Source organism: Coleofasciculus sp. FACHB-1120 (genome assembly GCF_014698845.1).
Classification (GTDB): domain Bacteria; phylum Cyanobacteriota; class Cyanobacteriia; order Cyanobacteriales; family FACHB-T130; genus FACHB-T130.
Map to the genome: position 1 here is coordinate 1 of NZ_JACJTV010000035.1, position 56,491 is coordinate 56,491.

At 47.2% G+C, this 56,491-nt stretch carries 47 protein-coding genes and 1 pseudogene; 16 read left to right on the top strand and 32 right to left on the bottom strand.

Annotated features, from left to right (window positions below):
• Positions 1–120 precede the first annotated feature (120 nt).
• Positions 121–834 carry a tetratricopeptide repeat protein gene (locus H6H02_RS27770; protein WP_190821942.1) on the top strand — a complete coding sequence of 238 codons (714 nt, stop codon included), beginning with the start codon at positions 121–123 and terminating at the stop codon, positions 832–834.
• Here the strand turns inward: H6H02_RS27770 and priA are convergent.
• Complete coding sequence (gene priA, locus H6H02_RS22445) at positions 794–3,400, bottom strand: primosomal protein N' (RefSeq protein WP_190821944.1); 2,607 nt, start codon at positions 3,398–3,400, stop codon at positions 794–796. The two genes, H6H02_RS27770 and priA, sit on opposite strands and share 41 nt — an antisense overlap.
• An 820-nt stretch (positions 3,401–4,220) precedes the next feature.
• Here priA and H6H02_RS22450 point away from each other — a divergent pair.
• Together H6H02_RS22450 and H6H02_RS22455 are read left to right on the top strand one after the other, a co-directional pair.
• On the top strand, positions 4,221–5,351 hold the full coding sequence (locus tag H6H02_RS22450; protein ID WP_277922587.1) for an RNA polymerase sigma factor, RpoD/SigA family: 1,131 nt from the start codon (positions 4,221–4,223) through the stop codon (positions 5,349–5,351).
• Positions 5,352–5,418: 67 nt separating this feature from the next.
• On the top strand, positions 5,419–5,934 hold the full coding sequence (locus H6H02_RS22455) for a GNAT family N-acetyltransferase (protein WP_190821946.1): 516 nt from the start codon (positions 5,419–5,421) through the stop codon (positions 5,932–5,934).
• Here H6H02_RS22455 and H6H02_RS22460 read toward each other — a convergent pair.
• The 10 genes from H6H02_RS22460 to H6H02_RS22505 all read right to left on the bottom strand — a co-directional run bounded on the left by H6H02_RS22460 (position 5,899) and on the right by H6H02_RS22505 (position 18,333).
• The gene (locus tag H6H02_RS22460; RefSeq protein WP_190821948.1) at positions 5,899–6,720 is read right to left on the bottom strand and encodes a phosphate ABC transporter ATP-binding protein; all 822 of its coding nucleotides are present in this window, start codon (positions 6,718–6,720) and stop codon (positions 5,899–5,901) included. The genes H6H02_RS22455 and H6H02_RS22460 overlap by 36 nt on opposite strands.
• Positions 6,721–6,780: 60 nt before the next feature.
• The gene (gene pstA, locus H6H02_RS22465; RefSeq protein ID WP_190821950.1) at positions 6,781–7,698 is read right to left on the bottom strand and encodes a phosphate ABC transporter permease PstA; all 918 of its coding nucleotides are present in this window, start codon (positions 7,696–7,698) and stop codon (positions 6,781–6,783) included.
• Positions 7,691–8,545, bottom strand: a complete 855-nt coding sequence (pstC, locus tag H6H02_RS22470) for a phosphate ABC transporter permease subunit PstC (protein ID WP_242040825.1) — start codon at positions 8,543–8,545, stop codon at positions 7,691–7,693. Before pstC ends, pstA begins: the two co-directional genes overlap by 8 nt.
• The gene (locus H6H02_RS22475; protein ID WP_190821952.1) at positions 8,526–9,377 is read right to left on the bottom strand and encodes a phosphate ABC transporter substrate-binding protein; all 852 of its coding nucleotides are present in this window, start codon (positions 9,375–9,377) and stop codon (positions 8,526–8,528) included. Before H6H02_RS22475 ends, pstC begins: the two co-directional genes overlap by 20 nt.
• A 21-nt stretch (positions 9,378–9,398) precedes the next feature.
• Positions 9,399–9,713 carry a metalloregulator ArsR/SmtB family transcription factor gene (locus tag H6H02_RS22480; RefSeq protein ID WP_190821954.1) on the bottom strand — a complete coding sequence of 105 codons (315 nt, stop codon included), beginning with the start codon at positions 9,711–9,713 and terminating at the stop codon, positions 9,399–9,401.
• A gap of 209 nt (positions 9,714–9,922) precedes the next feature.
• Complete coding sequence (locus H6H02_RS22485; RefSeq protein WP_242040826.1) at positions 9,923–12,826, bottom strand: GAF domain-containing protein; 2,904 nt, start codon at positions 12,824–12,826, stop codon at positions 9,923–9,925.
• A gap of 381 nt (positions 12,827–13,207) precedes the next feature.
• The gene (locus tag H6H02_RS27965; RefSeq protein ID WP_190821956.1) at positions 13,208–15,829 is read right to left on the bottom strand and encodes an ATP-binding protein; all 2,622 of its coding nucleotides are present in this window, start codon (positions 15,827–15,829) and stop codon (positions 13,208–13,210) included.
• A gap of 2 nt (positions 15,830–15,831) precedes the next feature.
• The gene (locus H6H02_RS22495) at positions 15,832–16,833 is read right to left on the bottom strand and encodes an ABC transporter substrate-binding protein (protein ID WP_190821958.1); all 1,002 of its coding nucleotides are present in this window, start codon (positions 16,831–16,833) and stop codon (positions 15,832–15,834) included.
• 47 nt (positions 16,834–16,880) lie between these two features.
• Positions 16,881–17,879 (bottom strand): ABC transporter substrate-binding protein, encoded by a 999-nt coding sequence (locus H6H02_RS22500; RefSeq protein ID WP_190821960.1) that lies wholly within the window; start codon positions 17,877–17,879, stop codon positions 16,881–16,883.
• Positions 17,880–18,159: 280 nt separating this feature from the next.
• Positions 18,160–18,333, bottom strand: a complete 174-nt coding sequence (locus H6H02_RS22505; protein ID WP_190821962.1) for a hypothetical protein — start codon at positions 18,331–18,333, stop codon at positions 18,160–18,162.
• 94 nt (positions 18,334–18,427) lie between these two features.
• Here H6H02_RS22505 and H6H02_RS22510 point away from each other — a divergent pair, with 94 nt between their 5' ends.
• Positions 18,428–18,634 (top strand): glycogen debranching protein, encoded by a 207-nt coding sequence (locus H6H02_RS22510; RefSeq protein ID WP_190821964.1) that lies wholly within the window; start codon positions 18,428–18,430, stop codon positions 18,632–18,634.
• 34 nt (positions 18,635–18,668) lie between these two features.
• Here H6H02_RS22510 and H6H02_RS22515 read toward each other — a convergent pair whose 3' ends face one another.
• Entirely contained in the window at positions 18,669–19,757 is a 1,089-nt protein-coding gene (locus H6H02_RS22515) for an NAD-binding protein (protein ID WP_190821967.1), read from the bottom strand.
• A gap of 102 nt (positions 19,758–19,859) precedes the next feature.
• On the opposite strand from H6H02_RS22515, the gene H6H02_RS22520 reads away from it, so the two are divergent.
• Positions 19,860–20,537: a TrkA family potassium uptake protein gene (locus H6H02_RS22520; protein WP_190821969.1), complete on the top strand. Its 678-nt coding sequence runs from the start codon at positions 19,860–19,862 to the stop codon at positions 20,535–20,537.
• Here the strand turns inward: H6H02_RS22520 and H6H02_RS22525 are convergent.
• The gene (locus H6H02_RS22525; protein WP_242040827.1) at positions 20,534–22,222 is read right to left on the bottom strand and encodes a sodium:proton antiporter; all 1,689 of its coding nucleotides are present in this window, start codon (positions 22,220–22,222) and stop codon (positions 20,534–20,536) included. The genes H6H02_RS22520 and H6H02_RS22525 overlap by 4 nt on opposite strands.
• 231 nt (positions 22,223–22,453) lie before the next feature.
• Between H6H02_RS22525 and H6H02_RS22530 the strand changes: the two genes are divergently transcribed.
• The gene (locus H6H02_RS22530) at positions 22,454–23,731 is read left to right on the top strand and encodes an acetylornithine/succinylornithine family transaminase (protein WP_190821971.1); all 1,278 of its coding nucleotides are present in this window, start codon (positions 22,454–22,456) and stop codon (positions 23,729–23,731) included.
• A 71-nt stretch (positions 23,732–23,802) separates the two neighbouring features.
• Here H6H02_RS22530 and clpS read toward each other — a convergent pair whose 3' ends face one another.
• Both clpS and H6H02_RS22540 read right to left on the bottom strand, forming a co-directional pair.
• Complete coding sequence (gene clpS, locus H6H02_RS22535; RefSeq protein ID WP_190414456.1) at positions 23,803–24,165, bottom strand: ATP-dependent Clp protease adapter ClpS; 363 nt, start codon at positions 24,163–24,165, stop codon at positions 23,803–23,805.
• A gap of 174 nt (positions 24,166–24,339) precedes the next feature.
• Positions 24,340–24,906: a hypothetical protein gene (locus H6H02_RS22540; protein WP_190821973.1), complete on the bottom strand. Its 567-nt coding sequence runs from the start codon at positions 24,904–24,906 to the stop codon at positions 24,340–24,342.
• A gap of 139 nt (positions 24,907–25,045) precedes the next feature.
• Between H6H02_RS22540 and H6H02_RS22545 the strand changes: the two genes are divergently transcribed.
• On the top strand, positions 25,046–26,059 hold the full coding sequence (locus tag H6H02_RS22545; RefSeq protein ID WP_190821975.1) for a hypothetical protein: 1,014 nt from the start codon (positions 25,046–25,048) through the stop codon (positions 26,057–26,059).
• A 52-nt stretch (positions 26,060–26,111) separates the two neighbouring features.
• Here H6H02_RS22545 and H6H02_RS22550 read toward each other — a convergent pair whose 3' ends face one another.
• On the bottom strand, positions 26,112–28,130 hold the full coding sequence (locus H6H02_RS22550) for an FAD-dependent oxidoreductase (RefSeq protein WP_190821977.1): 2,019 nt from the start codon (positions 28,128–28,130) through the stop codon (positions 26,112–26,114).
• Positions 28,131–28,939: 809 nt separating this feature from the next.
• Between H6H02_RS22550 and H6H02_RS22555 the strand changes: the two genes are divergently transcribed.
• The 3 genes from H6H02_RS22555 to H6H02_RS27325 all read left to right on the top strand — a co-directional run bounded on the left by H6H02_RS22555 (position 28,940) and on the right by H6H02_RS27325 (position 33,036).
• On the top strand, positions 28,940–29,755 hold the full coding sequence (locus tag H6H02_RS22555) for a DUF4142 domain-containing protein (protein ID WP_242040828.1): 816 nt from the start codon (positions 28,940–28,942) through the stop codon (positions 29,753–29,755).
• Positions 29,756–30,014: 259 nt separating this feature from the next.
• A complete protein-coding gene (locus H6H02_RS22560; RefSeq protein WP_190821979.1) occupies positions 30,015–31,364 on the top strand; it encodes an AAA family ATPase in 1,350 nt (449 codons plus the stop codon).
• Positions 31,321–33,036, top strand: a complete 1,716-nt coding sequence (locus tag H6H02_RS27325) for a tetratricopeptide repeat protein (RefSeq protein WP_242040829.1) — start codon at positions 31,321–31,323, stop codon at positions 33,034–33,036. The genes H6H02_RS22560 and H6H02_RS27325 overlap by 44 nt, the downstream gene beginning before the upstream one ends.
• Before the next feature lie 7 nt (positions 33,037–33,043).
• On the opposite strand, the gene H6H02_RS22570 is transcribed toward H6H02_RS27325, so the two are convergent.
• From H6H02_RS22570 to H6H02_RS22585, 4 genes are all read right to left on the bottom strand, one after another.
• On the bottom strand, positions 33,044–33,742 hold the full coding sequence (locus H6H02_RS22570) for a Uma2 family endonuclease (protein ID WP_190821981.1): 699 nt from the start codon (positions 33,740–33,742) through the stop codon (positions 33,044–33,046).
• A gap of 72 nt (positions 33,743–33,814) precedes the next feature.
• The gene (lnt, locus tag H6H02_RS22575) at positions 33,815–35,518 is read right to left on the bottom strand and encodes an apolipoprotein N-acyltransferase (RefSeq protein WP_190821983.1); all 1,704 of its coding nucleotides are present in this window, start codon (positions 35,516–35,518) and stop codon (positions 33,815–33,817) included.
• A 23-nt stretch (positions 35,519–35,541) separates the two neighbouring features.
• Positions 35,542–38,148, bottom strand: coding sequence for a DNA gyrase subunit A (gene gyrA / locus H6H02_RS22580; protein WP_190821985.1), 2,607 nt, complete (start codon positions 38,146–38,148; stop codon positions 35,542–35,544).
• A 242-nt stretch (positions 38,149–38,390) separates the two neighbouring features.
• On the bottom strand, positions 38,391–39,689 hold the full coding sequence (locus H6H02_RS22585) for a chloride channel protein (RefSeq protein WP_347342639.1): 1,299 nt from the start codon (positions 39,687–39,689) through the stop codon (positions 38,391–38,393).
• 295 nt (positions 39,690–39,984) lie between these two features.
• On the opposite strand from H6H02_RS22585, the gene H6H02_RS22590 reads away from it, so the two are divergent.
• Both H6H02_RS22590 and H6H02_RS22595 read left to right on the top strand, forming a co-directional pair.
• On the top strand, positions 39,985–40,203 hold the full coding sequence (locus H6H02_RS22590; protein ID WP_190821987.1) for a hypothetical protein: 219 nt from the start codon (positions 39,985–39,987) through the stop codon (positions 40,201–40,203).
• 75 nt (positions 40,204–40,278) lie between these two features.
• Entirely contained in the window at positions 40,279–41,199 is a 921-nt protein-coding gene (locus H6H02_RS22595) for a histone deacetylase (RefSeq protein ID WP_190822020.1), read from the top strand.
• 113 nt (positions 41,200–41,312) lie between these two features.
• Here the strand turns inward: H6H02_RS22595 and H6H02_RS22600 are convergent, their stop codons facing one another.
• Both H6H02_RS22600 and H6H02_RS22605 read right to left on the bottom strand, forming a co-directional pair.
• Positions 41,313–42,920, bottom strand: a complete 1,608-nt coding sequence (locus H6H02_RS22600) for a peptide ligase PGM1-related protein (protein WP_190822022.1) — start codon at positions 42,918–42,920, stop codon at positions 41,313–41,315.
• A 291-nt stretch (positions 42,921–43,211) separates the two neighbouring features.
• Positions 43,212–44,501: an aminopeptidase P N-terminal domain-containing protein gene (locus tag H6H02_RS22605; RefSeq protein WP_190821989.1), complete on the bottom strand. Its 1,290-nt coding sequence runs from the start codon at positions 44,499–44,501 to the stop codon at positions 43,212–43,214.
• 333 nt (positions 44,502–44,834) lie between these two features.
• Between H6H02_RS22605 and H6H02_RS22610 the strand changes: the two genes are divergently transcribed.
• Both H6H02_RS22610 and H6H02_RS22615 read left to right on the top strand, forming a co-directional pair.
• A complete protein-coding gene (locus H6H02_RS22610) occupies positions 44,835–45,377 on the top strand; it encodes a carboxymuconolactone decarboxylase family protein (protein WP_190822025.1) in 543 nt (180 codons plus the stop codon).
• Between the two features lie 80 nt (positions 45,378–45,457).
• Positions 45,458–46,795: an adenylate/guanylate cyclase domain-containing protein gene (locus H6H02_RS22615; RefSeq protein WP_190821991.1), complete on the top strand. Its 1,338-nt coding sequence runs from the start codon at positions 45,458–45,460 to the stop codon at positions 46,793–46,795.
• Positions 46,796–46,845: 50 nt separating this feature from the next.
• Here H6H02_RS22615 and H6H02_RS22620 read toward each other — a convergent pair whose 3' ends face one another.
• The 7 genes from H6H02_RS22620 to H6H02_RS22650 form a co-directional block, all read right to left on the bottom strand.
• Positions 46,846–47,625: an MBL fold metallo-hydrolase gene (locus H6H02_RS22620; RefSeq protein WP_190821993.1), complete on the bottom strand. Its 780-nt coding sequence runs from the start codon at positions 47,623–47,625 to the stop codon at positions 46,846–46,848.
• Positions 47,626–47,716: 91 nt separating this feature from the next.
• Positions 47,717–48,304, bottom strand: coding sequence for an aminodeoxychorismate/anthranilate synthase component II (locus H6H02_RS22625; protein ID WP_190821995.1), 588 nt, complete (start codon positions 48,302–48,304; stop codon positions 47,717–47,719).
• 57 nt (positions 48,305–48,361) lie between these two features.
• A complete protein-coding gene (locus H6H02_RS22630; RefSeq protein WP_190414492.1) occupies positions 48,362–48,814 on the bottom strand; it encodes a diacylglycerol kinase family protein in 453 nt (150 codons plus the stop codon).
• 116 nt (positions 48,815–48,930) lie between these two features.
• Entirely contained in the window at positions 48,931–49,437 is a 507-nt protein-coding gene (gene ybeY, locus H6H02_RS22635) for an rRNA maturation RNase YbeY (RefSeq protein ID WP_190822027.1), read from the bottom strand.
• 22 nt (positions 49,438–49,459) lie between these two features.
• Positions 49,460–49,672: a DUF3285 domain-containing protein gene (locus H6H02_RS22640; protein WP_190821997.1), complete on the bottom strand. Its 213-nt coding sequence runs from the start codon at positions 49,670–49,672 to the stop codon at positions 49,460–49,462.
• Between the two features lie 238 nt (positions 49,673–49,910).
• A protein-coding gene (prfB, locus tag H6H02_RS22645; protein WP_190822029.1) for a peptide chain release factor 2 occupies positions 49,911–51,018 on the bottom strand; the annotation gives its coding sequence in 2 pieces (ribosomal slippage) (positions 49,911–50,945 and positions 50,947–51,018; 1,107 coding nt in all).
• A gap of 410 nt (positions 51,019–51,428) precedes the next feature.
• Positions 51,429–52,157 carry a Bax inhibitor-1 family protein gene (locus tag H6H02_RS22650; protein ID WP_190821999.1) on the bottom strand — a complete coding sequence of 243 codons (729 nt, stop codon included), beginning with the start codon at positions 52,155–52,157 and terminating at the stop codon, positions 51,429–51,431.
• Between the two features lie 326 nt (positions 52,158–52,483).
• Between H6H02_RS22650 and H6H02_RS22655 the strand changes: the two genes are divergently transcribed.
• The gene (locus tag H6H02_RS22655) at positions 52,484–53,269 is read left to right on the top strand and encodes an RNA polymerase sigma factor SigF (protein WP_190822031.1); all 786 of its coding nucleotides are present in this window, start codon (positions 52,484–52,486) and stop codon (positions 53,267–53,269) included.
• Between the two features lie 109 nt (positions 53,270–53,378).
• Here H6H02_RS22655 and H6H02_RS22660 read toward each other — a convergent pair whose 3' ends face one another.
• The 3 genes from H6H02_RS22660 to H6H02_RS22670 form a co-directional block, all read right to left on the bottom strand.
• On the bottom strand, positions 53,379–54,539 hold the full coding sequence (locus H6H02_RS22660; RefSeq protein ID WP_190822001.1) for a beta-ketoacyl-ACP synthase: 1,161 nt from the start codon (positions 54,537–54,539) through the stop codon (positions 53,379–53,381).
• Positions 54,540–54,564: 25 nt separating this feature from the next.
• Positions 54,565–55,299, bottom strand: coding sequence for a peptidylprolyl isomerase (locus tag H6H02_RS22665; protein WP_190822003.1), 735 nt, complete (start codon positions 55,297–55,299; stop codon positions 54,565–54,567).
• Positions 55,300–55,374: 75 nt separating this feature from the next.
• Positions 55,375–55,941: a photosystem I assembly protein Ycf4 gene (locus H6H02_RS22670; RefSeq protein ID WP_190822005.1), complete on the bottom strand. Its 567-nt coding sequence runs from the start codon at positions 55,939–55,941 to the stop codon at positions 55,375–55,377.
• A 437-nt stretch (positions 55,942–56,378) separates the two neighbouring features.
• On the opposite strand from H6H02_RS22670, the pseudogene H6H02_RS22675 reads away from it, so the two are divergent.
• Positions 56,379–56,491 (top strand): annotated as a pseudogene (locus H6H02_RS22675) (photosystem II D2 protein (photosystem q(a) protein)); the annotation flags it as partial.

A 56,491-nucleotide genomic window follows, 5' to 3' on the forward strand; every position in this document is an offset into this window, starting at 1 on the left:
TGATTCTGTTTACCTCGCTTTTTCCCATTCTTACGGATATGAGTGGAACCACACTCAGGACATTGCATCAAGAACAACCTCAATTCATACTTCTATTCTGCAACGCCAGGATTCTTACAAGTGACTAAAGCTCAACAAGCAATTGAATCTACTGGTCACTGGCTTGGTGTGCTTGCGAGTATTGCAACCATCATTGCGACAATTTTTGCGGTACTGATTCCTTTGAATGGAGCGGTCACGGTCGCAAATATTGCAGGGGCTGGCAGTTGTCATGGATTCTTAGTTGACGACCCACCACCTTACGTGCTGGCACACAAAATTCCCAGCGACAAGGAAAAAGATTATTTAGAGGACAAAATTAACTGCTATCGCGATCAAATCCAGGAACACCCCAACGATGCAGTTGCCTACACAAATATAGGGGAAGCGGATCGGCGCTTGGGCGATTTTGAAGCCGCTCGTAAAGCTCACCAAAAAGCTCTAAAGTTGAATCCAGATTTGCAAGAAGCCCAAATAGGGATAGCGCTAGTAGAGCAAGACTTGAACAATAAAGTTGCAGCTAATAACGCTATTCAAGATGCTTTAGCTCAGAAGAAAAACGCGATCGCTTACTTTTACCAAGGAGCTATTCTTCACAGACAAAACGATCTAGAGGGTGCAAAAGCAGCTTGGCGACAAGCCAAAATCCTAGATCCAATCGTTCAAAAATTCATCCCCAATGGGCATTTGTTGAATCTCAAGGTAAATTGGCACTTGTTCCAAAGAAACAACGATGGGCAAAAGCCCACTGCTATCACATCAAATTCAGCGGGTCAACATCAATTGTCAAGCTGACTGAGGAAGGGCAGAGGAGGCGCAACTCATTGAAATTCGGTAATTCTGGCAGCGAATCAGGCGCAAACTTGAGCATAATCTGCCATCGATATCGATTCGCTACCCGTAAGATACTCGCCGGTGCTGGTCCTAACACCTCATACATCGGGGTGGTGAGATGAGCATCTGAACTGCTATCCCCCTGGGGTGTATTGGAAGCTAGCCCCGCAGCTAGCATCTCGGCAGTTTCCTGAACTTCTGCGGCATCGGTGCTGCTTAGCCGCAACAAAATGAGACGTCCGTAGGGGGGATAATTCAGCGCCCCTCGTTGTTCTAACTCTGTCTCGATGAAAGATTGATACTGGTGACGCCGTACTGCCTGAATGACTGCGTGTTCCGGGGAGTAAGTTTGAATAATGACTTGACCGGGATCGTCGCCTCGACCCGCACGACCTGCAACCTGAGTTAGGGTTTGAAATGCTCGCTCGGATGCCCGATAGTCGGGTAGATGCAGCAACCCATCCGCAGCAACCACTCCTACCAGTGTCACTTGGGATATATCCAGCCCTTTGGTGAGCATTTGAGTCCCAATTAACAAGTCGGCTTCTCCGTTAGCAAAGCGTGTCAGCAGCGTGCGATGAGCGCCTTTGGTGCGGGTGGTGTCGCTATCAAACCGGATATAGCGCAACTGAGGGAACTGCTGCGCTAATTCTTGGGCGACTCGCTGGGTACCGCTGCCAAAAAATTTCAGGTAGGGGGAACCGCATTCGGGGCAAGATTGAGGATGCGATCGCACAAAATTACAGTAGTGACACCTCAATAATTCAGCGGCTTCTTCATGGATGTGGTGATACGACAGCGAAACATCGCAGTGAGGACACTCAATCACATACCCACAACTGCGGCAAGAAACAAAGGTACTATGTCCCCGCCGATGGATAAATAAAATTCCCTGTTTCGCCTGCTCTTGTAGCTGCTGCAAGCCTTCTTGAAGCGACCGGCTAAAAATCGAGCGATTCCCTTGCTGCAACTCTTGGCGCATATCCACCACTTCTACCGGCGGTAGCGGGCGCGATTGGATGCGTTCTGGCAATGAGAGGTAATGGGTAAGAGCATTTTGAGTTGGAGAGACGCGCATCGCGTCTGAGTTTTGAGTTGAGGTTAACTCCTGACTCGTAATATTTACCCAGGTTTCTAGGGAAGGGGTGGCGGAACCTAAGACGAGGGGGCAGTTTTCCAACTCAGCCCGCCAAGTCGCAACCGTGCGGGCGTGGTAGGTGGGTGCGGGTTGGTCTTGCTTGAAGCTGGAGTCGTGTTCCTCATCCAACACGATTAACCCCAGACGTGGCAATGGGGCAAAGATAGCGGAACGGGTGCCAATAACAACCTGGGCTGCACCCGCCAGCATTTGCCGCCAAGTGTCGTAGCGTTCGCCATCGGAAAGGGCGCTGTGATAGACGCAGACTTTGTTGCCAAAACGGGCGCGGAATCGGTCGGTGAGTTGGGGCGTAAGACCAATTTCCGGGACGAGGACGAGGGCGGATTGTCCCCGTTCTAGGATGGGGGCGATCGCTTGTAAATAGACTTCTGTCTTCCCGGAACCCGTGACTCCGTGCAACAGCACCCTCGCAAAACTCGATAAAGACGCGATCGCTTCTAGCGCCTCAGATTGAGCCGGTGTTAATGCTTTCGGTTGATCCCCAGCCAAAATCGGTTCTGCGGAAGACCGCAACATCTCCCGTTCTTGAATCACCACACAGCCTTTTTGCTCCAGCGTCTTGATGGTGGATGAACTGGCGTTGCAGATTTGCAGCAACTCCGTCAACAATAAATCGCCGCCGCGCCGCCGCAGCACTTCCAAAATTTCCCGTTGGCGCTGCGTCAAGTCGAGGGGAAAAACATCGACAACCAGGGTCACAGCTTTCTGTAATTTCGGTTTCTGGGTTCTAGGCGGTTCCAGGTAACTTTCGACTAACTTAACCCGCAATAACTCCCGGATTGCTCGATAGGCTCCTTTCACTTGACGCTGGAGATAGACAAAGCTGTAGTCTCCCGATGGTTGAGCTTGCAGAAGTTCCAAAATTTGACAGGCAGATGGACTCAGGTAATGGGCACTTCCCCCTTGTCCCCCGCTTTCGCCTTCGCCTTGGGCAAGCCGGATGCGACGCTGCGATCGCCCCAGTAATCCCGGCGGTAGCGCGACTCGAATCACCTGAATCAGCTGGGTGTAGTAGTATTCAGCGACTTGGTTCAGCAGTTGCCAGTAGGTCGGCGGGAAAAATCCAGCACTGACCACATCCTCCACATCCCGGATTTTGGCAGGGTTCAAATCTGGCGGCGGTGCATCGCAAATCCGAATCGCGATCGCTCCCAAAACTTGCGCCCCAAACGGCACGCTCAGAATATCCCCTGGCTGCACTTGCAACTGAGCCGGCAACCGATAGGTATACAACCGCTTCTGCGCTTCTGCTTCTGGACAATCCACCAGCACTTCTATCCATCGATTCTGTCCAGAATCAGACTGGTCGTAGGATGCTCTACTCTCCAGCACAATGCCCGAACGCCCGACATTGGGATTTGACGACATACTCTTCCCCTCCCCCTTGGCAGCCGGATACTACAGTCAGCTTTCCAGACCGCCATGCTTGTCGCTTACTGTAGACCTGTTAATTTTAGCTGGCTGTAGACTCTTGAGAGACTTGAAATTCAACAACATCCAAGGTCGTAATCAAGAGGATAGAAGTTAGGATACAAATGTCCCGCCTGGATGCTTGTATGCGAGTATACTTGCTAGCCTCTATCTATTGTGCAGAGCGCGGATGCCTATTTTCTCCCTATCGATAGAGAGGAAAGCCCACAAGTATATGAGATCCTGTGTGAATAGCATGGGAAATTTAAAAAACTTTAAACTTTCCAGAATTAGGAGCCAGAAAACATGGAAATAATCCCCAGCATTGGCATTGGTTGGAATTTAATTTAATTGAAATTTATCTACGGCATTAAAGCTGACGGCAAGCTTCTAATAGACTAGGGCATCACCTTCATGTTTCCTGATCTTTTCTTAAGACGCATACCCAATCTAAAGCGCTTCTAGATTCTGTAATCGAGAAATGTAATCAGGGAAACAATCAAAAAGCTATTTTCTGGTAGCCTTAAAAAGCTATTTGTAAATTGAAAGGTTGAAAAGAATTTTGAGTGTCACAAAGCTGGTAGCCGATCTGGCATAGCCACGAGCGGATAGAGCGGATAAACGAAGCTCAAAATTAGTAAAGAAGGCAGACAGTAAAAATAAAGTTGACCCTTGAGTCTATGCTCGTAGAGCCTGTCTTCAGTCCGTCATGGATATGTACAAAGAGAGCATCCATTCCCATCAACTCGCTTTATCCAATACCGACTCAGACCTTGCTATGAATATTGCTGACCTGAACCGAAGCGACGTGGAATCTACATCCGATCGAGACTTTGTAGATATTACCGACCAGCAAATGGAAGAAACCACTGAAATAGAAATCGTCAGTGTTGAAGATGAAATTTCAGAGGAAATCGATAAATTAGCCGGTGCCCGCCCCTCTGAATACCGCAAAAGTATCTCCGACGATACGGTAGGAGCATTTTTTAAGGAGATGGCACGCTATCCACTTCTAAAACCAGATGAAGAAGTCGAGTTAGCCCATCGCGTCCAATATTTAGTCAAAATAGAAGCGCTCCAAGAAAAATTACAAAAAGAGTTGGATCGCGCTCCCACAAAAGCAGAACTGGCAGCAGCAGATGGGCTTTCGGAACGGCAGATGGAACATCAGCTGTATCGCGGACGGGTGGCGAAACGGAAGATGATTCGCTCGAACTTGCGATTAGTTGTTTCTATTGCTAAACGATATTTGAACCGAGGTGTTCAATTCCTCGATTTAATTCAGGAAGGGGCACTGGGATTAAACCGCGCTACGGAAAAGTTTGATCCCGACAAAGGTTACAAGTTTTCTACCTATGCCTATTGGTGGATTCGGCAAGCAATTACGCGAACAATCGCGAACGATGCCCGAACAATTCGATTGCCGATTCACATTGTCGAAAAGTTAAACAAGCTCAAAAAAGCGCAGCGAGAACTCAAGCAAGAACTGCACCGCAATCCGACAGAAGAGGAACTGGCGCAATCATTAGATATTGAGGCTTCGCAGTTGCGTCAGTTGTTGCAGCTTAGAAGGCGATCGCTTTCTCTCAACCATCGCATCGGGAAGGGAGAAGAAACGGAACTGATGGATCTGCTCGAAGATGGTGATAATCAATCTCCTGAAGAGCAGATGAGCGAAGCCATGATGCGTCAGGAAATTTGGGAAGTATTGGGCGACGTTCTCACCGATCGGGAAAAAGATGTTATCTCTCTGCGATATGGTTTAACCAGCAGCGAACCCTACACCTTAGAAGAAGTGGGCTGTTTATTTAATTTGTCCCGAGAACGAGTGCGTCAAATTCAAAGTAAAGCGATGCGGAAATTGCGGCGTCCCCAGGTTGCCAAACGTTTGAAAGGATGGCTCACATAAGAGTTGTTCGTTATCAGTGATTAGTCATTCGTTTTATGATTGACCAAAGAACCCTGACTGATGACGAATGACTACAGGATTGATTTTACGTCCAGCGGAGCCTGAAGATGCGGCGGTGCTGTTTGAGCTAATTAAAGCACTGGCAGAGTATGAGAAACTCTCTGAAGCTGTGACTGGCAACGCGGATGCTCTCAAAGACCATCTCTTCGGTTCTAAGCCTTATGTAGAGGCAATTCTAGCAGAATATGCGGGGCAAGCTGTGGGGTTTGCCCTATTTTTCTATAACTATTCCACCTTTCTCACAAAGCCGGGAATTTATCTGGAAGACTTGTTTGTACTCCCGGAATATCGGCGTCAGGGGATCGGGAAGGCAATTCTCACCTATCTGGCTCAGTTGGCTGTATCTCGCGGCTGTGGACGCTTGGAGTGGAGCCTTTTAGATTGGAACGAACCCGCGATCGCATTCTACGATCGCATGGGTGCTGACGTTTTGCCTGACTGGCGGATTTGCCGCGTTACGGGCGATTCTCTGGTGAGTATGGCGGCACTAACCCCTTCTACCAGTGACGTAGGCAGCCGTTAGAGGGTGCTGGGGAGATTCAAACATCTGGGCAACCGAACCGGATTCGATCAATTGTCCAGCGCCATCCTGAACCCAAAACAGCGCCACATCATCCGCAATCCGCTTTGCCTGTGCCAGATTGTGAGTGACGACGAGGACTGTATATTTGCCGCGCAGATTGACGATTAAATCCTCTACAACTTCACTAGAAAGCGGATCGAGGGCGCTGCAAGGCTCATCCATTAGGAGAACATCGGGTTTGAGGGCGATCGCTCTGGCGAGACATAACCGTTGTTGTTGTCCTCCAGAAAGGGAAAGGGCAGGAGATTTCAGCCTGTCCTTCACCTCATCCCATAAGCCAACATCGCGCAAAGCATCTTCGACAATTTCATCGATTTTTTCTCGATTCCTCACTCCGTGTTCTCTAAGCGGAAATTCAATATTTCTGATAATGGAAAGTGGGAAGGGATTGGGTTTTTGAAATAGCATTCCTACCCGGCGACGCAATGAAATCACATCGATTTCTTGCACATCTTGTCCCCCCAGCAGAATCCGCCCTGTTAACCGACAGTTGTTGGTTAAATCGGTAAGGCGGTTTAGACAAGTGAGAAAGCTTGTTTTGCCACAACCGGAAGGGCCAATTAGAGCTGCGATTTTACCTGATTTAATCGCGAGGGTGACATCTACAAATGCGGGTTTATTCGCGTAAGCAAGGCTTAAATTCTCTGTTTTAATTTCCGGTGGATTCCTGGGAAGTGATGCTGAATTTTGCTCTTGGATATGAATTTCGCTTGTAGAATGTTTCATAAAGAATTTGAACCGCAAAGACACCAACTACGCAAAGGAAGAAAGCAATGTAAGTTTGGGTTACGATACCCAAATTCGGGATTGCCGAAAACGTTCTGCTAGCCAAGAGATTGCCGCATTAATCAGTAATAGAAAGCTAACTAATACGAGGGCAGAGGCATAGGCGTTTGGTTCGCCACCAGAGACGTTCATGGCGAGATCGTAGATGTGAACCGAGAGCGATCGCCCGGAATCCCACAATGACTCTGGCATCCGATCGACATAACCGCTGGTAAAGATTAAAGCAGCCGTTTCAGCGATCGCTCTTCCCAAACCTAATAGCAACCCCACAACTAATCCAGGCATCGCGGCTGGTAGCAGTAACTCCCATAATGTGGCTGTACGCGAGAGTCCCAGCGCCGCCGCTGAACGTCGATAATCATCTGGTACGCCTCGGAAACCCTCCTGGGTTGAGCGAATCAAAATCGGCAGCACCATACACGCTAGTGTCAATCCGCCAGAAAGAATCGAAAAGCCCATCCCCAAGGTTCTAGAGAAGAAAGCGTTCCCAAAAAGACCGAAAACAATTGAAGGGACGCCTGCTAAAACATCTAAACTGAGTCGCACCAACCGCGCCAAAATGCTCTCATTTGAGGTGAATTCAGCCAGCAATATCGCAGTTCCCACTCCTAAAGGAATTGAAACTGCCATGCATACTCCTACGATTAGCGCTGTCGAGACTAAAATGGGTGCAATTCCTCCATCTCGCCCAGCATTACGCGGTGCTGTTGTCAAGAATTCCCAGCTAATTTGACCGATACCAGAAACAAAAACATCACTCAGTAGCCATAATAGGGAAGCTGTTATTAAAGCGACGGATATCCAAACGATTGCAGCCGGGAGCCAATCGGAAGCAGGCAAAGAAGTAAAAAGCGAAAATCGGTTTTTTTCTTTTACCTTTTGTTTTTGTAGATTTGCCTTTTCAAAATATTTAGTCATAAAGATGTCCCTGATTAATCGTTTCGGCAGCAATGACTAAAACCACAATCATCGCCATTAATATCAACCCGCTGACAAACAAGGCGGCGCGATGATTTCCCACAGCATAAGCCATCTCTAGAGCAATATTTGCCGTTAACGTCCGCACTGGCTCAAATACACCTTTTGGTACCTGCACGACATTACCGCAAACCATTAACACCGCCATTGTTTCGCCAATCGCCCGTCCTGTTTCTAATATGACACCAGTTAATAAACCTGATTTTGCTGCCGGAAAAACCACACCGCGCACCATTGCCCAGCGTCCCAATCCCAGCGCCGTCGCACCCCGCAGATAATCTGCAGACACGTTAGCAAAGGTGGCATCAGCGACGAGGGCAATGGTGGGGAGAATCATCAGCGTTAGGATGAGAATCCCAGCGAATAAACTCGGCCCTGGTGGGTGAATCCGCCCGATAATTGGCACCAGCACGACTAAACCCCAAAAACCATAAACGACTGAGGGAATCCCTGCTAAAAGCTCAATCAGGCTTCGGTAAATTTTGGCTAAAGCGGGAGGTGCGTAATAGTGGCAGAAAACTGCGGAGAGAATGCCCAGAGGTGTTGCAACTAGCACAGATCCCGCCGTCACAAACAGCGATCCCCACAGCATCGGCATTAGGTTAAATTCTTCGCTAACTGGATGCCAGGAGGGGTCATTGAAGAAGCGTGTCAGTCCGATATTTTGCAGGAAGGGCAAGGTTTCCCAAATCAGGAATAGCAAGATTACAAGCGCGATCGCACCCGAAATAATCGCCATTCCCCGCAACATCCAGACGAGGATGACTTCATTTCGCGACTGGGACAAAATATTGCTCCTTCACAATGTCTTGCACATCTTTGGAACGGGCAAAATCAATAAATTCTTTTTGCAATCCGGTGGGTGTAGTTTTCGTCACTAAATTGAGGGGACGAGAAAGCGGAAATTTACCGTTGCTGACGTTGGCGATGGAGGCGTCTACTCCTTCTATTGGCAATAGTTTGATAGGAGTATTGTGAGTAGCACCATATTCGCCAGAACCAATGGAGACATAAGCGATCGCGTTGGGATTCCCTGCTACAGTTTTAATCCCTTGTTCGTTATCGCCAATCACCACATCGGCACGAATATCGGTTGTTTTTAATTTGAAGTGGTCGGCAAACAGTTCCAGAGTGGATCGACCCTCAGCTTTATTGACCACCGTAATCGGCGCATCTTTCCCGCCGACTTGTTTCCAGTTATTAATTTTGTCGGTGTAGATATCGACAATTTGCTTGTCGGTCAGATTTTTAACTGGATTGTCTTGATTGAGAATGACCGAGACGCCATCGTTCGCAATCGTAAAAGCTTGCAAATCCTTTTCGCTATCTTTGAGGCTTCGGGAAACCATCCCAATATCCGCCACCCCCTGACGGGCATCTGCGACTCCCCGCGAAGACCCACCTGTTTGCACGTCAATCCGAACTCCCGGATGTTGGCTTTCATAGCGTTTGGCAATCTCAGCTGCCAGAGGCGCTACCGTACTCGATCCCGTCAAAACCAGCTTGCCTTGTAACTTATCAGACGACTGGGTTGCCGCTTCTGGAGGCTTCCCACAAGATTGCAGCCAGCAGGCAACCAACCCTATAGAAAGCGGCGCAAGCAGTCTTAGGTGTTTCATCTGGATATAAATTGAGGTTTTTTATTGATTGGAATCAAAGGAAAGCAGGCAACATCCCAAGTCAATCGCCCAACCTGCATTTGCCCGCTGGATTGCAGGATCTAGCTGATAAAGCACTGCCTTACCATCTCGCGTCGCCGTCACAAAACCCTCTTCCCGCAAAACTTTTAGATGATGCGATAGCAAACTCTGTTGCAACCCCAGCACAGCATTCATCTCGCCAACGTGCTTGGGACCACTCATTAGCAGTTCTAAAACGTCAAGCCGCGTTGAATCTGCTAAGGTCTTCAGTTTTTGGGCACAAAAGGACTGCGATGAGACTTTTTGGGTACTCATGGATTCACCTGTGCGAAGTTGGGAACCGACCCAGGCTTGCCCTGGATCAAGATTGATATCAACTTATATTTATATCAATAACTGTTTATTAATTCCAACTTGATTTTTTCTTAACCGATGCTAAAGATGTTGGGAAATTCAGATTTTTTACCTAAAAAATCAAACCTCCTTCCCTGCAAGGAAAGGAGGTTTCCACCTGCCAGCCCGTTCTAGCAGCTTTGTGCCAACTGGCTATTCAGAGGAATTTCAATCGAGAACTCAGTACCCTGACCGGGTTGAGACATACATTTAAAAGAACCGCCGTGTTTTTCTACTACAATCTGGTAGCTAATGGAAAGTCCCAGACCTGTTCCTTTCCCAACCGGCTTGGTAGTGAAAAAAGGATCGAAAACTTGGCACTGCACGCCTGTACTCATGCCAGGGCCATTGTCATTAATCTGAATAACAACGCGGGGGACACCAGATGGGTTGTCCTGCATCAGAAAAGTACGAATGGTAATCTGACTGGGTAAGTTTTTAATTTCTTCTAGTGATCGCGTTTCATCGCGTTGCTCTAAAGCGTCAATGGCGTTGCCGATCACGTTCATAAAAACTTGATTGAGCTGACCGGCGTAGCACTCAATCGGCGGCAAGTCCCCATACTCTTTCACTACGTCGATCTCGGCATGGTCTGGCTTTGCTTTCAGTCGATGTTGCAAGATTAACAGAGTGCTGTCGATACCAGTGTGGATATTGACAGGCTTTCGATCAGCCTCGTCCAGTCGGGAGAAATTGCGTAAAGACAGAACGATCTGGCGGATGCGATCGGCTCCAACTTTCATTGATGAGAGCATCTGCGGAAGATCCGAAGTCAGAAACTCTATGTCAATCGCCTCTGCTCGATCCACAATTTCAGCATGGGGATTCGGGTAATGCTGTTGGTAGAGTTCCATGAGTTTGAGCATATCTTGGGTATATTCATCAACGTGGCTGATATTGCCGTAGATAAAATTAACCGGATTATTAATTTCGTGAGCAACACCGGCAACCAGTTGACCCAAACTCGACATTTTTTCGGTTTGAATTAGCTGGGTTTGGGTTTTCTGTAACTCTTGGAGGGCGCTGGAGAGTTGTTCGGCTTGCTGCTGGGTTTGAGCAAGTAATTCCGCTTGCTGTTGGTAGAGTTCGGCTTGCTGAATCGCGATCGCAGCTTGATCGGCGAGTTGTTGCAGCAGATCGACTTCCTCCGCCTTCCAAACTCTGGGTTCATGACACTCATGAGCAACCAATAGCCCCCACAGTTTCTCCCCTCTGCGAATCGGGACGACTAAATTGGCTTTTACCTGAATCTGTTCTAAGAATTCGACATGACAAGCTTGCAAAGAAGCTTGATGCACGTCGCTAATTGCCCGAACCCGTCCCCCCTGGTATAAGATTGCGTATTCTATGGGAAAGCAGTTCTCATCATAGACTTGCCCCAGAATTGATTTGGTATTGCCCGTGACCTCTTCGACAACCACTTTGCCTTGCCAGCGTTGGGTGAACTGGTAAATTATCACTCGGTCTGTATTTAACAGGTTCCGGACTTCGCGCACGATGGTTTGCAAGATGGTTTTTAGTTCCAACGTGCTGCGGATTTGGTCGGTAACTTGCTTCAGAACGCTTGCCCACTCCAAGGATTGTTGTAACTTGACTGTACGTTCTTGGACTTGACAATCGAGGTTGGTATTAAGACGCTGCACCTTTTGGTACAGTCCATACTGCTCAATCGCCATTGAGAAGCGATCGCCCAAAGCATCAGCAAGTTCAATCTCTTCCGGAGTCCACTGGCGCGATTGACCTCTTTTTAGCTGTCGCCAAAGTTCAAAAGATTTTCGGGGGTGGACTTGTCGCGCATCCGGGTCAAAATGTCCAGCCCATACGGTTTCCGTGTCAATCTCATCTCGGAAAATTGTCAAGTATCCGACCAACTGTTGACGGTGTTGGAGGGGTACAATCAGCACGCCTCGAATCAGAGTAGATTGAAATACGGTTTCAATCGGTTGTAAATACGTTTGTTTATACAAGTCAGCGATCGCAATGATGCCACTGCTACCCCTAGCATTTGCGATAACCGCAGGGTTTAAATTTGCCCCGCCTTTTAACCATTCTTGCCAGAGAGGATGCTGCTCAATCAGAACGGATGAGGCAGGTACTGCCACCACGCCCGGTTCTAGGAGCATCAATTGATCGCCACAGGTGTACACCACCGCTGACAAACCAGTGGTTTCTGGGGTGATGTACAGTCTGCCACCGGAACCTTGCAGCGCGCTAACGGTTTCCTCAAGGGCTGATTGCAGCTCAATGGTAGGGAGTGAATGCAGCAGGGTAGCGATATGGTTAAGCGTGACTTCCCGTTGAGCTTTTTCGCGGGTTTGGGTGAGTAAAGTAGATTGAGCGATCGCAATCGACACTTGATCCGCTACCATCTGGACAATTTCCAGTTCCCGTTCTGAAATTACTTGCGGTTGCGCGTAGTGACCGACTAAAAGCCCCCACAAGCGATCGCCATGCAGAATCGGCACCACCAGAGAAGACTGCACGCCCATTGCTTTGAGATACGCCACATGGCAAGGATCGATAGGGCGATAGTGGATCTTTCTGATTTCTAGGGATTCTCCGGTTTCTGGGGAATCTAGTATCGATAAACCAATGAGTCCGGAAGCAACATTCACAATTGAACGCAGACGCACTTTCTGATAGAGTTCCCGTGCTTGGGGAGGAATGTCATCCGCTGGAAAGTTCAAACCTTTTAAAGATGGAAGGCGATTTTTATAAATAGATTCGGCAATCACTTCTCCACTTTCATCACCATGAAACCGATATACCATGACTCGGTCGGCTTCTAGTAATGAACTGACTTCTGCCACCGTTGCGATTAAAATTTCTTGTAATTCTAAGGATTGACGAATCCGGTTAGTGATTCGGTGCAGCAATCCTTCCCGATCTAATTCTGGCTTGAATTCTGGCTGTAATTCTGGCTTTAAAACTTGCGTATTTTTACTGAAGGTCATTTTTTCATCCACTACGCTTATAATATTTGTGCCTTGTTCCGCACTGTATCTATTTTCGGTGTGCTGACTAAGTTCAGCCATACGTGAAAATATGGAACTTTTTTTAAAAATTAGATTCTATGCCAGTCCGAAATGGTTCGTGAAGGCGAGATCCCCGACAACTCTTACGAAGTCGGGGATCAGAAGGGCTGGCTCACAACTAAAATAGGATTGCTATAGATATGTTTATCGATCGGGTTTTAAAATAATGCTGTAGATTTAGGGAGTTTTTAGAAGATGAGTTGCTAAAAATTCTATCCAGCTAAAGGTTCTAACTTTCTTTGTCATCTCCCTAAACGCATCTTGAGCCTTCTAATTTCCCCTAAACAGCCTAGGGTTGAGGATTACCGAGTTAAGGGGCGTCGTGGTATTGGTCAGTCCTGAAATTCCCCAGCGCGATCGCGCTTGAGAAAATCAGTTACTTTAAACTCTAATTGGAATTTTGATAGCAAACTCAGCCCCTTGACCAGGTGTTGAAATGCACTCCAATTGTCCCCCATGTTTTTCGGTGACAATTTGGTAGCTAATCGCTAGACCCAGCCCAGTCCCTTTGCCAACGTTTTTCGTCGTAAAGAAGGGATCGAATAGTTTTGGTTGAACCTCAGATGGAATCCCCAATCCATTGTCAACAATGCGGATTTCTACTTGATTGTTCCCGGCAACTTTGGTGCGAATCCAGATGGTAGTGGGGTTATGTTTAATTTCTTCAATTGAGCGTTTACGATTAAACTCATCGAGAGAATCAATTGCATTTGTCAGTAAATTCATAAACACTTGATTCAGTTGTCCGGCATAACATTCTACTAAAGGTAAATTGCCATACTCTTTAATCACCTGAATCTCCGGATGTCCTGGCTTATCTTTTAGTTGATTTTGTAAAATTACTAGTGTATTCTCAAGACCCTCATGAATGTCAACGGCTTTCATTTCCGCCTCATCCAAACGAGAGAAGTTTCTTAGAGATAGAACAATTTGACGAATCCGTTCGGCTCCAAACTTCATGGAAGATAGAATTTTCTGAAAATCAAGGAGTAGGAAGTCGAGTTCAACTTCTTCGATATAGTCTTGAATTTCTGGTTTAGGATTGGGGTAGTGTTGCTGGTACAACTTTAGGAGTTTTAACAAATCTTCCAGGTATTCATTGGCAGGAGTGACGTTGCCATAAATAAAGTTGACTGGATTGTTAATTTCATGAGCAACTCCAGCCACCAGTTGACCCAAACTAGACATTTTTTCAGTTTGAATTAATTGAGTTTGAGTTTGTCTCAACTCAGATAGAGTTTGTTGCAACTCTTGAGCTTTGTCTCGGTATTGGGCTTCAGCCTTTTGAATTTCTTCAAACAAGCGGGCATTTTCTAAAGCCGTGGCGATTTGTCCGGCGAGGGTGTTGAACGTCTCTAGATCCGTTTGACTGAAGCGATCGCTTTCCTTGTCTTGAATATCTATGACTCCTAGTAAAGCCCCACGGGCGATCAAGGGCACCGCTGCGGAAGAACCGATTTGGATGAGTTTCAAGTCTGCTGCTAGCCCTGCATTGTCCTGATTATCCACCCAGATCGTTTGCTGATTTCGGGCAGCAAGGGCGACCAAGCTGCGATCATCAAGAGACAGACAGGCGCTTTCATCATGCCCAAGCATACCCTGGTAGCCAGAGTCAGCCCGCCGGATGAGTTGATTCGTGGTTTGCTCCAACAGATAAATTTGCACGTAGTGCAAGCCGAAGCGATTTTGCATTAGGGCGATCGCTTCGCGCAACAGCTTTTCCGGGTCTATAATCGCTTTCGACAACTCGCTGACGGCAACCGTAACGTGTTGACTGACTTCCAGTTCGCGGGTACGCTCTTCTAAGCCTTGAAGCAATTTACCCACTTGTTCTGCCATCCCATTGAAACTCAAAGCCAGTACCCCAATCTCATCCCCTGATTTGATAGAAGTCCGAGCATTGAGGTTGCCCCCAGTGAATTGAGTCACCGTACCAGCTAGATTAATCAGCGGCTTAGCCAGTCGTTCTCCGATCGTAATCGCCGCGACAATGACTACACCTGCAATGATCACAGCCAGATATAACGTGTCACGGGCTTGGGCTTTGATAGGCGCGAGAAATACCGCTTCAGGCTGGACGAAAACCACAAACCACCGCTGCGTCTTTAACTTGGTAACGGCTGCTGCATTCGGCTCGTTGTTTGTAGAGGATAAGGCGGTTGTAAAGAAAGGGGATGTTGCAGCGTTCTCTAGACCTTGCTTAAAAGCAGGTAAATTTGTCGAGAAGTCTGCTATTTTACCCTTCGGCAACCTTCCTTCTGCTTGCAGAGCCTTCACTTTAGCTGCTGGGAGTGGTGTGACCGATTTAAAATTTAATTCAGGTGCATTGCCGTGAGCTAAACGGATATGGTTTTCGTCCAACAAAATTGCAAAAGATGCGCTTCCTCTCACTAGGTCGGTATTTTGGCTAACCAATCGCTGAATCACGGCAGCGTTATAACGGATATGCAAGATACCGATAATATTCCCCGACGCATTTCGTATCGGACTACTGAAAAACACACTCACCTCACGAGTAGTTGGGGAAAACTGGATGGGCGAGACGTAAGGTAAGCCAGTTTTGAGCGGTTGCTGAAAGTAATCCTGGTCAGATTTATCTTTACCAATATCTGGTGTATACGTATCAATGACATCTCGCCCCTGGCGATCGAGCAGCGCGTATGAGGAGATATTTAAAGTATCTTTACGGCTGAGCGATCGCAAAGCGCCCTCGACTTCTGAAGCGAAACTTTGTCTCTGGTTAGCAGGTAAACTTAAGTACTTCGCAAAGACTGGCAATTGAGCTTCAACCCGGACAGCGTCCAGATTGGAGTTGATAAAAGCATCTATACTCAGGGCAGTTTGGGAGGCGGCTGTTAAGAGAGTTTGATTGGAATTTCGTGTCAGCTCCTTTTGCATGGTTCGCTGATTCAAGAATGCCAGTACTAGCAAGGGGAGGATCGCCACACCCAAGAAAGAAAAGATCAGCTTACTGCGTAGGGTAGAAAGTTGGAACTGTTTCACAGTCAATTTACCTTTTGTAACTGCTGCACAAAGGACGGATTGATTAGTTTTTCAATATCCAGCGCCGCGTTTAGCCCTCCGGTGCGAGTATAGAAGTCGGCGTACAATTTGGCTGTATAGTACAAAGAATCCTCTGTGTTGCTAGGAGTAAAGGCTTTTAAATTGTCTTGCAAGGTATATAACTGGACTCCATCGGTGGAAACTTCTTCAGTTTTGAGATTTAGTTTTTTAGCAATCAGTGCATTACTTTCCTCTGGATTTGCCTTCCAGTAATCTTGGGCTTGGAACCAAGCTCGAATAAATGCTTGTATTTGAAGAGGGCGATCGCGTACTACCGAAGTGCGAAATGCGATGACATTCGGAAGCAATCCAGGTGTTTGCTTAGTGCTAAGTAGCACCTTTGCCCCGGCTTTAACCGCTTGCGATGTATATGGTTCCCAAGTATTTCCAGCTTGAATATCACCACTTTGTAAACCTGCTGGAACTGATTCTGGTTCTACATTGACGAGGGTCACGTCATTAGTGGTGAGGTTATTTTTGTGCAGCAAGGTGCTGATAAATAATTCTCCAAAATCACCTAGTTTTGTGCCGATTCGCTTACCTTTTAAGTCCTTCACGCTTTTAATATCGCGTTGCACCACTAAAACGTCCGCACCCGCTGATTGATCCGTCACTTGGGTAATTTGCACGTCTGGGTTTTTCCCAATAATGTTGATGATGCTACCCAATGAGGTAGCGATCCCATCGGCTCTGTCAGAACTAAAGGCAGAGATTGATTCTACGTAGTTTTCTATATAGACGGGTTCAACTTTCACCCCTTGAGCCGTGAAGAAACCTTTTTCCTGAGCGATCGCTATCGGAAAATTTCCAGGCCACAGATTGTAGATAACTCTCAGGGTCGGAAGCTCGCTTCGGGAACTAACAGTTGTCGTACTATTACAGGCGGTGATGAGTACAATGCTTAATAAGAAAAGATATAGAAAGCGAAAAAACCGAGATTTCATACAGACCGATTGATTTTGTAACCGCATGGGAGTATGTTAATTAAGTGTCAGTTTCCCGATTGCAACTGCTGCACAAAAGAGGGATTAATCAGTTTTTGAATATCTGGTGTAGTGCTTAACCCTCCAGTACGAATATAGAAGTCAGCGTACAATTTGGCGGTATGGTACAACGACTTGGTTGTAGAACCGGGAGTAAACGCTTTTAAGTTGTCTTTTAAGGTGTACAACTTGACACCCTCAGTAGAAACTTCTTCGGGTTTGATGGAGAGCGTTTTCGCAATCAGTGCTTTACTTTCTTCGGGATTTGCCTGCCAATAGTCTTGAGCTTGAAACCAGGCGCGAATAAAAGCTTGAATGTCTTTAGGGCGATCGCGTACTACTGAGGAGCGAAACACGATTACACTCGAAATTAAGCCGGGTGTATCCTTACTGGTGAATAATACTCGCCCTCCAGATTTGGTAACTTCAGATAGGTACGGTTCCCACGTATGTCCGGCTTGAATATCCCCGCTCTTAAAACGTGCTGGAATCCCTTCTCCTTCTACGTTGACTAGGGTTACATTATCGGTAGTCAAACCATGTTTCTGGAGCATTTCGCTCACAAATAATTCTCCTTCGCCTAACCTGACTCCGAGCCGCTTGCCCTTCAACTCAGGGACACTTTTAATATCTGGGCGAACTACAATTGAATCCGAACCAGCGGATTCATCAGTTGCCATCGCAATCTGCACATCTGGGTTTTTCCCAATAATGCTCATCAAGCCACCAACTGTGATGGCGACTCCATCATATTGTCCAGCACTGAATTCAGACACGGATTCGAGAAAGTTTTGGATATAAACGGGTTTGACTTTCACCCCTTGAGCCGTGAAGAATTCTTTTTCTTGAGCGATCGCTATCGGAAACAGTCCAGGCCAAAGATTGTAGCCGACGGTCAGAGGCTGAGTCTGTTTTTGGGAAGTTACTGGTGTCGTGCGATTGCAGGCTGCGATTAGCACAATGTTGAGCAAAAAAAGAGACACCAAGCGGAAAAGTCGAGATTTCATAGAAACTAATTTTGTGACTTAACTGGGGTTCTGCTGCCTTTTGTTGAAAGGCAGCTTTACAAACGTTCGGTCTCAACTCTGGTACTTTTACTGGCTCAAAGCCTTGTCATCCCTTAGTTTTTCTCTCGCTAACTCAGGAATTGGGCGATCGCCTAATGATGACCTGCAATAATTAGCGTTTACATCAGTACTCTTCTTAGAATTCCCGATTTTCTTCAGGTTTTCACCATCTGTTCTATATCTTTAGTGGAGAGTGTGGGAATCAAAGCCGGTCGATTCCTTAGCGCCAAAGAGCCAACAAATGTAAAACACCTGTGCGTTGCCATTGGATTTGCAAGATTTGACAACGCAACTTGGTATAAGTATTAAATCGGCACCAATCAACTGATTGCTCTTTCCCAGCGCGAACTGACTTTTTCTGCGCTAGGCTAACCCCTCGCTTCGCTGTTTTCATGCCCAAAGGGCTGTACGCGATCGCAGCCCAGAGGTAAGCGTTTTTTGTCGAGTTGCAAGCAGTCTATAGATTTAAAATTCAGGGAGAATGCCCTATGACCATTTGGGTGAACGAACAGATCGATCCGTCTGGGATGATCCATGCCTGTATTGCCTGTTGTGATGAAGCGCAGGCGCAAGATTGTCACGAATCCTACCAGCAAAATTTAACCGATTTCCAAAAACAGGCAGGTTGGATCGCCAGATTGCGAACGGTTGATTCTTGGGATGAGGTGCCAGTGAATTCCCTGAAGCTGGATTAATTCAAGCGATCGCTGGGTAGAAAAACCGATTGGGTTAGGTATGCTTGGGCGGACGCAGCTTCCGAGAATTAATGGGAATCAGGATTTGGCTGAGGATTCGCAGCTGTTCTGCCGTACCCATGCAAATGAGTAAATCGCCCGCCAGTAAATCAGTTTCTCCTGTGGGACCCCCGATGAGGGTGCCATCAGCGCGACGAATGGCGAGAACTAAAGCGCCGGATTGCGATCGCAACCGGGCTTCTCTTAAGCTTTGCCCGACAACCGGACAAGTTTGGGGATCGATCAGGAACTCTTCCATATAAAAAGCTCGATCGGTTCCCGTGAGGATACCATCCACAAAGTCCATCACCTGGGGTCTAAGCGCTGCTGCTGCCATGCGCCTGCCGCCGGTAATATAGGGAGAAACCACAGCATCAGCACCGGCGCGTTGCATTTTTTGCACCGCTTCTTCTGTACTTGCCCGCGCGATCGCTCGAATGGTGGGATTAAGTGTTTTCGCCGAAATCACCGTATAGAGATTTTCCGCATCCGAAGGTAGCGCCGCTACCAAACAAATCGCCCGTTCAATCGCTACCCGGTGAAGCGTGTCATCCAGCGTTGCATCGCCTTGCACCGCAATATAACCTAACTTTAGCGCCTCCTCTACCGTCTCCACCTGAGAGTCTATCGTCACAAAGGGAATGCCTTCCGCCTTAAACTCTTTGGCAATCTGACGCCCGGTGCGTCCAAATCCACAAAGGATATAGTGTTCGTTTAAAGAATCTACCAAACGCCGCCGCTGCCTCAGTCGTCCTCCCTCTTGAAAGTAGCCTTGAATCAGGGCTTCTGTAAACCGATTGACGATGTAACCGATGCTCACCACACCCGTTAAAATCAGGGTAATTGTAAACAAGCGACCGCGATTACCTAAAGGATTGGTTTCTCCATACCCAACCGTTGCTAGCGTGATCACAGTCATATAGGCGGCATCTGACCACGACCAACCCTCCACCACCTTGTACCATAAAGTGCCGAGCAGGGCGACACCAGCCAAAGCGATCGCACCGCCAATTAACTCTTTGCGAAGGCGTTCATATTTTTGCTCAAGTGCTGTCCGATCGTCGCGTACACTGCCTCTACTCACTTAGTCAAAATTTTTAGAAAAAAATGCGGAGGATATCCTCGCAGGATAACCGCTCCCAACTTGTAAAGTGAAGCAGAGAGTGAATATTCTGAGAGAGTCACTATGTTTGTACTCATTGGTGGAGCCGGACTTGTTGGGTTAGATTTGGCGCAACGGCTGGTAGAACTGGGGCATACCGTCGCCGTAATTGATATCGATCCGAGTGCCTGCCGTTTTGTCCGCGAACAAGTCGGCGCAATGGCTTTTGAAGGCAGTGCTGTCAGTACCGAAGTGCTGCTAGAAGCCGGGATTCACAAAGCTGATGCCGTCGCAGCCGTTCTCCGTCATGATGCCTTAAATCTCGCAATGGTCACGCTTGCTAAACACTACGGCGTTTCCCATATTGTGAGTCGAGTGCGCCACCGCGATTTTGCCGAACCTTTACGCATTGTCGGGGCTTCTCATATCATCAGTACCGTTGATTTGGGAGTTTCCACAATGGTGAATGCGATTGAGTATCCGCAAGTAGAATCAATGATGCATTTTGAGCAGGGTCAAATTGAAGTCTTAAAACTTTCGATTCCTGAAAAGTGCTATGTTGTCGGTCTTACCGTTGCTGAAATCGCTCAGGAACCCCAATTTCCTAAAGGTTCTTTAATTATTGGTTATCAAGCCCATCCCCACATGGATTTAGAGATTCCCAACGGGAGTACAGTATTAGAGCCAGGAGCAACGATATTAATGGTGACAAAGCCAGGGTCATTACATCAAGCCATCGATTTCATCAACGGTTGTGCCTAATCATCCTCTAGTTTCATCAGTTGTTCATCAATCGTTTTTATACGTCCTTGCACAATTTCCTCAGAAAGAATTCGCTGCCGGATAGCCTCATTTAGCGCTCCTTTTTCTGCCAAGAGTAATCGTCGTCGAATAGCGTCAAGTTTTGAGCGATCGCCTTCAACTAATTGTCCCGGACGACGATTATAAAGATTCCGCAGCGCTTTTTCTGCCCCAGCAACTTGCACCTGATAAACGGCTCGCATTTCTTCATAAACACTTTTTGGCAAAACCCCTTTTTTCAGGAGACTATCCAATTCATCTTGAGCTGCCTTGGAAGCAATTAACTGAGCTTGCAATTCCTCAATTTGTTGGCGAGAATCTGAGAAGCGAGAGAGTTGCAACCGGCGAACAAACCAAGGTAAACTTACCCCCTGCCCAACCAGAGATATCAGCACCGAACCAAACACTAAAGCGATCAACTGCTCTCGTCCTGGTAGTGTTGTGGGTAGACTGAGGGCAAGAGCCATTGAAAGAGAGCCTTTGATATTACCTAAAAACAGGACGTGCTGCCAACGCAATGGAATCGGACGGTCAAACCAACGCACCCCAGCCAATAGCGGATATACAGTGAGAACTCGCGCAATTTGGTAAGCCAAAACGGCAAGCAGAACCGCTGGCAAAGTCCTCCAGAACGTTACCGGATTTATTTCTACACCAATCAGCAGAAAAATAAAGGTATTGACCGCAAAACTGGCATAGTCCCAGAAACTCAACAACGCGATCCGATCGGAAGCAGACGTGCTGCGAGAAAGCCCAACGTTCCCGAAAATTAGTCCTGCCACAACCACAGCCACAGCACCAGATACGCCTAAAAATTGCCCGATTTGAAAGGTTCCTAATGCCACTGCAACGGTTAGCAAGAGACTGCTAAGGGGATCGTGCAAACGAAGAAATACAGGGATGCTTAAGTAGCCCAAGACTAAGCCGACGAGACTGCCTCCCACGGCAACAAATAACAGTTGTTGGATTCCTTCTAATACGGTGAGCGAACCTGTCGAATACACTGCCAGAATTAGGTTAAATGAAACGAGGGCAGCGGCATCGTTGAATAGGGTTTCTCCTTCAACGATGGTGGAAAGTCGGGAGGGTACAGGTATCTCCTTAAAGACGGCAATCATGGAAACCGTATCAGTGTTTGCGAGAATAACTCCAATTAATAGCGCTGGTATCCAATCTAGCTCCAGTCCAAATTTCAACAGAACGGCAATAATCGCAGAGGAAAGGATTGCCCCTGGACCTGCTAAGAGGGCAATTGGTTTAAATGTGCTTCGGAGACGCCTGACATCTGTATTGATGCCAGCTTCAAAGATGAGAATCGGTAGGAAAAGATTTAACACCAGGATAGGATCGAGTCCAACGCGGCGAGAAAATAGCTCCGTGATTGGTAAACCTGCTAACACTAAACCCGTGACGTAGGGAACGCGAAGCCGCTGTGTCACCAGGGCAACAACTGTGGCAATCAGTAGGAGAATAATCAGAATCGGGACTAACTCTGCAATGTTTGCTTGAGGCTGTTGGTTTGTTTGGTTAACATTAGCGAGAATAAATGGCTGCGGAAAGCACCAGCCGGGAGGTTTCGCTAAGGATAAAAGACGCATCATCTGATTTAGTTGATTAGGACAAACAAAAATGAGGAGCGATCGCATCTGGTACTTCCCTAGAATCACCCTTTTTGGGGAGCCAATTGGATAATGTGCAATGCTAACGGTCAATTGGAGACTCAACCCATCGCGTGGACGATGTTAACCGCCTTCACTAATCTTTTGCAAGTAAGCCTGTTTCTGTTTTCTCAGCGTTTATAGTTCCCTTTAAACAGAACTTTTTGAAAATTCCCTTTAAGATTGCCAAATAAGGATAAAAAATTTCAGGAGTAAGCAGTGAGTCTAGAAACTCTGGTTGAAAATCCCGCAATTCCGGCAGAGTCAGGCGTGTCTGTCCCGTATGACCCAGAAGGCTTTGACGCCTCGGTGATGAGTACCTACGGGCGCTATCCCCTAGCTTTAGAACGGGGTGCGGGTTGCCGCCTGTGGGATAGCGAGGGGCGCGAATATCTGGACTTTGTTGCCGGAATTGCCACTTGTACCCTCGGACACGCCCACCCAGCTTTGGTGGAAACGGTAACTCGCCAAATCCAGACGCTGCACCATGTCTCTAACTTGTATTACATCCCGGTGCAAGGGGAATTGGCAAAATGGTTGATCGAGCATTCCTGCGCGGATCGGGCGTTTTTCTGCAATTCCGGTGCTGAGGCAAACGAAGGGGCAATCAAACTGGCTCGGAAATACGCCCACACGGTCAAAGGGATCGAAAAGCCGATTATTTTGACTGCTCACGCCAGCTTCCACGGGCGCACGTTGGCGACGATTACCGCCACAGGCCAACCGAAGTACCAGAAAAATTTTGCCCCGTTGATGCCAGGTTTCTATTATGTGCCTTACAACGATATTGGGGCGATCAAGAATGCGATCGCTACCCTCGACGAAGGCGATCAAGGCGTCACCGCAATTATGCTGGAAGCCTTGCAGGGAGAAGGCGGTGTGCGTCCCGGCGATGTCAAATACTTCCAAGAATTGCGGAAAATCTGCGATGACAACGACATCTTGCTAATTTTAGATGAAGTGCAAGTTGGCATGGGTCGCAGCGGCAAGTTCTGGGGATACGAGAATTTGGGAATTGAGCCGGATATCTTCACTTCTGCCAAGGGATTAGGCGGCGGCATTCCCATCGGTGCAACCTTGTGCAAGAAACATTGCGATGTTTTTCAGCCGGGAGATCATGCCAGCACCTATGGTGGCAATCCCTTTGCCTGTGCGGCTGCGTTAACCGTCTGTCAGACGCTAGAACGGGATAATATTCTGCAAAATGTACAAGATCGGGGCGAACAATTACGAGCAGGATTGAGCGCGATCGCATCTAAATATCCCGACCAAATTAGCGAAGTGCGCGGCTGGGGTTTAATCAACGGGATGGAGTTGAAGGCAGAGATTGAATTAACTTCAGCAGATGTCGTGAAAGCTGCGATCTCTGACGGCTTATTGCTGGTGCCAGCAGGCCCGAAAGTGATTCGATTTGTGCCGCCGCTGATTGTCTCTGCCGAAGAGGTAGACCAAGCGTTGCAAGCCGTTGAACGGGCAATGGCAACCGTCACCGCGTAGGGAATCGGAAAGTCATGAGTTATGAGTGTTGAGTTTTGAATTAAGAATGCTAACTCACACTCGTAACTTTTTTAAGCCGCCTCTAGAGGAGCCATTGTCAACCCAGCGCGGCTTAGTTGCTCGTGGTAAAGTTCTGCTTGCTCTTGGGGACCCACCCAAACAATCGCTTGACCTTCAAAGTGGATTTGATAGGTGTGTTCCCAAGCGAGATCGCTCGTCATGTCAGGGATATATTTCACCAAACACTCGTGAACGTGTTCAAACGTATTAAAATCGTCGTCCAACACGATCACTTTGTAATTAGGATATAACTTGCGGACAACTTGACTAGATCGTTCAGGAGTCTGAACAGGAGCTTGAATCGGTGCAGCGGCGGTCGGTAAAGTGATACCGGAGGCGATCGCGCCAACAGCGGCTGAAAGTCTCCTAGTCATAAGGCAGATTGCGAAAAGACCTTAACAAAATTAATTTACAAGTATTTTGCTCTATTTTAACAAGCCTAGATCCCCGGAAGTAACAGGTTAAGCCAGAATAATCTTAGTTTCCTGTGACAACCAAGCAAAACCAGGTGGGATTTTGTGAAAGTTTTGGCGAAATGTCCACAAAATCTAGAAACTCTCTACCAGGAATTGTTCAAAGCGTTGTATAAATCCAACCGCTAGCTGTACCAGAGGCCATCCGACCAAACAAATCAACGCCGAATTGCGAGTGCTAATATCTAACCCTTGGCGGACTGCTACAATCACAGCCAGCAAACTCCAAACCGCTAGCACCCGCTCAAGTGGTTGTCCAAACAAAGGAATCAGCGTTAAGAAGTTCAGCACTTGCGGAGCATAGGCAAAGCCAATCGGAATCATCAAATCCCTATAGGTAACGTGATTTGGTTTTCGCCACTCCCCAATCTTCCAAATGGTAAGCGTCCAGAAATAGTAGCCTCCCACAATGCTCATCCCATCAATCAGAAGCGCCAGCAGCATTACGGGCAGCGTTGCCAGGTTAATTAATAAAATAACAGCACTACCCAAAGCATGGGACAGTGCTGCTAAAATCACAATAGTTTGGGCAATTCGATAGGTTTTAGGCGTATTTCGAGCATTTTCATAAAAATTTCCATCTAAAGCAAGTGCATTCCAAAGGGTCGTGCCCAAGCTTACTTTTGATTCCTCGCTGCTCACGTTGAATCCTTACTACTCGCGATTGATGACGACTTTGGATAGGATACTGCCTCAGGGAGCCAATCACCAAAAAAATTCACTTCCTGACCAAAATTAATTGACGTTAAGACAGTAACAGTAAGCAACTAGATATTCTTGAATGCTGCGATTGATTTGGCGGATACTTGTATGGCTTCGGGGGGGAACCTTGAAGCTGTTGCTCCTAGCGGTCTTTATACTCATCATCTGGGGTATTACTTCGCCAGTCGGGACTGTCGTCTGGTGGCTGGAACAAGGAGCAGAAACTTTAGGTTTGAAGAAAAACCAAAGCTCGATCTTGCCACCCAACAATGACTCAAATCCTGACGCCAAATCCTCCCCAATCAATTGTTACATTGTGTTTTTGACAGGAGTAGGAGATTTTTCTGCCAATGAATTAACACCGGGGGAAGAAGTCTTTTTAGACCGGATTGTTGAGAGTCATCCTAACTGCGTAGCCGTAGGAGATGTTTTCCCATACTCAGCAGAGAACAAGGGTCTAGGAGGACAGCGCTTATTAAGCCCCGTATGGCACTTTGCGAATCGAAATGGTGGGATGGGAATCGCCAGCGTGCTGATCAAAATCCGCAATCTCTGGCGATTTGCGATTTCCGCCGATCCTCGCTATGGCTCTATTTATAATCAGGGGATTGCCAATGCCATCATCGAGCGGATGAATAGTGGGCAGCCCATTTCCCGTAAAGAGAGTAAACCGCTTGACATCATTCTCGTTGGAACGAGTGGTGGTGTACAAGTTGCCTTGGGTGCGGCTCCCTATCTTAACCAATGGCTAGATACAAAAATCACTATCGTCTCTGTGGGTGGGGTCTTTAATGGGAGGTCGGGCTTTCAGGCGGCTCGTTTCTATCACCTGCGAGGGAGTCGAGACTGGGTTGAGGATCTCGGCGGTATTGTCTTCCCCTCTCGGTGGCTGTGGAACGTGAGTTCCCAATTTAATCAAGCTCGTTTGCAAGGGCATTATTCAGCCCGGAGCAGCGGCTCCCACGCTCACGATGGCCCTGAAGGTTATTTTGGTCTAGAAGTTGCTAAGCCGGAAGACATGACTTATGTAGAGTTAACCCTCCAAGAGGTGAATAAACTTCCTATTTGGTCGCTAGAGAAGCCAGCAAAGTAGTCATTGCGAATCGGGAATGGCTATCCAATTAGCCATTCCCGATTCACAAATATCACTTCCAATCTTCCCAATTCTGGTTGAAAATTGAGGTGTCTGGAAAGACAGTCGGATTGTTATTCTTATCCAATCGACGTTTCAGCGCTTCTAGTTGTGGTTCGGCGCGTGGCAGTTCATCCACTAGCTGATAAGGCGCGACTCCATTTTCTAAGGCAAAAGCGGCTGTCGTTCCAGCAGCAGCCCCCGCCGACCATTCAAAGGAATGCACTCGGTAGGCGGCGGCGGCAATGTGACTGGTAGCAATACTTTTCCCTGCCACGAGCATATTGTTGATTTTTTGGGGAATCATCGCTCTGAGAGGGATTTGGAACGGATAAGCTTGACCTGCACCCCGTCGTTCACCTTCCCGTTCGGTGTTTCCTGGAGCTTCTGCGGGGCTTTGGGTCATGCAAGGATGGAAGTCGATGGCATAGTGACCAATGCCTACAGCGTCGGGATAGATGGTGGAACGAGTGCGCCGCATGACTTGTTCCGGCGGCTTGGTGCCGCTCAGTACAGACGCTACTTCCAGTCCTGCAAGCGATGCCTGTAGTCTCCGATAGGTATCTGGTGACAATGTTTGACGGTAGTAGTCGTCTTTGTAGTTACGGCGAGAAATATCAATTTCCCAAATGCTAAAACCTTGAGGATAAGCCAAGGTGGGGCGTCCAATAATTCGCCGTCCTTCCCGCATATAAGGATACTTAGATAACCCATGCACCGTTCCCATTGGGGAATCTAACCCACTCAGGTAACGGTTATTGGGTTTCGCCTGCTTAACTCCTGGGCCAAGTTGAGAGTCGGTGGTTCCAGCAACCAGCCAGTGAAAATATCCCAGCGCGTTTTCCTCGCCTTTGCGGAGGGTTTCGGTTCGCAATCCTCCCATCCATTCTCCAGGCTGTAGCTGTCCAGCGGCTTGCAACTGGTCGCGAGTGTAAACTAAGTTATCTTCGGCGTTTCCGGGGCGGTAGTCGTTGCCCCAAGTCCAGTTCTGCATGGAGATGTCGCCGGGAGTGGGTCCCGTATAGGAGAGGCCCCCGAATTTGGTTGTTTCTCCAGCTTTAGGACTCCAAATGCGTCGGTAGGTGAAGACTAGCCCAAAGTCCGCCAGTCGCTTTAATTCATAGCTGTAGTAGGGTTCATATTGAGAATAGAAGGGTGGCGGGGTATGGGTTTGTGGTTGTTGGGTTGCCTCCATTGCAAAGGTGTAGGTAAAGCCTTGGGTGCAATAGCGATCGCCCGTTTCACTCGAAGAAGAAGGTTCGAGGTAAGAACGGGGGTCGATACCTAGCCGGTAGGGAACGTCAGCCAGGGCAATCAGTTCGCCGGTTTCTGATGCGTCAACAACGTACCAATTTGGGGCTGCGGGTGCTGGCTTTTTCGCTGGCTGGGGTACAAAACGCACAATGGTTTTGTCAAACTGAGCCGAGTTCTCGTAGCGATAAGAATCCTCAATCGTTTGGGATAGGGGCAAGGTGTTGAGAGGGGATGCGCCTTTGGCTGGGCGATGCTGGATAGCGATCGCACCTTGAATCAAATTCCCCGCTTGGTCGATGTTCAGTTCTTTGATTACTGTCGAGGGAAACCATTTCAGCTTGCCTCTGCCTTTTTTGGCGGCATCTTGCAATTGGTCATACAGCAGTTTGTGAGCATCGCGGGGAAGAAAGCAGGATTCACTAACCCAACAATCGCCAGGGTTGAGTTCTCCATATTTGCGATTGATTCGCTGTCGCAAGTCCAGGTAGCCGCGAGAGTATAACAGCTTTTGCCGTTGGGTGGGGCGTTCATCTAGTGCGGAAGTTCCCTGTGCGGAAATTTGTCCTCCCACCCAGTCGGTAATTTCGGTGAGGCAAACGGTTCGTCCCGCCAATAAGCCTTCGTAGGCAGTCGCGGCACCAGAGAGTCCACCTCCAACGACCAAAATTTCACACTGGACTGTTTGATCGGGGTTTCTAGGGGGTGCTGCAAAAGCAAGTGGAGTGAATGCTTCCAGCAATGTTAAGCCTAGAGTCAGGCTAAGGAGCGATCGCTTCATGTTTAGGCGTTTATTTCAGCTTCTACGTATATCTAGCTAGCTCTCAGACGCTACCACTCTCAAATTGTTCATTGCAAGCTTTTCTGGCGGCACTCAGAGCAAGCGATCGCTCTAGCGTATCCCGAAAAGGCGATAAATATTCCTCTACTCGAATCCCTCTATTGAATTAGATGGCGATTCAAGTCAGCAGTTGCACTTTTCTTCTATTTAGCTAGTTCATTTAGCTAGCAGTGCAGCTAATTCCCGCTATTGGTAGTGTTCCGGATTTTGATTGCAGTAGCGCTGCGAATAAATCCTAATTTCCTAGGGGATCGGTGAATAAGCCTCTACCTAATGAGATGTTTTTTGTTCTAAAAATCCCTTACTTTAGCCTTGTTTTTAATTTCATTCTCCTGTATAAAACCAAACAAAATAGATTATATGCATTTTTTATTCTAAAAAACAAATATTTATGAGGATTTAGTTGCAATTTAGACCAAGCTAGAAATCCCATCTGATAGACACGGCGCTACAAGATGTTTTTTGGAATTTCCCGTGAAGCTACAAAGTAATCTTTAGCAGCAAGTAGGGTTTTTAAGAATGAATTGATACGATTAGCTCTCTCGGTAAGCAAACATATCTAAAGAGAGAGGTAGTTGAAGAAAGATTAAGCAGTATTAGTAGATGTATACGTGCTCAGATGTAAATGATCGCTGAGTTGAGAAAAAAAATTTAGTGCATCAAGACTTTCCTGCATTTGTTAGCTCTTTTTTGGCTAACGAACCTACGGTAAGCCCTAGCAAACAAAAGCATTTCCTGGAGATTTAACCATGATGAAACGAACAACAGCAACTGCTGCCCTTGTAGCAGTTGGATTATTTACGTCTCTGGGCTTCTCAGCCGTAGCTCAGACCACCCGCCCCGTAACGCCATCAACTCGACCGGCAACGCCATCAAACCGACAGGCAACGCCGTCACGCAACAGCCAGTTGACTGCCCTAGATAGGCAGTTTATTATGGACGCCGCTCACGGGGGAATGGCAGAAGTACAACTTGGGCAACTGGCGTTAGAAAAGTCAACCGACCCGAATGTAAAGCAGTTCGCGCAGCAGATGATTCAGGAGCATACACGGGCGAACCAAGAGCTAATGCAGTTAGCGGCTCAGAAGGGAGTCACTCCTCCAACCACTCCGGGGCCAAAGTATGAAGCGGCAATGATGCGGCTTCAGCAGTTGTCTGGAAAGAGCTTCGACCAAGCTTATATGATGGAAGGCGGACTGAACGGTCACTTAGAAAGTGCCGCAGTGTACCAGCGTCAAGTTGGACTGGGACAAGATTCCGATCTGAAAGCGTTTGCTGGCAGAGTCTTGCCAAGGGTGCAGGGTCATTTACAAATGGCTGCGTCGATGACAGGTGCCAGGGTGGCTGAGACAGACAATGCGATGCCTGGAATGCCTGGAATGTCTGGGATGCAGATGAACCAGGGGACGCAGATGAACCGGGGGATGCAGATGAACCAGGGGACGCAGACAACCCCTGGGACGCAGATGAACCGGGGAATGCAGACAACTCCTGGGACACAGACAACTCCTGGGACACAGACGACCCCGATGCAGATGAATCGTGGGACGCAGATGAACCAGTAAGCTTGAACCAGTAACATCGGGCAATACTGGCAATACTAAAGAGCGATCGCATTTTCCTCTCTTGAGAGTGCGATCGCTCTTTGCTAGATTTTGAGGAGAGGCGATCCCAAAACGTATGCATACAAGCGCTACTTACTCATCGCTTTTGTAGATTTTGCCGCAAGACACGATCGGGTTTGAGATGGCACAGCAAATCGCCTAGAATTTGGCTATATAAATTTTTATAGCTCTATTGAGTTACTACAATTAGGCTAACCCGATGGTTTCACTTCCTCCCAATCGTGCTACTACCCTTAAAGCTGCGTTTCGCGCCTGTGATGTTGGTTCGCTAGTTGGTGCAGATATTGAGCGATACTATGTTGACTTATCACAAGTTCGTAATACAGAGGCAATTCAAAGTGTTAACACTCGATTAGACTTTCTTGAAGCCGCAGAATTTTGTACCATTTTGTTTACCGGACATCGGGGTTGTGGTAAGAGTACCGAGCTAAGACGGATTCAGGAGCGATTGCAATCTGAATACAAAGTTATTTATATAGAAGCGGATGCAGAACTGGATATCCTTGATGCTGAATATACAGATTTATATTTAGTAATTATTAAAAAAGTTGCTGATGAACTATACAAATTAGGCTTGAAATTTAATCCTCAGCTCTTAAACAACTTTGAATCTTGGTTTAAAGAAATTACTCAAGAGAACGAAGAAACTGTTGAAAAGTTTGTAAATTTGGATACCAGTGCAGAAGTAGGCGGACAAATTCCTTTTATTTCTAAGCTGCTAGCTAAGATTCAAGCTCAAATTAAAGGTTCTGATAAGCAAAAGAAAACAATTCGCCAAACGCTACAAAAAGATATTGGTCGTTTACAAGCAGATATTAATCTATTATTAGGCAATGCTTTCAACCAGCTTAGGCAAAAGTACCCAGAATACCAAAAAGGATTTTTAATTGTTTTTGATAACTTGGATCGGGTTCCTCCCAGCGTAGATAATCATTTATTTTTTGATTATGCTGCCCAGTTACAAGGGCTACACTGTACGATTATTTATACTGCGCCAATTTCTGTAGTTTATTCCGAGAAAAATCTGAGTAATACCTTCGACTCTCCCAATATTGTACCGATGGTAAATATATATGAATTTAAGCGTGACGAGTGCGATTTAGAATACAATCAAACGGCACTAGAAGCGGTTGCTAGTTTGATAGATCAACGAGTAGAAGTTGATGCAGTATTTGAATCTCGTCAGCAATTGCTGGAGTTAGCCAAAGCTAGCGGCGGTCATGTACGCCAGCTAATGCAAATAACGGCAAGAGCATTTATAACAGCTGCGACTCGCGGTCATAATAAAGTGACTGCGGCTGATGTTACTTATGCAATTAAGCAAGAGCAATTTAACTTTGAGCGGATTATCCCTACCCAACATTATTCTGCTTTAGCGCGGATATGTTTGACTAAGGATGTTACTAAAGATGAAATTGGACGGATGATGCTGTTCAATATCTCGGTTTTTGAATATAACGGTGACAACCGCTGGAATTATGTTAACCCCGTGGTGAAGCAAATCAATGCCTTCCAAGAAGCTCTCGCAGCAGCAAAAGCAAATCTCTAAACTTCAACCGGAGATTGACACCTTTCTTACTATCAATCAGCAGCCCTTAGCTGAACTGCTGACCTTTATAGATTTTGTCGATGAGAAGTTAACAATTGGTTTTGTTGAAATTAACTTTGCTAAAGATAGAGATGCCTTAATAGAAATCCTAAAACACCATCCTCAGTGTCAGGAGATTCAGTTTGCAGCTTGCAATTTTTCTTCTCCCGATTTGCGGTTTATCAGAGATGCCATTGTTGAGGAATTAGCAGAAATAAAGATTGAACAAAATAAAAAATTAGTTTTAATTATCGTCGGTTTAGAACACTCGATTGGGATGTATGGAGAATATCCTCCTGTTCTCCAAGACCTCAACTTTGTCCGGGATGCTTTTACAACTAGCGTTCCCCATCCTATCCTGTTATTTTTGCCAGATTATGCTCTAACTCGTTTAGCCAAGTACGCGCCTGATTTTTGGGCTTGGAAAGTAGGTATCTTTCAGTTCAAAACAGCCGAATCAACTAAAGACTATGCAATCAACACAACACTTCAGTCGGAAAGAATTTTGGGAAGCTTGGAGGTAGCAGAAAAACAAGAGCGCATAGATTTACTTCAGCGTCTGTTGATGGAATATAGCCCTTATAACCATCACGGGATGTTAGAGGAAAATTTACTTACTCGCATTAATATTTTGAATCAGCTAGGAGTTGCCTATCGCAGTTTAGGAGAAATCAAAAAAGCAGAAGATTCACTCCAAGAAGCTTTGAGGCTAACTAATGATGATGAAAATTTAACCCAAATTAAAGCAAGTGTTTTGCATGAATTAGGAATTCTTTTTGCGAATTTGGGGAAAATTAAGCAAGCGATCGCTTACTATCAGCAGTCCTTAGAAATAAAAGAGCGCATTGGTGATGTCCAAGGGAAAGCGGCGACGTTGCACAATCTAGCTAATATCTACGCTGATACTGGGGAAATTGAGCAAGCGATCGCTTACTATCAGCAGTCCTTAGAAATAAAAGAGCGCATTGGTGATGTCCAAGGGAAAGCGAAGACGTTGCAGTGTCTAGGTATTATCTACGCCGATACGGGGGAAATTGAGCAAGCGATCGCGTACTTTCAGCAGTCGTTAGAAATATTTGAGCGCATTGGTGATGTCCAAGGGAAAGCGGCGACGTTGCACTGTCTAGGTATTATCTACGCCGATACTGGGGAAATTGAGCAAGCGATCGCTTACTATCAGCAGTCCTTAGAAATAAAAGAGCGCATTGGTGATGTCAAAGGGAAAGCGGCAACGTTGCACTCTCTAGCTACTATCTGCGCCAATACTGGGGAAATTGAGCAAGCGATCGCATATTATCAGCAGTCCTTAGAAATAGAAGAGCGCATTGGTAATGTCAAAGGGAAAGCGGCGACGTTGCACCAACTAGCTACTATCTGCGCCAATACTGGGGAAATTGAGCAAGCGATCGCATATTATCAGCAGTCCTTAGAAATAAAAGAGCGCATTGGTGATGTCCAAGGGAAAGCGGCGACGTTGGCAATGCTGGGGCAACTGTTAGCATTACAGGAAGACTCCAACACATCACTGAATTATTTGCAGCAATCCCTAGATATATTGCAACGTCTCCAATCACCCAACGCCGAGAAAGTGAGGGAAGCGATCGCTAGAGTACAAAAGCTAGCAGACGCCTAAAGAATTTTTAAGGTAGTAAATCTGGATCTACACCGAGCGATCGCAGCCTTTCTTCTAACATTTGGGCGCGTTGTTCTGCTTGCTGACTGCGTTGTTCTGCTTGCACGATACGTTCTTCTGGTGTCAGCAATCTTTGTCCTTGCTCATCGTACCAGTAAAGCCACTCCCGCGTTATTCCCTGATACGTTCCGCGTTCTTTGCCAATTCCTAAACCAATTTCTGGCAACCAAACTGGCTCACCAGACACTAATACATATTCCTCATCAACTAAGCGATACACTTCTAGCGGCGCTTTTCTACGACGTTGAGGATTGTAGACAACATAATACAACACTCCCATTTCGGCATAAAATTTCTTCTTGCTGCTATATTCTCCTCGCCGTTTGTGGGAAACTACCTCAATCGCTAAAATAGGTACGCAATTCTCTTCCCAAAGCACATAACTTAAGCGCAAGCCTTCATCAAAAACTCGCTCAACTCCTATACTGAGAAATCCATCCGGTACAATAGCCGATTTGTCGGGGTCGTAATAAACCCCCATATCAACCCCAAAAAACCAATCCCAGCGATTTGCCCACACAATTGCTAGTATTGCTTTTAGCAAACCGGGAATCAAATCTTGCAGTTCATTATCCACAGGGGTATCGTCAGAGTCAGGCAGATCGTAGGAAGAAGGTAAGCAGCCTAGCGGGTTGTACTTAAACATAAGCGGCTAGCTATAACTAACTATCCCATCATAACTATTAAAAAATCGACAAATATCTGCCTTAATCTATACTCATCGGCGGTTAAAAATAAACCAGCTAATCACACTTAATACCAACAAAAAGGGTGTTAACCAATCGCCCCACCGCACATATAAAGTCTGCGTTTGTCGTCGGTAAATGGTTGCTGCGTGTAGCTGGTAAGTATTCATTTTAGATATCCACAAGGTTCTCCCGTGGGGATCTATGACGCCAGAAAATCCAGTATTCGTAGCGCGGACAGCCCAGCGATCGCTTTCAATTGCCCGCATCAAATCTTGAGCGTGATGTTGAGCCATCATTGATGAGGTGTAATGGGCATCATTAGAGGCTGTAAGGATAAATTCCCCACCCGCAGCCGCCTGACGCCGGAACAGTTCGGGAAAGGCAGAATCATAGCAAATCCCCACAATTGCACGCCCAAAAGGTGTATCAAATATTTGATGTGTTTTGCCAGGAATTAGGTGAGCATCGAGAGGAGAAAGTTTGTCAATTAGTTTCCCTAAAACTTTTTCAAAGGGAATAAATTCCCCTAAAGGCACTAACTTTGTTTTGTCGTAGCGGCTAAAAGTTTCACCAGTACCAGTAATCGTATAAAGACTATTTGTATAATCATTTCCCGCTTCCCCAAAGGTTCCTATCCAAGCAACTACACCTTTATCTAAAATTGCTTGTAAAAAAGAATCTCGAATCCAGCTTGGTTGTGTCCATTGGACGGGTAATGCTGTTTCGGGGATTAAAACAGCATCAACTCCCTCGTCGGCTAATGTTTTGTAGCCACTGGTATAGCCTTCGATGGCGCGACGCCAGCCAATTGGATCGAATTTAAGTTTATTGGGAATATTGCCTTGAATAATTCCTACTTTTAATGCGGTTTCGGGAGTTTGAATTAAGGGACGGCTATACAGTCCGAATCCGAGCAGATGTAATGCGATCAATAATCCAGCCGCAATGCTTAAATAACCTGGATGGAGAACGAACTGCGTTAGCGAAGCCATGCGCGTTAGCGCTTTAGGCGAAAAGGATACGAAGGAAGAGGGGGAAGAATTCGTTTCTTCTATTTGTCTTGTGTGTTGTTTGCGGTGAATCCATGCTTCGGCAATTAAGCCATTAACTGCTACAATTGCTGCGGTTACTGTGTTGGGGCCAGAGATTTGACCAAGGTGTAGAATAGCTGGGTTGTGAGGACTTTGGGTATAGGAAAGGGAAGTCCACCATAGCGATCCGGAACCCCAAAGGCTTTCTAGTCCGCACCACAAAGCAACGCCAATTAGGACGCGAATTAGAGTTTTGAGTTTTAAGTTTTGAGTTTTAAGTTTTGAGTTTTGAAAATTATTTAAAATTACCATTACAGCCGCCCAAATAGCGACTAATACGGCTCCCCAAAGGGTGATGAAAGTCCAACAGAAGAATGCGATCGCTAAACTTGCCAGCCAGGGAACCCCCAACCACGTCATCGGGTGAATCCCGGTAATCCAAGATAAAGCGACGCCGTGATAGCCAATCCCCCACGCCAAACCGATTAAAAAGGGAGAATTAAACCTTAAGAATGAAGAAGTTTCTCCTCCTTTCTTAAGTTTCAATTCTCCCTTTTTAAGGATTAAAATCCACAGAGGAGTTAAGGCGATCCAAGCGAGGGGCCATGCTTGGATGGGAGCTGTTGTCAGTCCCATCAAGATGCCACCTAACAGAGAAATTAAAAATGCAGAATTAAAAATTAAAAAAGGTAGTTTCTTCATTTTTAATTTTGCACTTTTAATTTTTAATTCTCTACTTCTTCCTCATCATCAGTCGAGTCAGTCGAGTCAGTTGAGGGGGGTACTAAAGCAACCGCAGCGATCGCATCATCTTCATCCAGCCGTTGCACCCGTACTCCGGTTGCCATCCGGGATTGCAGGGAAATCGCATCGGTTGCTTGACGGATGATAATGCCTCGGTTCGTCACCATCATTAGCTCATCGCCTTCATTGATCACCCGCAATGCTGCGAGTCGATCCTTCGGCTTCCGGAACTTCGTGGCGACTAACCCCATCCCGGCGCGATTTTGCAGGCGGAATTGAGAAACCGGGATTCGCTTACCGTATCCACCCATTGTAATCGCCAACACCCACGGCCCTTGACCATTGAGGATGGGGGCGTCTTCACTGGTTGCTTCCAATGCTTCCGAACTGCTTACTTCCAATGCTGCCGATGCTTCCGACGCCTCACTCTCGACTATCTTCGCAACCACTTGACTTGGCAAGATATCCATGCTAATCAGTTCATCCGCATTGCGGAGAGCCATTGCCCGGACTCCTCGCGTGGCGCGACCGAGGGGACGCAGTTGCTCGTGATTGGTTCTAAAGTGAATTGCCATTCCTTGCCGAGATCCAATGATGATGCTGTCATCAGCTCTCGCTCTTCGCACCCACCGCAACTGGTCGCCTTCTTCCAGAGAAATCGCAATCAAGCCATTTGCCCGAATATTGCCGAAAGCAGACAGTTCTGTCTTTTTGATGTAACCACCCTTCGTCAGCATCACCAGATATTCATCGCTGGTAAACTCTGTAACCGGCACGATGGAGGTGATTTTCTCATCTCGCGGGATGGGCAGCATTTGCACAATCGGGATACCCCGCGCTGTGCGAGACGAAGCTGGGATTTGGTACGCCTTGAGGCAGTAAACGACACCGCGATCGCTAAAAAATAGAACGCTATCGTGGTCGCAGCAGGTGAGGAAATGCTCAACGCCATCATCCTCTTTCATGCCAGTGCCTTTCTTCCCTCTCGTATTGCGGCTTTGCGCCTCGAAAGTGTTGACTGGCATCCGTTTGATATAACCCTGCTCTGTTAGCAGAATTAAGGCTTTTTCGTTGGCAATTAAATCAGTGTCATCAATCTCACCTTCCGCGTGTTCGATGGTAGTTCGTCGCGGTGTTGCAAAGGTAGTTTTGATTTGCGACACTTCATTTTCAATGATTTCCAGGATGCGACTTTTGTTCGCCAGAATATCCTGCAAATCAGCAATTTGCGCTTGTAACTCTTCGTGTTCTAAGCGAATTTTTTCAGCTTCCAGTGCTGTCAGACGTCGCAACTGCATCTGCAAAATCGCATCCGCTTGCGACTCAGACAACCCGTAAGTTTCCATCATTTCCGCTTTGGCTGTTGGGGTGTCGGCGGCTCTGCGGATTAGCTCAATCATCGCATCCAGGTGCAACAGGGCAATCAGCAACCCTTGTAGCATATGGTCTCGCTCTTCTGCTTTCCGCAATTCGTAGCGGGTGCGCCGGGTGATGCACTCAATCCGGAAATCTAGGAAAACGGTGAGGAATTTCTTGATACTGAGTAACTGGGGTTCCCCATTTACCAGCGCCAGCATATTCGCCCCAAAGTTTGCTTGGATGGGGGTTTGCTTGTAGAGGTTATTCAGGACAACGCGGGGATAAGCGTCTCGCCGGAGTTCTACGACAATCCGCATTCCATCGCGATCGCTTTCATCCCGAATATCGGCAATCCCCTCTAACCGCTTCTCATTCACCATTTCGGCAATTTTCTCAATCAGCGCCGCCTTATTCGTTTGGTAAGGCAACTGAGTGATAATGATTGCTTCCCGGTCAGGACGCCCCCGATGCTCAATGGTTTCTATCTGGGCAACGCCCCGCATTGTAATCGAGCCGCGTCCAGTCGTATAAGCTTCCTTGATCCCAGAAACTCCCAGAATTTGCCCACCCGTCGGAAAGTCTGGGCCAGGGATATACTGCATCAACTCCAGGTCGGTAATCTCTGGATTGTGGATCAAGGCGATCAATCCATTAATTAACTCTCCCAGATTGTGTGGGGGAATGTTCGTTGCCATCCCCACGGCAATCCCAGAAGAACCATTGAGCAACATCTGGGGAATGCGTGCAGGTAATACCAGCGGCTCTTGCTGGGAACCATCGAAGTTATCCCCAAAGTCTACCGTTTCCGATTCAATATCTTGTAGGAGGGCAACTCCTGTAAGGGCTTGCAAGCGGCATTCGGTGTATCGCATTGCCGCTGGTGGATCGTTGTCCACCGAACCAAAGTTGCCGTGTCCGTTAATCAGCGGGTCACGCATGGAAAAATCCTGCGCCATCCGCACTAGGGCGTCGTATACCGCTGTATCACCGTGAGGATGGTATTTACCCAGCACTTCCCCCACCACACGGGCACATTTGCGGAAAGGTCGATCGTGGGTAAGACCCAGCTCATTCATGGCGTAGAGAATCCGCCGGTGTACGGGTTTCAGACCATCCCTAGCGTCTGGGAGTGCCCTACCAACAATTACGCTCATCGCGTATTCCAGGTAAGACCGGGACATCTCGCTCCCTAAATCCGTGGGGATAATCCGCTCCGGGGAAGTGGTCATACTGTGAAAAAGCTCCAAAAGTATAGAAAAATGGCAGATAATATGCAAAGCCTTGCAATAAGTTCCGCCTTAATTCCAAATAATGACAAATTCTATTAAAATTCTATCACATTTTGGTCTTTCTCAGTCATTATTTAAGGCTTAATTGCTGATGGAAGAATGCCGAATCGTTCGTGGCTAATAATGCGTTTTGCCACGAGTCATGAACAACCTTCAATTAGCAATCTTTCAACTGACTGTGGTTACTCTGCGATCGCTTCTTGGTTCGTTTTGAGTTGAGCCGTAATCAGAGGTGCTTTAGGAGCCAGAAAGAAGCCAATCAAACTGGCAAACAAGACAGGCGTTAACGGACTGATGTTCGTTAGTTTCGTCAACAGTAAAGTTGTACTTACAGGCGTCCGCGTTACCGATGCATTGAAAGCCGCCATGACGCAAATCATGGCAAGGGCAGGATTCAATCCTGGAATCAACAGGGCGATCGCTTTGCCGATACAAGCACCCGTGAAAAAGATTGGGATGATAAACCCACCCCGCCAACCACCCGTGACTGTGATGGAAATCGCTACCATTTTGGCAATCGCGAGCGTTAACAAGAAAGCGATTGAAAAATCACGATCGAGGACTTCTGCTAACTCTTCGTGTCCAAAATAACGGGTGAGGGGGAAAAGAGTCGCTAAAAGACCCAATCCTAACCCCGCAAAAGTCGTCCGCACATAAATGGGGCCGGGAATTCGAGCCAAAAGGCGATCGCATCCTCGAAAAATGCTCATGAACACCCATCCGGCTACGGCTCCAATGACTCCGTACAGGAGCGCCATCGCAAAATCATCAATGTTGTCGAGGGTGTACTGAGGAAAATGCCAAGTTGGTGCAATCCCTAGCTTGGTAATTGCCGCAAAAACTAGATAACTCGCGCAACTCGCCACAATCGCTGGCAGAATTGCTTCGTAATACTCCAAAACGTGTTGATGGTGCAAAATCTCTAAGGCAAACATGGCACCGCCAAGGGGTGCGCCAAATAAAGCAGTAAAACCCGCTGCCATCGCTGCTAAACTCATCGATCGCAGGTCTTCTCCCTGCAAATTCAAGCGGTCAGCAACCCAAGTTCCCAACGAGCCGGTGACTTGTACCAGCGGTGCTTCTGGGCCAGCGCTGCCCCCGGCGGATATGCTGAGTAGGGATGCCAGAATCATCGAGGGATTTTTGGTCGCATCCAGGCGTCCGCCGCGAAAGTGGATATTATCGACAAGTACGGCAATTTCACCGGGATTCCCTAGAAAATAAATCACCAAGCCGATCAGCAACCCGGCAAGTGGCATCACCAGCAGCAGAGTCGGCCCCTCAACCCGGTTGAGGATGTGAATCAAGAACTCTAGAACGTTCCAGTACAACCCAGCGAATAAGCCACAAGCCATACCAACAACTGTCCAGCGTAAGACCCAGCGTGAAATCATGATCGGATTCCGCTTTGCCAAGCCAAAAAGTTGAGGAAATCTCCAGCGTTGAGTGCGATCGGGGGGGTTGGGCTTTTCTGGTAACACTGCTAGTTCCTCGCTATTGCAGGTAAAAGAGTTCTCTCCTCCGCCCAGACTCCGCAATCGGGCGTAAAAGTTATACTTTTTTATTCATAAATTGAATCATAAGATACAAAATTTTGAAGTTAGTTATGAACAACTTATCTACGCGATAAGTTTCTGTTGGATGATCCAGGAGAAGCCAGAGAGGACGGATAAGGCAGACGGCATTTTAAAATTTAAGCCTCAAGACAGTGTATGTCTCCCTACGGAGGAGTTTAAGCTGAGTCACGAACAGTTAAACCTATTTGGGTAAATATATATGAGCGCTGAACAAGTTTCTCAAGATGAAGAGATGAACGAACAAGAAGAAGCACTAGACCCAGAAGTGAAAGAAGCGATCGCTAAGATAAAACAGCCTCCGTCAATTAACGAAACTCTATTGAACGCAGAGGCAGGTGAACTGAAGAATAACCCGGCGGTGGCACCTCGAATGTACAACGAAGGTGAAGATTTGAGGGATGATTTGAAGCGCGATTAAGCAAGGTGCAGACAATGCCAGAAACCATTGATGCTGCCTGTTATCGCCCCTGCTGCTGCCAACCTTTCTCGGACTATGCTGCCTGTAATCTACTCGGATGAATTTCTCGATCACGATACGGGTCGATCCCATCCAGAACGACCCGCACGCCTGACGGCAATTGTGGACGCTTTAAAGGCTGCGCCTTGGGCATCTCAAATTGAATGGCAGCTGCCAACGCCGGTCGAGAACCGCGCGATCGCACCAATCCTACAACAAGTCCACACTCAACAACACATTGAGAAAGTTCGGCGGATTGCTCAAAATGGTGGCGGATATTTGGATGGTGGCGATACGCTCGTTTCCCCGCGGAGTTACGATGTGGCAATGCTTGCAGCCAGCGCGTGGCTGGATGGGGTGGATCGCGTCCTCGCCACTAATAACCCAGCTTTTGTGCTGGCACGTCCCCCCGGACACCATGCAGAACGTAATTATGGCATGGGGTTTTGTTTATTTTCCAATGCAGCGATCGCAGCCCACTACGCCCTCGAACAACCCAGCATCAATCGCGTTGCCATCCTTGATTGGGATGTTCATCATGGCAACGGCACGCAAAACATTGTCGAAACTCACCCCCAGATTGCCTACTGTTCCTTGCACCAATCTCCTTGCTATCCCGGCACCGGCAAAGCTTCAGAACGTGGCATCCACAACAATGTGCTGAATTTCCCTATGTTTCCCGGCAGCACAATAACTGATTACCAACCGCTTTTTGAGCAAAAAATCGTACCTTTTTTAACCAATTTTCAGCCGGATTTGCTGATAGTTAGCGCTGGTTATGATGCCAATGCAGATGACCCATTAGCCAGTATGAACCTGCAACCGCAAGATTATGGGTTATTTACCGATTATTGTCTGCAAGTGACTCGTCGCATTGTTTTTGGTCTTGAGGGCGGTTATGACCTTTCAGCATTAGCGAAATCTGTTCTATCGACGATTGAGCGATGTTTAGTATAGGCTTTTTGCGCTCAGTTTTTGCATGAAATTTTGACACCAACTACCCCGATTAAACTCGGTTTACAGAGGCTCTAGTTTAGATTCTCAATTTGATATTGTTGACTCCCAACTCTTTAACTTTTTCCACTCCAAGCAATGGGAGGACTGGGATGGGATGCCGAGGAAGAAGAACTAGGGCGAGTTTTAGTTTCTTCATCTAGGACTTTCACAACTTTGTTGTAAATTTCTTCTGCCTGTTGCAAAGAATCACCAATACTCGTTAATCCCAGCTTGCCGAACTCGGAAAGACAACCCATGAGATGGAATACAGTTCCGGTTTCTGTACTGGTATCAAAGTGCAGCCGCTGATGGGCAATAATATCCATCAAATCATTCGGCAGCAGCCCGACATAGCGTTCTTTTTGAAGGTTGTCGGTAGCAACATAGTATTTTGGGCGACCTTGTTGGCTATAGAACAAACCTGTGGAACTATCATAGCGACCGTTAGTTAAAAACTTGAGGGTCATAAACGGGTGAGTCGTCCCGCCTTTCCGCAGATTGATTTCAATCGCTTGGATATCCCACTGTTCCCCAGATTTTTCGGGGTGATGGCAGGCAATAAAGTCCACACCAAAGCGTTCTAAAGCTCCTTTTTTTGCCAAATTTCGCCCCACACGCAATCCTAAGTCCTGCAAGCGCAGTCGGTAAGTTTCATCGGCTGGGAAGTTGCAACCGAGATAAATCTGACCATCTGGCCCACCGAGAATTTGGTCGTGAGTGGAGAGAATTTCTACCTCTCCATTGGGGTCAATGCGACCTTGAACGCTAGGCGATCGCTTCTCCTCCCCTTCAATAAAAGCTTCGACAATTGCCCCTAACTCTGGGATACGGCTGGAAAAATTTTCCCAAGTTTCTGCTTTGGCTTGAAAGCTTAAGGAGGAAAAGCGATCGCTAATCGCAGCTACCCTTTCTGCATGGGAAGCTTCTCCGGGTGCTACATTTTTGATCGGTCTGAGATCCAGTAGCGCATTCCCCTCTCCGGAAAATCCTTCATTGAGTTTGACAACCATCCGCTTCAACTGCGGTTGGCGTTCCCACAATTGGGCTGCTGCTATACCCAAGTCTTCTGCATTCCAAACACTGTCGCTGCCATCGGGATGCGGAACCCCACACTCTGCAAAGATTTTCCGACTGCCGCTTTTGGTACCCCAGGTGAGTAAATCGGGATCGAGCGCCAGAAGGGGAATGCCCATCTGTACTGCCAAATCTCGCTCTAGCAAGGTCGAGTTATAGCAGATCATGTAAGATTTTTCGGGGCGCAAGGCTTGTCGCATCCGCTCCATCAAGCGCGGGCGCTCTAAAATCTTTTGAGTCAGAGGTTTGGCTGAGGAATCGTATGTAGAAAATAGTAGCAAGCGATCGCGGGCATGAGAGAACGGAATTCCCGGCAACAGTTGCAAGTAGTAATCAATCACAATTGGCGGTAACGGCTGAGAAGTTACATAAATCAGCCGCGTGCGCGGGTGTCGCAGGCGAATCAAAGAAAAGAGCAGCCGTTCTTCATAATTGAGAAAGCCCTGAATTTTGAGCAGTTCCCGCTGATCGAGGCTGACCGAAGGAATCACTAAAATATCGTAGTCATCGCTGTCGAACAAATCGACTCCCTGCCAGCGATCGCGCAGTTGGGCTTGAAGCAGTTGAAACTGCTCCGCCTGCTTAGAAGAATTATTTACACCTTGCATTACCATAGACCCCGCCTTGCTCCCAACGCTGCCCCTATCAGCGATTTTACCCAGATAAGGGGGAAAATATGGGCTTTGCGACACAAAACTGTAATTCTGCTTGACTTATACCTAGCAGTTGAAACTGCACAGCAACAGCAAGCACACAAACCCTGCCGGGAGCATGGTTACAAAACCCTTGATTATCTGAGTTAGTTCGCGCCGCGCAGGCGGACTGGGAATGCAATCGCCCCGAAATTTCCTTCTCAGGGCTTAGTGAAAGATGAGAGAGCAAGTGTGAAGTTTAACCATCTACTTGGGAACCGCCGCCGTTAGCACCTCATGTCCTGACTCAGTAACTAACACATCATCCTCAATGCGGATACCAATGCCACGCCACCTGTCATCAATTGCAGGTTGCCCCTCGGCGGGTTCTACATCCAGTCCAATATATAGACCCGGTTCCACTGTTAGCACATGACCCGGTTGCAAACTCTGCCAGACTTCTTCCCCGTGCTTATAAACACCGGCATCGTGGACATCTAAACCCAGCCAGTGTCCGGTGCGGTGCATATAAAAGGGTTTATATTTCTCCTCTTTGATAATTTCTTCAATATCACCTGCTAGGAGTCCTACATCGATTAAACCTTCGACTAAAACACGCACTGCCGTGTCGTGACCTAAGTTGTAGGAGTTTCCGGGTTGAACTTGCGCGATCGCCTGTAACTGCGCTGCCAATACAATGTCGTAAAGCGCTTTCTGTTCTGGCGTAAACTTGCCCCCGACCGGGAAGGTGCGCGTGATGTCGCCGTTGTAGTAGTCGTAGCAACAACCCGCATCAATCAGCAGTAACTCGTTATCCTGCATCTGCCGATTATTCTCTATGTAGTGCAGCACGCAGGCATTCGCGCCAGAGGCAACAATTGAGGGATAAGCTGGCCCCATTCCACCCTGCTTTCTGAAGATGTGTTCTATCTCCGCCTGCACTTCGTACTCGTAACGCCCCGGTTGAGCGAATTCTCTCGCCCAGTTGTGAGCTTCTGCTGAGATATCAGCCGCACGACGCATCAATTCTATCTCGGCTGGACTCTTCACCAGTCGCATCCCATGAAGCACCGGATTGGTGTCTTCAATCGCAATGGGACCCGTACCCCGCTTGGGATAACCCGCCATCAACCGCTGCCAGTGGGTGAGAATCGTTTCATTGAAATCGCGATCGCGTCCCAAATGATAATAAATCCGATCGGCTTTTTCTAAATACTGAGGTAGTTTCTCATTTAGTTCTGCAATCGGGTAAGCTTCATCCGCCCCATAGAATTCTTTTGCCTTGTCCACCCCGACGCGATAGCCCGTCCAAACTTCCTTCTCTCGTTCCTTCGGCTGGACAAACAATACAAATCGGTGTTCTGCATGGTGGGGTGCTAAAACTGCTACCGCCTCTGGTTCGTTAAATCCAGTTAAGTAATAAAAATCACTATCCTGACGAAAAGTGTACTCAACATCGTTGTGCATGACAGCCACTGGGGCACTCCGAAAGATGGCAGTACCAGTGCCAATTTTAGCCATCAACTGCTCGCGACGCGCTGCGTATTCTGCTTGCATAATCTCAATTGCGTAGCTTTGTTCTTCTAAGTGGTCGAGTCCTAAGTGGTCCAGTCAGTCAAATTGACCAATATATTTTCAAGGTTATACTATTAGAGATTTGGTAACAAATCTTTATAGGGTGTAATCGAATACAGCTCGAATTAAAATTTTCTGAATCCTTAGGGATTTTTACGGAGAGTTGGCGACGCGATCGCAAATAACTGCACTCGAGGGAACACTACTCCCGATCGACTCGTGCATCTATTGATGAATGAAAACAAAATATTTAGATAACAAAAAAACCGCTTCCATCTCGCTCAGCAATTTTACAAACGAATGATAGAGGCAACTATGACTCGCTTCCCCCTTCAAGAACAAGATGAAGTCACAGATTTAAAGGTCAAAACAGTATATAACGAAATTTTGTCTGAACTAGGGTTTGGCATCATTCCCAACATTTTCAAATCAATGGCGATAAATCCCGATGTGCTGGAAGCGAATTGGAAAAAATTCCGCGCTACCATCCTGCAAGGAGATGTGCCCCGTACCCTAAAGGAAATGGTGGGGGTTGCCATATCCCAAGCTCACAACAGTCCTTATGCCCTCAACGTTCACTTGCATGGATTATCAGCGCTAGGAATGAGCGAAGAAGTTCTCCGGACACTGGTTTCAGACTTTGCTGCCTGTCCGCTTCCCAAGCGCGAAAAAGCCGTCATTCGCTTTGGATTACTTGCCGGGACTAAACCCCACGAACTGACCGCGCAAGACTACCAAAATCTGCGAGAGTTAGGGCTAGATGACTCAGAAATCTTCGAGATTATTGCCACTGCTGACTTATTTACCAGCATAAATCGATACACAGACGCGATCGCTCTCGAAATTGACCAATTGTAAATTGCCAGTTTTCTCGTGAGTTCGTATTTTCTTGAGAATGTCGTTCGTTAAATTTCAGGAGAAACAGAATCATCCCGATAATGGGCAACACCTATGAGTCTTTCCCTCAGTTTGATAGTAGCAATGAGCTAGAAAAACAAGCTCGCGAACCACTACTGCTGATAGCCCGCCGTCTGCTTGCTGAAGCCCAAGCTCTTTCCTGCCGCATTGCCGCTGTCAATGAAATTGCGACAGCGATTAACCGCACCCTAAATATAGACGAGATTTTGCGGGTTGTTGGTAAACAAGCCAAATGGCTTTTGGATTTCGAGCATTGTAGCGTCTATATCTGCACCGATACCAGTTCTTGCCGCCTCGTAACGCTATTTGGCGCTCCTATAGAGTTGACTGCCACGATTGTCGCAGAGGACAGCCCTCTAGGTCGGGCAATGAAAACGGGTCAATCACAACTGATTCGAGAAGGTTCTCCATCTGGTTTTCTGGACTCTTATGCTTCCCAGATATTCGTCCCCCTACAGAGCGATCGCCAAGTCATTGGTACTATCAACTTCGCAACGACCCAAGCCCACGCTTACACTCAGGAAGATTTACGCATTAGTTATTTACTAGCCTTGCAAGTATCGGCAGCAATTCGTAACGCCAGTGGCTTCGCGCAATTAAATCAGCTATATGCCCAGCTAGAGGCAGAAAAACGCAAATCTGAGCAGCTGTTACTGAACGTACTTCCTGTAGGTGTAGCCGATGAATTAAAACGCACTGGTAAAGTTAAACCCGTGTATTATGAATCTGCCTCAGTATTGTTTACCGACTTTAAAGATTTCACTCAATTAGCCGAACAACTCACTCCCGAAGATTTAGTTGATGAATTAGATTATTGCTTTTCGTGTTTCGATATGCTCATTGAAACGCACAAGCTAGAGAAATTAAAAACAATCGGTGACAGTTATATGTGTGTTGGAGGAATTCCCACTCCTAACCGCACTCATGCCATTGATGCTGTACTAGCCGCTTTACAAATTCAAGCTTTTATGAAATGGCGGCGACTTGAAAAAATCAAAAATAATCATCCTTATTGGGAAGTCCGCATCGGCATCCACTCAGGAGGATTGCTAGCGGGTGCGATCGGACATAATAGATTTTCCTATGATGTTTGGGGCGATACCGTTAATACTGCCTCCAGGATGGAATCCTCTGGTATTTCTGGCAACATTAATATTTCAAAAGCCACGTTTGAGTTAGTGGAAAAATTTTTTGATTGTGAATATCGGGGAAGAATAAATGCAAAAAACAAGGGTGACATTGATATGTATCTTGTCACCCGTCTCAAAAAATGCTTTTCCCTAGATCCAACAGGATTGTTACCCAATGAGGATTTTAATCAACTTTATGCGGCAATCCAATCGGGGCGTAGTCAATAGTCAATAGTCATTAACCAAATAATAACTAGAGACTAATCACTAATGACTGTTTAAAACTTATAACTCATCACTGCGATCGCTGGACCATTTTCTGGCAGATCCGTTGATTTAATCGTCAAAGTGTCACTATTGACGCGGCGCACCGGCGTTCCCTCCATCAATGCCAAAAATTCATCCACAGAGACAATATCGCAACTCGCAGAATCGGCGGCTTGGGTGCGGTAATGCGTGGGAATCACCAATTTTGGATTGAGGACTTTGACAGCCTGCATGGCTTCCTGAGGCGTGTAGGCTTTGTCACTTCCGCCTACGGGTACTAACAATACATCGGGACGCCCCATCAGGATTTTTTGCTCAATATCAATCGGTGCAGCAGCACCGCCTAAATGCAGAATATTGATTCCCCCTTGCGTCCAACGCCAAGCCACGTTCGTGCCAAACCGCCGTCCACCGTCGCGATCGTGGTTAATGCTCATTCCTTGAATTTTTAGGTCGTCAACCTGGTAAACTCCCGGCTTATATAAAAACTGGGGATTCCCGGGCAACCCTTCCACCGCCCCTTCATCAAGTAATAGGCTGCTGACTAGCACTAAATCCGCTGGCACCTTCGATGAACGATACCCAGCCGTACAGCCCAGCTTCTGAAAGGGATTCGCCAAGACTCGTTTACCACTCCCAGTAAACAAAAAGCTGGTATGCCCCAGCCATTTCACAGAGACAGATCCACCAGGGGTTGCCGCCTGATAAGTCTGAAATCCAGAAGCCAAGCCTGTTCCTAATGCTGTAAGCAAACCCGCCCCAGCATAGCGCATCAACTGTCGCCGTTTCATCAGAATTTAGTCCTCAGTCATTAGTCATTAGTTATTAGTTAATCGCTAATGCTTAATTGAGCAATGAACAATTAGCCATTAGCCATTAGCACTAAAGCGATTCCAGGAAGTTTCGCAGCAGTTGCTTTCCTGAAGCCGTCAGAATACTCTCCGGATGAAATTGGACGCCCTCAATATGCGGATAGTTCCGATGCCGGACGCCCATGATGGTTCCGTCGTCTACCCAAGCCGTAATTTCCAGGACATCTGGGCAGCTGTGTCGGTCAATCACCAAACTATGATACCGGGTAGCGGTAAAGGGATTATCTAATCCTCGAAATACGCCTACACCTGTGTGATGAATTGGAGAAGTTTTGCCATGCATCAACATCGGTGCAGAAACAATTTCACCACCGAATACTTGACCAATACCTTGATGCCCCAGGCAAACGCCCAAAATGGGTACCCCGGAACCCATCTGTTGAATTAACTCCAGGGAAATTCCCGCATCTTCTGGACGCCCTGGTCCCGGCGAAATCACAATTCCATCGGGTTTAAGCTTTTCGATTTGCTCTAAGGAGATTTGGTCATTGCGATACACCTGAATTTCAGATGCTACGGGCAGTTCAGCGCCCAGTTCTCCCAGATACTGCACCAAGTTATAGGTAAAACTGTCGTAATTATCAATAACCAGAATCAAATGTAAACTCCTTGTGAGTCAGAAGCCTTCAACTCAAAACTCAAAACTCAAAACTATTTAGCGCAGCATCGACTGAATCCGAATTACAAGGGGTGGCAAAAGCAGCGAACCAGCTACCAATACCGACACAAGCGCCGAAACCAGAACGGCACCGGCAGCACAGTCTTTAGCAATTTTGGCAAGCTCATGGTAAGCCTGCTTAACCGTTAAGTCAACAACTGACTCAATTGCGGTATTCAATAACTCCAGTGCCAACACTAGCCCAATGGTTATCCCAATCACCGCCATTTCGACTGCCTTCAACTGCAAAAAGACACCCAAACCAATGGCTAGGGTGCCTATAACTACATGGATGCGAAAGTTGCGTTGGGTAATAAAGGCATATCGAAGTCCGGCCCAAGCATATTTAAAACTAATTATTAAGTTCGGCGCAATTCGCCAAGCTAAATCCCGGTTTGGTTTCACTACATCTGAGTGGTTCAAAGAAGGTGTGGAAATTTCTTGAGACATGGCAAGGGTTTTACGGGGCTGAAGGGCATGAACCATCGCTCCGGCTGGCGCGTGGGCGAAACTTAAATCTAAGTCTTGAATCTAAGTACAGATGAGGGCTATTGGGTATAGCTAGGCTAGATAGTAAGACCAATAACCTGGAGTAAAGTTTCCTGCTGGTTCAACATTTTAGTCAGGCTATCTTCATCGGGATGATCCCAGCCGAGTAGATGAAGCAAACCGTGAGCCGCTAACCAGGCTAGCTCTGTTTTTAAGGGATGTTCCTGCTGTTGAGCCTGCCGAGTCGCAGTCTCAACGGAGATGGCGATATCACCAAGATACAGAGGTGTATCCTCTAAAAAATCCATCGGCTGAGGACAGTCTACCTCTAAGGATGCAAAAGCCAATACATCTGTTGGTTTATTTTGATGACGATACTGGGCATTAAGGGTCTGTATTTCTTTATCGTCCGTGAGGCGCAAACTCAGTTCATAGGTATCCGCTTGAGGAATATCTAGATGCAGAGTTTCCATCCAACGATGAAACCAAGTTTCCCAAGTTTCAGGTGAAATTTCTTCTTGGGCACTGGCATCGGCTGGATTGGACGAGAAGAAATAGTCTTGGATGCTAACTTCAATGTTTATACCCATACAACCGTGTTCCGGATTAACGAGTCAGGTAGGAAAGACCAATCAACAGCGCCACAAGACCAATGGTTGACAGGGCAAAATGTTTTAACGAAGTGCCTCCTTTTCGTACCATGTTTCGCATTGCCAGCTTCACATAGCTGGCTTGAGGCTCTGTTGAGGCGGGTGTCGATTCAGAAATGGCTTCTGAAGTTTGTGATGCTGCTTGTGGCGTTGAAGAGGAGTTGCTCATAAGGATAATTACTTAAGGCTCAAAAGTGGTTTTTCCAGCTGATGATAAGCCAGGGATAAACTTTTCTTCCAACAATGTAACAGTTTGTTTCGCAATTGATGGCAAATCACCGAATCAGCAAGTAATGGACAGAGGAGCGATCGCTCCTCTGTCCACCCGATGTTACTAATTTCTTGGTGTCTTGCTGGTTAAGTAACCCTCTGCTTTAGGCTACCCTAAAGATCCAAGGGCGCAGCTTTTAGGTCAGCTGATTTTCTTGGCGCAGATAGGCTTCAATGAACGAATCGAGATCGCCATTCATCACATCGTTAATGGCAGTCGTTTCCACACCTGTCCGCAGATCCTTGACCATCTGGTACGGGTGGAAAACGTAGTTACGAATTTGGTTGCCCCAAGCTGCCTCTACCATATCGCCTCGAATGTCAGCAATTTCCTTGGCGCGTTGCTCTTGGGCGACAATCAGCAACTTAGCTTTGAGGATGGCAAGACCTTTTTCTTTGTTTTGCAGCTGACTTCGCTCTTCGGTACAGCGCACGGCAAGCCCGGTGGGAATGTGAACAATCCGCACCGCAGTTTCTACTTTGTTGACATTTTGTCCACCTTTACCACCAGCCCTAGAGGTGGTGATTTCTAAATCCTTATCTGGAATGTCCAGAGTCACGGATCTATCCAGAGTTGGCATTACTTCCACTCCAGCAAAGCTTGTTTGGCGCTTGTCGTTGGCGTTGAAAGGCGATATCCGCACCAGCCGGTGGGTTCCTTTTTCTGCCTTCAGGTAGCCATAAGCATAACGCCCTTCAATCTCTAAGGTGGCTGACTTAAGCCCCGCTTCTTCTCCTTTGGAGATTTCCGCTAAGGTAACTTTGTAACCGTGGTTTTCCGCCCAGCGAGTGTACATCCGCAACAACATTTCCGCCCAGTCTTGGGCGTCTGTGCCACCCGCACCGGCGTTAATGGTTAAAACGGCTCCGCTTTGGTCATAAGTACCGGAAAGCATCTGTTGCAACTCCCATCGCTCAAGTTCCTGATTGAGCTTAGTAATGTTGCTTTCAGCTTCCAAAAGCAGTGACTCGTCGGCTTCTAATTCCAACAGTTCCACAACCGCCCTGGCGTCTTCCAGGCTGCTTTTCCAGTGGTGAAATTGCTCTAGGTGAGATTTGAGATCGTTGAGTTCTTGGAGGGTTTTCTGGGCAGTCGTTTGGTCATCCCAAAAATCCGGTTGAGCCGCGACTTGCTCCAAGTCCTGAATTTTGGCAGTTAAAGCAGGAACGTCAAAGATAGTCCTGGGTTTTACCCAGGCGATCGCACAACGTTTCGACTTCGCGTTTAATGTCTAGGAGTTCAATCATTGTTTTGAGCTTTTTCCAATGAGCGCTTGGTAGTAAAATTGCACTCTTTTCGATTTTAGCTGGAGTCTCTCTCCCCATCACTAAGACCTGAACAAAGAGAACGGATTAGGGGAACAGGGGGAAGTTACCAATTATTTCTTACCTATTACCCAATTAAGATTGAATTTGTGGAGTAACTGCTGGAAAGTTAAAGATAGTCTTGAGCTTTATCCAGACGCTGAAATAACGTTTCTAATTCACGTTTGATGTTTAAGATTTCTAGCATCGCTGTAGCGCTTTTTCTTGATCGCTGCTCCTATTGCACTGCAATCAAATTTATCTAAGTTTGTTGGTAAATGTCCAGTTCCAAAAAAAGCCGTGGTTTCCCACGGCTTCATGCTATGTGCGTTTAATGGAACTTTTGGCTCTTAGTCGCGGCTATTGAAAGCGATCAGCAACCGCAGAATGAAGATGAACAAATTGATGTACGTCAAGTACATCGACAAAGCAGCAGGCAGATATTGGTCATCGCGGTAAGAGCGGGGCAGGATATAGAAATCCACTACAGCCGCACCGGCAAACAAAAACACGCCGATACCAGAAATGGCAATTTCTAGCCAAGTAGGTGTATAAACACCAAACATAGACAACAATAGCTGACCCACTAGCACAACAACGAGGGCAATAATGCCTAGCTGTACTGTTTTAGTCAAAGCCATGCCGTCTTGCTCCGAGAGATTGGAGCCAATCTGTCTTGCAGCAATGAAGGTAACGCCACAGCCGAGGGCAGCAAAACCAATTCCTGCCACACCGACCCCAGGCGTCCTTAGAGCCACGAATATCAATCCACTTAGGGTATAGCCAGAGAGCAGGCTGTAGGTAGCCAGGAGGGGCAGAGCAACGCTTTTCTTGCCATTAACGGCAACATTTTGGGCAACGAAAAAAAGGGCGAATTCTGCAACCAGGGCAACCCAGAAGGTTGGCATGAATAGCCCTGGGTTAGAACGGAGAACGCCAAGACCTCCGTAGGTGCCAAGTGCGGTTAAGACAAGTCCAGCGCCTACGTAGGGAAGGGCATTGGCAATAACATTGGGGCCAACGAGGGCGTGATTTTTAGCCTCACGCATCGCTTGACGGAAGTTGCTGGTGTTACTCATGGGACTTCCTCAGAAATATTACGAGTCATTTACAGAACGCGATCGCCTGTCTAATTCAATTGTGACGTAGAGCCGAAGTCCTCTGCTAGTGGGTTCCACCAAGCAAGTCCTTTCAGTTTGTTTTTAAGGCAAGGATGCGTTTTCGCCTACCTCAAACTGCAACTTACGTATATATGCTGACATTCCGGGAGAGGCTCTCTGTGAGTTCCGTAATCCAACGATGGTTCTTCAATGCGCCTATACAGAAAATGAATTCAGTTAGACGAAATGAAGAGATAGCGATTTCCCAATCTCCCAAACGGGGTGGTTTTACAGAGGCTTTGACAATGGCGACTCAATCTTCTTGCAGCTCCGATTCGATGGAACTTTTGATTGCTTACTATAAAAATCCATCAGTTGAAGTTCGCAATCAACTGGTGCAGTTGAATGCTGGACTGGTTCGGAAGATGGCTCATCGAGTCAGCTATCAGTGTTCGGAACCTTATGAAGATTTGGAACAACTCGGCTATCTCGGTTTGATTCGCGCAATTGAGCGATTCAATCCCCATCAAGGTTATGCTTTTAGTTCCTTTGCAGTTCCTTACATTCGCGGCGAGATGTTGCATTATTTACGCGACAGAAGCGGCGTAATGAAAATGCCTCGTCGCTGGCAGGAAATCCAGCAGGAAGGACAAAAGGCGCGGAAAGAGCTGGCACAAACTTTAGGGCGCTCGCCAAAAGAAGCGGAAATTGCCCAAGCTATTAAAGTATCCCTAGAAGACTGGAGTGAAAGCAAGGTTGCGGCTCAAAACTGCCGACCATTAAGTTTAGATAGTGTGATTTTTGAGCAGTCTGACTTTCAGGTGACGTTGGCGGAGACACTGCCTGACCCTCGCTATCAATCTTGGCAAAGTCAAGAAGAAGAACGGCAGGAGCTGGAAGGGGCGATGAGTTATTTGGACAACAAAACTCAAGCAGCAATTGAGTTAGTGTTGGTGCGCGATCTTCCCCGGAAAGAAGCCGCTAAGCGAATTGGTGTCAGCCCGATGACAGTGACACGGCATCTTCAAAGAGGAGTTGAGCAGTTGGTATCACTGTTGCAACCTCAATCAACTGAGCGTTTGGCTAGTTAGAGGCTTCCTGGAAAGAATCACAAGACGGCTTGTTTGGGAAGTAGTCGCCAGTTAAAAATTAGTAGAGAGTTTGTAGGGTGGTTTATACCACCTTATTTTTTTTGTGTAGCTATATTTGCCCCAACGCTACCACCGCATTCTGCCCCCCAAAACCAAAGCTGAAACAAAGCACCTGTTTAATTTCACCTTGACGCGGTACCGTGACTAAATCTAAATCAAATTCTGGTTCCTTTAACCCCACGCACGGTGGCAATATCTGATGCTTCAATGCCATTAGGGAGAAAGCGACACCTAAGGCTCCCGATGCTCCCAGTGTATGACCTGTGGCTCCCTTCGTAGAACTGACCGGCACCGTTTGGGGAAATAAATACTCAATTAGCTGCGCCTCATTTTGGTCATTGAGTTGGGTAGCGGTACCGTGAGCGTGAATGTAATCAATGTCCGCAAGGGAAAGGTTGCTGCGATCGCAACATTGCTTTACCGCCGCGATCGCACTCCAACTTCCTGGCTCTGGCGCATTTGAATGATAAGCATCTGATGTCAAGCCAAATCCCAGGACTTGACCATAAATCCGTGCTGAGCGACACTTTGCCAATTCTGCGGATTCTAGTACCAAGACGGCTCCCCCCTCTCCCAAGGCTAAGCCTTCTCGCCGCCGCTCAAAAGGATAAGCACCCGTTTGAGCTAAAGCGCCCATCTGCTGAAACCCTGTCAGGGTCAGCGGTGTAATCGGTGCTTCCACTGCCCCAGCAATGACTCGCTGACAGTGCCCAGTTTGCAAGAGCGAAGCGGCTTGCGCGATCGCCCAAATTCCAGTTGCACAAGCCGCCATTGGTGCCAAGACTGACCCAGTTGCCCCGATTTGACGAGCGGCTGCGATCGCGTTCATGTGGGGCAGTGTCTCCAAAAAAGCCTGGGTTGGCAGGTGTTTGCATAGCCGCGATTTTACTGGTTCGGCATCCTGATAAAACTCCCGCGCCAATTTCTCCCAAGATGCCTGATAGGAGCGACTCGAACCAATGACGACTCCACAGTCGGGCAAAGGCGAAACTAAACCAGCATCTTCCAGCGCCATAGCAACAACCCGCTGAGTCAGGGTTGCTAACTCAGCGGGTTGTTTGCCGATCAGTCCTAAGGGTCGGGGAGCAAGTTCTGGAAAAGGTTGATACAACTGAATGCCAGTTTGACCGGCGATTAAACGTTGCCAGCTCGTCTGCAAGCTGTTACCCAAAGCCGAGACTAAGCCAATCCCAGTAACGACAATCTCCACCGATTAGCTAGCGAATCGCAAATTGCTATTTCTTGAGGTTTTCCGCACCTTTCGTCACCTTAGCTGATTCAATGCGATCGCCCTGCTGAATCTTGTCAACGACCTCCATCCCGTTGGTGACGTAGCCAAAAACAGCATAGTCACCATCCAAGAACGGCACATCGGCTAAAGCAATGTAAAACTGCGACGAAGCCGAGTCAGGTAAAGATGAGCGAGCCATTGCGACAGCGCCGCGAGTATGTCGCAACTGCGGGGGTTGAGAAACACCCGCAGTTTTGAGCGTCTCGCTGAGAACGGGTTTTTCTGCCCCTTTGGGCTTAATTTCGAGGGGAATATAACGCACTTGACCCGTCGCTGGATCGATAAAACCGCCCATCCCCAGACGTTCTGTGGGCACATTCGGGTCTTTACTTTGCGGATCGCCACCCTGAGCAACAAAGGGTTGCGGGTCCCGCACTACGCGGTGAAACACCAGTCCGTTGTAGACACCTCTTTGAACTAAATCGATGAAATTACCAGCGGTAATTGGGGCATTCGTTCCATCGACTTCAATCGTAATGGGCGAGCCTTTAACCGTCATAACTACGGTGGCTTTACCTTCTAAGCGCGGCAAACTGCTTGTTTTGGGACTACTCGCTGGAGTGGCAGTTGCTGTGGGGCTGGTATCCGAGGAAGTCGCCTGCTCTGTGGTACATCCCCCCAACATCAGTCCTGCGATCGCAAAAAGTAATATAAACCAGTGCCGAATTTGTCTCTGCATTTTTATTTCACCTCATTGGTAGCTAGAGCTACTGAATCATCTTATGCAGATATGAGATGGCTCAACCAAGAACCCTTAGAGACCTTCGATGGGAACTTCCAAGAAGCGAGCTAGTTGGGCACCCTGATTTTCCAGCTCTGACAAGGGTAGCGGTTCTCCAACTCGCGTCAGGGGAATATCACGGCGTCCTTTGACGCGCAGATAAATCGACCGGCGCGGGTTGAGACCTTCTTTAATTTCCACTCGGATCGCTTGGACATCTTGGATGCGGCAGCCAACTTCAATTTGGCGGTTTTTACCGAGAAAGCCCCATCGAAAGATGCGAATATATCCGGTTTCTTGATTAAACTCGTTGTAACCGCCCCCTACGTCTAAAAGAATCATCATCCATAGATAGAGCGCTACGAGTAACCCAGCAATCCCGTACAATCCCATGACTATCCCTTGAGGGATAAAAAGTAACTTGGTGGGGTCAGCAAAGGGTAGCAGATTGACTTTTAGGTAACTTGAAATTCCAGCCAATAAAAAGCCTGTAGCTCCCAAGGAGACTACGGTTGCCCACCAATAGTTACTCAAGCGACGAGAGCCTAAAACCTCTTGACGGAGAACGCGGTTACTTGTGGATGTTGTCGGTGCAGCCATGAAAGAAAACTCTGTGTTCGCCAAAGTTGTTAAGGAAAGTTTTTAAGATCGGACTGATTCAGATTATCTAGCTTCCCAGGGATTTATGCTATTGATTTAGCAATCTCACTGAGATAGAGATTAATGAGAAGTACGTGTCAGATTGTAAAAATTCTGATATTTTCTTATCATAGAGGACACGTGCTAGAACCCTAGGGTTTTACTTTGGGGACAAAAAGCGCCCCATTCCCAAATAACAGTAGCCTGAAACCCGGCATCAGGGCGACAGGTTAGTGGAAATTGACACGCAGGGGAATCAAGCGAGTGTGTCTGTTGAAGACAGAACCCGGCAAACTTCTCCAAAAAAATCCCACTACTGTCTGACGTGGGTCGTGTCAAATAAATAATGTTAATTGCTCAAGTTCAGACGATTTGACGCAATAGTAAGAGGATTTGAAATGACCATTGCAGTCGGACGCGCGCCAAGTTCAAGAGGGTGGTTTGATGCCATTGACGACTGGCTCAAGCGCGATCGCTTCGTATTTGTCGGCTGGTCTGGCCTACTGCTATT

Excerpts from the sequence above, each read along its gene's own strand:
- priA (WP_190821944.1), bottom strand. The coding sequence starts at position 3,400 with ATGTCGTCAAATCCCAATGTCGGGCGTTCGGGCATTGTGCTGGAGAGT.
- H6H02_RS22450 (WP_277922587.1), top strand. The coding sequence starts at position 4,221 with ATGAATATTGCTGACCTGAACCGAAGCGACGTGGAATCTACATCCGAT.
- H6H02_RS22455 (WP_190821946.1), top strand. The coding sequence starts at position 5,419 with ATGACTACAGGATTGATTTTACGTCCAGCGGAGCCTGAAGATGCGGCG.
- H6H02_RS22460 (WP_190821948.1), bottom strand. The coding sequence starts at position 6,720 with ATGAAACATTCTACAAGCGAAATTCATATCCAAGAGCAAAATTCAGCA.
- pstA (WP_190821950.1), bottom strand. The coding sequence starts at position 7,698 with ATGACTAAATATTTTGAAAAGGCAAATCTACAAAAACAAAAGGTAAAA.
- H6H02_RS22475 (WP_190821952.1), bottom strand. The coding sequence starts at position 9,377 with ATGAAACACCTAAGACTGCTTGCGCCGCTTTCTATAGGGTTGGTTGCC.
- H6H02_RS22480 (WP_190821954.1), bottom strand. The coding sequence starts at position 9,713 with ATGAGTACCCAAAAAGTCTCATCGCAGTCCTTTTGTGCCCAAAAACTG.
- H6H02_RS22485 (WP_242040826.1), bottom strand. The coding sequence starts at position 12,826 with ATGGCTGAACTTAGTCAGCACACCGAAAATAGATACAGTGCGGAACAA.
- H6H02_RS22495 (WP_190821958.1), bottom strand. The coding sequence starts at position 16,833 with ATGAAATCTCGGTTTTTTCGCTTTCTATATCTTTTCTTATTAAGCATT.
- H6H02_RS22500 (WP_190821960.1), bottom strand. The coding sequence starts at position 17,879 with ATGAAATCTCGACTTTTCCGCTTGGTGTCTCTTTTTTTGCTCAACATT.
- H6H02_RS22505 (WP_190821962.1), bottom strand. The coding sequence starts at position 18,333 with ATGAAAACAGCGAAGCGAGGGGTTAGCCTAGCGCAGAAAAAGTCAGTT.
- H6H02_RS22510 (WP_190821964.1), top strand. The coding sequence starts at position 18,428 with ATGACCATTTGGGTGAACGAACAGATCGATCCGTCTGGGATGATCCAT.
- H6H02_RS22520 (WP_190821969.1), top strand. The coding sequence starts at position 19,860 with ATGTTTGTACTCATTGGTGGAGCCGGACTTGTTGGGTTAGATTTGGCG.
- H6H02_RS22525 (WP_242040827.1), bottom strand. The coding sequence starts at position 22,222 with ATGCGATCGCTCCTCATTTTTGTTTGTCCTAATCAACTAAATCAGATG.
- clpS (WP_190414456.1), bottom strand. The coding sequence starts at position 24,165 with ATGACTAGGAGACTTTCAGCCGCTGTTGGCGCGATCGCCTCCGGTATC.
- H6H02_RS22545 (WP_190821975.1), top strand. The coding sequence starts at position 25,046 with ATGCTGCGATTGATTTGGCGGATACTTGTATGGCTTCGGGGGGGAACC.
- H6H02_RS22550 (WP_190821977.1), bottom strand. The coding sequence starts at position 28,130 with ATGAAGCGATCGCTCCTTAGCCTGACTCTAGGCTTAACATTGCTGGAA.
- H6H02_RS22555 (WP_242040828.1), top strand. The coding sequence starts at position 28,940 with ATGATGAAACGAACAACAGCAACTGCTGCCCTTGTAGCAGTTGGATTA.
- H6H02_RS22560 (WP_190821979.1), top strand. The coding sequence starts at position 30,015 with ATGGTTTCACTTCCTCCCAATCGTGCTACTACCCTTAAAGCTGCGTTT.
- H6H02_RS27325 (WP_242040829.1), top strand. The coding sequence starts at position 31,321 with ATGCCTTCCAAGAAGCTCTCGCAGCAGCAAAAGCAAATCTCTAAACTT.
- H6H02_RS22570 (WP_190821981.1), bottom strand. The coding sequence starts at position 33,742 with ATGTTTAAGTACAACCCGCTAGGCTGCTTACCTTCTTCCTACGATCTG.
- lnt (WP_190821983.1), bottom strand. The coding sequence starts at position 35,518 with ATGAAGAAACTACCTTTTTTAATTTTTAATTCTGCATTTTTAATTTCT.
- gyrA (WP_190821985.1), bottom strand. The coding sequence starts at position 38,148 with ATGACCACTTCCCCGGAGCGGATTATCCCCACGGATTTAGGGAGCGAG.
- H6H02_RS22590 (WP_190821987.1), top strand. The coding sequence starts at position 39,985 with ATGAGCGCTGAACAAGTTTCTCAAGATGAAGAGATGAACGAACAAGAA.
- H6H02_RS22595 (WP_190822020.1), top strand. The coding sequence starts at position 40,279 with ATGCTGCCTGTAATCTACTCGGATGAATTTCTCGATCACGATACGGGT.
- H6H02_RS22600 (WP_190822022.1), bottom strand. The coding sequence starts at position 42,920 with ATGCAAGGTGTAAATAATTCTTCTAAGCAGGCGGAGCAGTTTCAACTG.
- H6H02_RS22605 (WP_190821989.1), bottom strand. The coding sequence starts at position 44,501 with ATGCAAGCAGAATACGCAGCGCGTCGCGAGCAGTTGATGGCTAAAATT.
- H6H02_RS22610 (WP_190822025.1), top strand. The coding sequence starts at position 44,835 with ATGACTCGCTTCCCCCTTCAAGAACAAGATGAAGTCACAGATTTAAAG.
- H6H02_RS22615 (WP_190821991.1), top strand. The coding sequence starts at position 45,458 with ATGGGCAACACCTATGAGTCTTTCCCTCAGTTTGATAGTAGCAATGAG.
- H6H02_RS22620 (WP_190821993.1), bottom strand. The coding sequence starts at position 47,625 with ATGAAACGGCGACAGTTGATGCGCTATGCTGGGGCGGGTTTGCTTACA.
- H6H02_RS22630 (WP_190414492.1), bottom strand. The coding sequence starts at position 48,814 with ATGTCTCAAGAAATTTCCACACCTTCTTTGAACCACTCAGATGTAGTG.
- H6H02_RS22640 (WP_190821997.1), bottom strand. The coding sequence starts at position 49,672 with ATGAGCAACTCCTCTTCAACGCCACAAGCAGCATCACAAACTTCAGAA.
- H6H02_RS22650 (WP_190821999.1), bottom strand. The coding sequence starts at position 52,157 with ATGAGTAACACCAGCAACTTCCGTCAAGCGATGCGTGAGGCTAAAAAT.
- H6H02_RS22655 (WP_190822031.1), top strand. The coding sequence starts at position 52,484 with ATGGCGACTCAATCTTCTTGCAGCTCCGATTCGATGGAACTTTTGATT.
- H6H02_RS22665 (WP_190822003.1), bottom strand. The coding sequence starts at position 55,299 with ATGCAGAGACAAATTCGGCACTGGTTTATATTACTTTTTGCGATCGCA.
- H6H02_RS22670 (WP_190822005.1), bottom strand. The coding sequence starts at position 55,941 with ATGGCTGCACCGACAACATCCACAAGTAACCGCGTTCTCCGTCAAGAG.